At 68.7% G+C, this 44,459-nt stretch carries 33 protein-coding genes and 5 pseudogenes; 16 read left to right on the top strand and 22 right to left on the bottom strand.

What is annotated here, in order from left to right; translation table 11 throughout:
* Window positions 1-785: 785 nt before the first annotated feature.
* Window positions 786-1,442: pseudogene (locus ACFP2T_RS36350) on the bottom strand (response regulator).
* An 840-nt stretch (window positions 1,443-2,282) separates the two neighbouring features.
* Here ACFP2T_RS36350 and ACFP2T_RS36345 point away from each other — a divergent pair.
* Window positions 2,283-2,705 (top strand): DUF6223 family protein, encoded by a 423-nt coding sequence (locus ACFP2T_RS36345; protein WP_377430052.1) that lies wholly within the window; start codon window positions 2,283-2,285, stop codon window positions 2,703-2,705.
* Window positions 2,706-2,967: 262 nt separating this feature from the next.
* Here the strand turns inward: ACFP2T_RS36345 and ACFP2T_RS36340 are convergent, their stop codons facing one another.
* Window positions 2,968-3,633, bottom strand: coding sequence for an MmgE/PrpD family protein (locus tag ACFP2T_RS36340; RefSeq protein ID WP_377430049.1), 666 nt, complete (start codon window positions 3,631-3,633; stop codon window positions 2,968-2,970).
* Here ACFP2T_RS36340 and ACFP2T_RS36335 point away from each other — a divergent pair.
* The 8 genes and pseudogenes from ACFP2T_RS36335 to ACFP2T_RS36300 all read left to right on the top strand — a co-directional run bounded on the left by ACFP2T_RS36335 (window position 3,626) and on the right by ACFP2T_RS36300 (window position 8,567).
* Complete coding sequence (locus tag ACFP2T_RS36335; protein WP_377430047.1) at window positions 3,626-3,934, top strand: transposase; 309 nt, start codon at window positions 3,626-3,628, stop codon at window positions 3,932-3,934. The two genes, ACFP2T_RS36340 and ACFP2T_RS36335, sit on opposite strands and share 8 nt — an antisense overlap.
* A complete protein-coding gene (locus ACFP2T_RS36330) occupies window positions 3,931-4,374 on the top strand; it encodes a hypothetical protein (RefSeq protein ID WP_377430045.1) in 444 nt (147 codons plus the stop codon). Before ACFP2T_RS36335 ends, ACFP2T_RS36330 begins: the two co-directional genes overlap by 4 nt.
* Window positions 4,375-4,555: 181 nt before the next feature.
* Window positions 4,556-5,946: pseudogene (locus tag ACFP2T_RS36325) on the top strand (IS30 family transposase).
* A gap of 7 nt (window positions 5,947-5,953) precedes the next feature.
* A pseudogene (locus tag ACFP2T_RS36320) lies at window positions 5,954-6,244 on the top strand (integrase core domain-containing protein); the annotation flags it as partial.
* A gap of 47 nt (window positions 6,245-6,291) precedes the next feature.
* Window positions 6,292-6,534 (top strand): alpha/beta fold hydrolase, encoded by a 243-nt coding sequence (locus ACFP2T_RS36315; RefSeq protein WP_377430042.1) that lies wholly within the window; start codon window positions 6,292-6,294, stop codon window positions 6,532-6,534.
* Window positions 6,535-6,671: 137 nt separating this feature from the next.
* On the top strand, window positions 6,672-7,190 hold the full coding sequence (locus ACFP2T_RS36310; RefSeq protein WP_377430039.1) for a monooxygenase family protein: 519 nt from the start codon (window positions 6,672-6,674) through the stop codon (window positions 7,188-7,190).
* A 34-nt stretch (window positions 7,191-7,224) separates the two neighbouring features.
* Window positions 7,225-7,686: a helix-turn-helix domain-containing protein gene (locus tag ACFP2T_RS36305; protein ID WP_377430036.1), complete on the top strand. Its 462-nt coding sequence runs from the start codon at window positions 7,225-7,227 to the stop codon at window positions 7,684-7,686.
* Complete coding sequence (locus tag ACFP2T_RS36300; RefSeq protein WP_377430034.1) at window positions 7,647-8,567, top strand: integrase core domain-containing protein; 921 nt, start codon at window positions 7,647-7,649, stop codon at window positions 8,565-8,567. The genes ACFP2T_RS36305 and ACFP2T_RS36300 overlap by 40 nt, the downstream gene beginning before the upstream one ends.
* A 431-nt stretch (window positions 8,568-8,998) precedes the next feature.
* Here ACFP2T_RS36300 and ACFP2T_RS36295 read toward each other — a convergent pair whose 3' ends face one another.
* From ACFP2T_RS36295 to ACFP2T_RS36265, 7 genes and pseudogenes are all read right to left on the bottom strand, one after another.
* Window positions 8,999-9,802, bottom strand: coding sequence for an MBL fold metallo-hydrolase (locus tag ACFP2T_RS36295; protein WP_377430032.1), 804 nt, complete (start codon window positions 9,800-9,802; stop codon window positions 8,999-9,001).
* Between the two features lie 7 nt (window positions 9,803-9,809).
* Window positions 9,810-10,604: an alpha/beta hydrolase gene (locus tag ACFP2T_RS36290; protein ID WP_377430029.1), complete on the bottom strand. Its 795-nt coding sequence runs from the start codon at window positions 10,602-10,604 to the stop codon at window positions 9,810-9,812.
* 1 nt (window position 10,605) lies between these two features.
* Window positions 10,606-11,661, bottom strand: a complete 1,056-nt coding sequence (locus tag ACFP2T_RS36285; protein WP_377430064.1) for an alpha/beta fold hydrolase — start codon at window positions 11,659-11,661, stop codon at window positions 10,606-10,608.
* Window positions 11,583-12,314 (bottom strand): annotated as a pseudogene (locus tag ACFP2T_RS36280) (alpha/beta hydrolase); the annotation flags it as partial. The pseudogene ACFP2T_RS36280 and the gene ACFP2T_RS36285, both read right to left, overlap by 79 nt.
* A gap of 245 nt (window positions 12,315-12,559) precedes the next feature.
* Complete coding sequence (locus tag ACFP2T_RS36275) at window positions 12,560-15,325, bottom strand: AAA family ATPase (RefSeq protein WP_377430026.1); 2,766 nt, start codon at window positions 15,323-15,325, stop codon at window positions 12,560-12,562.
* Window positions 15,322-17,952 (bottom strand): LuxR C-terminal-related transcriptional regulator, encoded by a 2,631-nt coding sequence (locus ACFP2T_RS36270; protein ID WP_465264286.1) that lies wholly within the window; start codon window positions 17,950-17,952, stop codon window positions 15,322-15,324. Before ACFP2T_RS36270 ends, ACFP2T_RS36275 begins: the two co-directional genes overlap by 4 nt.
* Before the next feature lie 654 nt (window positions 17,953-18,606).
* The gene (locus ACFP2T_RS36265) at window positions 18,607-19,863 is read right to left on the bottom strand and encodes an MFS transporter (protein WP_377430020.1); all 1,257 of its coding nucleotides are present in this window, start codon (window positions 19,861-19,863) and stop codon (window positions 18,607-18,609) included.
* Between the two features lie 51 nt (window positions 19,864-19,914).
* Here ACFP2T_RS36265 and ACFP2T_RS36260 point away from each other — a divergent pair, with 51 nt between their 5' ends.
* Window positions 19,915-20,904, top strand: a complete 990-nt coding sequence (locus ACFP2T_RS36260) for a DUF5937 family protein (RefSeq protein WP_377430018.1) — start codon at window positions 19,915-19,917, stop codon at window positions 20,902-20,904.
* A 250-nt stretch (window positions 20,905-21,154) separates the two neighbouring features.
* Here ACFP2T_RS36260 and ACFP2T_RS36255 read toward each other — a convergent pair whose 3' ends face one another.
* Complete coding sequence (locus ACFP2T_RS36255; RefSeq protein WP_377430062.1) at window positions 21,155-21,487, bottom strand: TetR-like C-terminal domain-containing protein; 333 nt, start codon at window positions 21,485-21,487, stop codon at window positions 21,155-21,157.
* A 1,137-nt stretch (window positions 21,488-22,624) separates the two neighbouring features.
* Here ACFP2T_RS36255 and ACFP2T_RS36250 point away from each other — a divergent pair.
* On the top strand, window positions 22,625-23,698 hold the full coding sequence (locus ACFP2T_RS36250) for a LacI family DNA-binding transcriptional regulator (RefSeq protein ID WP_377430015.1): 1,074 nt from the start codon (window positions 22,625-22,627) through the stop codon (window positions 23,696-23,698).
* Between the two features lie 283 nt (window positions 23,699-23,981).
* Entirely contained in the window at window positions 23,982-26,420 is a 2,439-nt protein-coding gene (locus ACFP2T_RS36245) for a glycoside hydrolase family 9 protein (RefSeq protein WP_377430013.1), read from the top strand.
* 304 nt (window positions 26,421-26,724) lie between these two features.
* Here the strand turns inward: ACFP2T_RS36245 and ACFP2T_RS36240 are convergent, their stop codons facing one another.
* Entirely contained in the window at window positions 26,725-27,087 is a 363-nt protein-coding gene (locus ACFP2T_RS36240) for a family 20 glycosylhydrolase (RefSeq protein ID WP_377430059.1), read from the bottom strand.
* 126 nt (window positions 27,088-27,213) lie between these two features.
* On the opposite strand from ACFP2T_RS36240, the gene ACFP2T_RS36235 reads away from it, so the two are divergent.
* Both ACFP2T_RS36235 and ACFP2T_RS36230 read left to right on the top strand, forming a co-directional pair.
* A complete protein-coding gene (locus ACFP2T_RS36235; protein WP_377430011.1) occupies window positions 27,214-27,576 on the top strand; it encodes an antibiotic biosynthesis monooxygenase family protein in 363 nt (120 codons plus the stop codon).
* A gap of 19 nt (window positions 27,577-27,595) precedes the next feature.
* Window positions 27,596-28,315: a DsbA family oxidoreductase gene (locus tag ACFP2T_RS36230; RefSeq protein ID WP_377430009.1), complete on the top strand. Its 720-nt coding sequence runs from the start codon at window positions 27,596-27,598 to the stop codon at window positions 28,313-28,315.
* 504 nt (window positions 28,316-28,819) lie between these two features.
* Here the strand turns inward: ACFP2T_RS36230 and ACFP2T_RS36225 are convergent.
* Together ACFP2T_RS36225 and ACFP2T_RS36220 are read right to left on the bottom strand one after the other, a co-directional pair.
* Window positions 28,820-29,305 (bottom strand): nitroreductase family deazaflavin-dependent oxidoreductase, encoded by a 486-nt coding sequence (locus ACFP2T_RS36225; protein ID WP_377430056.1) that lies wholly within the window; start codon window positions 29,303-29,305, stop codon window positions 28,820-28,822.
* Window positions 29,306-29,318: 13 nt separating this feature from the next.
* Window positions 29,319-29,706, bottom strand: a pseudogene (locus ACFP2T_RS36220) (tyrosine-type recombinase/integrase); the annotation flags it as partial.
* A gap of 23 nt (window positions 29,707-29,729) precedes the next feature.
* On the opposite strand from ACFP2T_RS36220, the gene ACFP2T_RS36215 reads away from it, so the two are divergent.
* Window positions 29,730-29,951: a hypothetical protein gene (locus tag ACFP2T_RS36215; RefSeq protein WP_377430054.1), complete on the top strand. Its 222-nt coding sequence runs from the start codon at window positions 29,730-29,732 to the stop codon at window positions 29,949-29,951.
* Here ACFP2T_RS36215 and ACFP2T_RS36210 read toward each other — a convergent pair.
* From ACFP2T_RS36210 to ACFP2T_RS36170, 9 genes are all read right to left on the bottom strand, one after another.
* Window positions 29,945-31,288, bottom strand: a complete 1,344-nt coding sequence (locus ACFP2T_RS36210; protein WP_377430006.1) for a hypothetical protein — start codon at window positions 31,286-31,288, stop codon at window positions 29,945-29,947. The genes ACFP2T_RS36215 and ACFP2T_RS36210 overlap by 7 nt on opposite strands.
* 613 nt (window positions 31,289-31,901) lie before the next feature.
* On the bottom strand, window positions 31,902-32,783 hold the full coding sequence (locus tag ACFP2T_RS36205) for an ROK family protein (protein ID WP_377430004.1): 882 nt from the start codon (window positions 32,781-32,783) through the stop codon (window positions 31,902-31,904).
* Window positions 32,784-32,809: 26 nt separating this feature from the next.
* On the bottom strand, window positions 32,810-33,670 hold the full coding sequence (locus ACFP2T_RS36200) for an SIS domain-containing protein (RefSeq protein WP_377430001.1): 861 nt from the start codon (window positions 33,668-33,670) through the stop codon (window positions 32,810-32,812).
* Entirely contained in the window at window positions 33,667-35,409 is a 1,743-nt protein-coding gene (locus ACFP2T_RS36195) for a DUF4832 domain-containing protein (protein WP_377430000.1), read from the bottom strand. Before ACFP2T_RS36195 ends, ACFP2T_RS36200 begins: the two co-directional genes overlap by 4 nt.
* Before the next feature lie 73 nt (window positions 35,410-35,482).
* Window positions 35,483-37,522 (bottom strand): hypothetical protein, encoded by a 2,040-nt coding sequence (locus ACFP2T_RS36190; protein ID WP_377429997.1) that lies wholly within the window; start codon window positions 37,520-37,522, stop codon window positions 35,483-35,485.
* A 150-nt stretch (window positions 37,523-37,672) separates the two neighbouring features.
* A complete protein-coding gene (locus ACFP2T_RS36185; RefSeq protein ID WP_377429994.1) occupies window positions 37,673-38,500 on the bottom strand; it encodes a carbohydrate ABC transporter permease in 828 nt (275 codons plus the stop codon).
* Complete coding sequence (locus tag ACFP2T_RS36180) at window positions 38,493-39,473, bottom strand: carbohydrate ABC transporter permease (protein WP_377429991.1); 981 nt, start codon at window positions 39,471-39,473, stop codon at window positions 38,493-38,495. The genes ACFP2T_RS36185 and ACFP2T_RS36180 overlap by 8 nt, the downstream gene beginning before the upstream one ends.
* A 6-nt stretch (window positions 39,474-39,479) precedes the next feature.
* A complete protein-coding gene (locus tag ACFP2T_RS36175) occupies window positions 39,480-40,742 on the bottom strand; it encodes an ABC transporter substrate-binding protein (protein WP_377429988.1) in 1,263 nt (420 codons plus the stop codon).
* Between the two features lie 125 nt (window positions 40,743-40,867).
* Window positions 40,868-42,034: an ROK family transcriptional regulator gene (locus tag ACFP2T_RS36170; protein WP_377429986.1), complete on the bottom strand. Its 1,167-nt coding sequence runs from the start codon at window positions 42,032-42,034 to the stop codon at window positions 40,868-40,870.
* A gap of 81 nt (window positions 42,035-42,115) precedes the next feature.
* On the opposite strand from ACFP2T_RS36170, the gene ACFP2T_RS36165 reads away from it, so the two are divergent.
* Window positions 42,116-43,375, top strand: coding sequence for a Gfo/Idh/MocA family protein (locus ACFP2T_RS36165; protein WP_377429984.1), 1,260 nt, complete (start codon window positions 42,116-42,118; stop codon window positions 43,373-43,375).
* The last annotated feature ends 1,084 nt before the right edge of the window (window positions 43,376-44,459 follow it).

Here is a 44,459-nt window from a genome sequence, read left to right as displayed (position 1 = left end):
GGTTCCGATTCCTGCTCCGCGACCGCGACGGCAAGTACACCGCCCCCTTCGATCACGTCTGCTCGGGCTACGAGTGCCTGGTATCGAGATCCTCGGCTCCGGTTGCATATCCGAGACTTACCCGGACTTCTTCACCGACTTGGACTCCCTCGCGGGCTGACCGAGCGACCGCCCAACGACGCACTGATCTGCCGCCGTTCGCACGCGCTGGCGAATCGGCGCGCCGGTCACGCTGCGTCGAGTCAGCCTCGGTGTGGTTTCCCGGCGGCATGCCGTTGTGCGGTCGTACCGGCGAGCGTTCGCCAGGCGAGAGCCGGGCCGGGACACTCGGTGACGGCACCGGGTGTCCCCCATTCCGTACGGCGATCATGGTCGACCCGGGGACGGGGCGGAAGGTCGTGAGCCGCCCGCTCTGCCGGGCCGGAGCCTCCCCCGGCTCTCTGAGCTACCGCCGGTCCGCACAGCGTGCCGTGCCCTCCCCCTGAGGTTCCCGCGGTAACGCGGAGGGTTTGTTAGCAGGCTAGAGCCTGCTGATGGGTGGTGTTCATGGGCTTGGGCGTATAGATGTTCTTTGTGTGCCAGGCAATCTCGTACTCGTCGGCTGCGGCGAGCGTTTCGACCAGCCCACCACCGCCGGGGCCGAGGAACTGCGCCGGCTCCGAAAAGAGACCGCTGATCTGCGCAGGGCCAATGAGATCTTGAAGACGAAGGACAGCTTGCGAAGCTTGCGGGGGCGTTCGGTAAGAGGGTCATCGGCGGGCTGGCCCGCGCCCGGACCCTGGGTGTCAGGAGTTGAGCGGGGCTACCAGGTTGGATTCGTAGGCGAGGACTACGAGCTGGTCGCGGGCGTGGAGCTTGGTCATGGCGCGGTTGATGCGGGCTTTCGTAGTCATCGGGCTGATCACCATGCGGTCGGCGAGCTGGTCGTTGGACAGGCCCTGCGCGACCAGGGCGACGGCCTCGCGTTCGCGGTTGGTCAGTTCTTTCAGCACCATGTCGGTGTCCGGATGGAGCGGCTGGGTGACGTACCGGTTGATCAGCTTGCGGGTGATCGACGGTGCGAGCAGGGCGTGGCCGCGCGCGGCGACGCGTACGGCGTGAAGGAAGTCTTCCGGCTAGATGTCCTTGACGAGGAACCCGGCGGCGCCGGCGCACAGCGCGTTGAAGACGTATTCGTCCAAGCCGTAGTTGGCCAGAATGACGACGTGTACCCGGGCCAGGGTCGGGTCCGCGGCGATGCGCCGGGTCGCCTCGATGCCGTCGATGACGGGCATCCGGATGTCGATAAGCGCGACGTCGGGCAGGTGTTCCTTGGCCAGCGCCAGGCCCCCGCTGCCGTCGGCGGCCTCGGCCACCACCTCGATGTCGTCCTCGATGTCGAGGAGCGCGCGGAATCCGCTGCGGATGAGTGGCTGGTCGTCGACCAGCAGGACACGGATCATGACGTTTGATGCACGGAAAGTTCGGCTTGGACGGTGAAGCCGCCCCCGCTGCGTGGTTCCGCGCGGAGGTGCCTCCGAGGGCGGTGTTGTGCAGTTCCCGTGCGATGTGCAGCCGCTCCTCGTTGGCGCGGCGCCGCGCGGTCTCCTCGCAGGTGCGCTCGACCTCATCCGCCCGGGGTTCGGCCTGTCGCAGGGCTTCACCCGCCGCACCGGTGGCGATCAGCCAGGCCAGCTCGAGGACACCCCGGGCCTGCGCGAACGCCTCGCCCGTGTCGTGCAGACCCGAGGCCATGGTGCGAGGGGAGAGCGGCCAGCATGAGCGCGCTCGCCGCCACCGTGATGGTGCGGTATCCCGCCCGCACGGCGGTACAGCCCAACAGGTCCGCGACGGCAGGCACGTCGAAACCGGCCGCCTGGTGACCCACCGCGCACAGCCCGGTGACGGCCGGCACGGGAACCGGCGCGCGGCGGCGCGCGGCCAGCGCCAGGCCGCCGGCCGTCAGCAGTACGTAGCCGAGCAGGTCGAGAGTGGTGGCGGAGTGCTGCCCGGATAGCCCGGTGACCAGCAGGAGCGCCGCAACGCCAGCGGCGGTCGCCCAGTCTCCGACACCGATCCGTCCCGATGCGCGCACCCTAATTGGATTCCGCCCGGGCGACTCGTGCGCGCGGAGGATCAGCGCCTACCGCACCCACGGTACCTTCCCGGCTTCTGCGGCAGACGCGGCAGCAGGATGCGCCGCTTAGGGCAGCGGGAAGTGCCCGCGTCAGCAGGACGACAGCTGGCGGGTCCGGCGGACAGGATCAGACGACAACCAATCCTGCGAGGAGAAGGAGCACCTCATGTCCGTCCGTCACCTGCTCGCCACCGCCACAGCCGCCCTGCTCGGAGTCTTCGTGCTCGCCACACCAGCGGCCGCGCACGTCGTGGCCGAGCCCGACGCCACTGTTTACGGCTGGACCGCCGACCGAATCTGGGGCAGCGGGGCCGCGCTACTGGCGCTGGCTGGCCTGGTCATCGGCGGGCTGGCTCTGGCCCGACCCACCGGTCGGATCGGCAACAGGGGAAGGGGGGCCATCGTGGCCCTGGCTGCGGGGCTGATCGGCTTGGTCAACGGCGGGCTGGTGGTGGTCACCGCCGACGGTGGTCTCGGCACCGGCAACGGGATCGCCGGTGGCTACCTGGCCCTAGTGCTGGGGCTGATCGCCGCGGCCCTCAGCTGGCTGGCTCTGGCCCGCTCCCGCCGCTCCCGCCGCACCGGCTGACCGGCTGACCGGTTGACCGGCTGACCGGCTGACCGGCTGACCGGCTGACCGGCTGACCGCAGCGAATACGAGCGCGCGTTCGGGTCCGCTTGAAGACCGCCCCAGCAAGTTCCAGCGCGCCGTACGCGCCCGCCCCAGCCCCATGCTCGGGTGGCTGCCGCACTGCGTTCGGCTCGACAGACTCTTCGCGGTGCTGGGGAGGCGGGAGTTGGTGGCGTAGCTGTGGACATGGTGGGTGATGGTGGCCAGCGCGGCTCGTAGCTCAGGCCGCCAGCAACGCGATCAGAGCGTCGCGGACGGCCTCAAGCAGGCTCGAACGTCGGCAAAGCTGTCCCAGGTGTACTCGAAGTCGGCCATCGTCACCCGGGGTCGCGCTGAACACGCCGAGCACCTTGGAGCCGTGCCCGCCGGTTGCCACCATGCCACCGGTGGTCGCCGCGCCCAGCAGCGCCATCACCTGGGCACCGGCGACCACTGCGGGGACTAGCTCGCGGCCGTCGGCGCCGTCACGCTCGGCGAGCGCCAACGCGGCAGGCACCACGGCCGAGGAGGTGTGCCAGGCGACGGCGTGCGCGTCGTCGTATTCACAGCTGTGGCCGAGGGTGCCGTTGACGTACGCGGCCTGCGCCGCGCTGGTCTTCCGGTCGCCACCGGTCACGGTGCTCTCCGGTGCGCCCGCCACGGACGCGGCGAGCTGGCGCACCGGCTGCACGTTGGGCAGGATCGTGCCGAGTACCTGCACCCCGAGTTGGTCGAGGATCAGCTGCTCGGTCCGCTCGACAACCTCGGTGGGCAGATCCTCGAAGCGCAGGCCGTTCGCCCAGCTCGCTAGCCGCCCCGCAACCCAGGGAAGGGGTCTGCTGCACCGATAGGTGGCATCCGAGATAGCTTGCCCTGGTGGCGGGCTGGAAGGATGTTGTGTGCCCAAGCCCTACCCTCGTGAGTTCCGCGATGATGTCGTACGGGTGGCCCGTGACCGTGATCCGGGCGTGACGGTCGAGCAGATCGCGAAGGACTTCGGGGGCCATCCGATGACGTTGTTCAAGTGGCTGCGCCAGGCTGACGTTGACGCTGGAGTCAAACCGTCTGTCAGCGGCAGTGAGTCAGCCGAGCTACGCGAGGCCCGCAAGCGGATCAAGCTGCTGGAGCAGGAGAACGAGGTCCTGCGTCGGGCCACGGCGTACCTGTCACAGGCGAACCTGCCGGGAAAAGGCTCTACCCGCTCGTGAGCGAGCTGGCCGCCGACGGAATCCCCGTGGCGGTGACGTGCCGGGTATTGAAGGTCGCTCGTCAGCCCTACTACAGGTGGCTCGCCCGGCCCATCGGTAACGGCGAACTCGTTGCCGCTTACCGCGCGAACGCCCTGGTGGACGCTCACCGCGATGACCCGGAGTTCGGGTACCTGTTCCTGGTCGATGAGGCCCGCACCGCCGGACAGGCGATGGCTGAGCGCACCGCGTGGAAGATCTGCTCGGACAACGGCTGGTGGAGCGCCTTCGGCAAGCGCAAGAGACGCGGCAAGGGTGGCAAGGTCGGTCCGCCGGTTCATGACGACCTCGTGAAACGAGACTTCAGCGCCGAGGGCCCGAACCGGTTGTGGCTGGCCGACATCACCGAACACCGCACCGGCGAGGGCAAGCTCTACCTGTGCGCGATCAAGGACGTGTGATCGAACCGGATCGTCGCTTACTCCATCGACTCGCGGATGAAGTCCCGGCTGGCCGTCAACGCGTTGCGCAACGCCGTAGCCCGACGCGGCCCATTGGCCGGCTGCGTGCTCCACACCGACCGCGGGTCGCAGGGCGAATTCAACTGGTCGTCGCAACGCCTCGTGATCGCGGAGGTGTTCGATGGCACGACGTCAGCAGCAGGCGGATCGGGCGTTGCGGCCCGCGATGCGTTCGCCGGGGAGGCCGATGCCGGCACGGCATGTGGAGCGCGCGTTCTGGCGGCTGATCGCGCAGGGCAAGCGCACTGAAGAGGCGGCGCTCGATCCCGGTGTGTCGACGCCCGTTGCGGTGCGCTGGTTTTGTCACGCTGGCGGCATGCCGCCGTTGAGCCTGGCCGAGCCCTCCGGCCGTTACCTGTCGTTCTCCGAGCGCGAGGAGATTGCTCTGCTCAAGGCGCAGGGGCAAGGTGTCCGCGCGATCGCCCGGGAGCTCAAGCGAGACCCGGGCACGATCTCGCGCGAGCTGCGGCGCAACGCCGCAACCCGCAGCGGCAAGCGCGAGTACCGGGCCACCGTGGCGCAGTGGAAGGCGCAGGTCGCCGCGCGGCGACCCAAGCCGGCGAACTGGCGAGCAACCCGCGGCTGGAGGAGTACGTGCAGACACGGCTGAGCGGGCAGCTGCGCCGTCCCGACGGGACAGTTGCCGCCGGCCCCCCGACGACCTGGAAAGGGCTGAACAAGCCGCACCGCGCAGACCGCCGCTGGGCGACGGCCTGGAGCCCGGAGCAGATTAGTCGACGGCTGGTCGTTGACTTCCCTGACGATGAGGAGATGCGCATCAGCCACGAGGCGATCTACCGGGCGCTCTACATCCAAGGACGCGGCGCGCTCAAGCGTGAGCTGGTGGCCTGCCTGCGGACCGGCCGGGCGCTGCGCAAGCCCCGCGAACGCTCGCGAAACAGGCCGCAAGGGCACGTCACCGCCGATGTCGTCCTGAGCAAACGACCCGCCGAGGTCGAAGACCGAGCGGTCCCCGGTCACTGGGAAGGCGACCTCATAATCGGGCTGAGCCGCTCCGCCGTCGGCACCGTCGTCGAGCGCACCAGCCGATACACGCTCCTGGTCCATCTCGCCCGCCTCGAAGGCTACGGAACGGTCCCGCCGGTCAAGAACGGGCCCGCCCTCGGCGGCTACGGCGCCATCGCGATGAAGGACGCACTCCAGTCGACGATGACCGCCATGCCCGAGGAACTGCTGCGATCCCTGACCTGGGACCGCGGCAAGGAACTCTCCGCACATGCCCAATTCAAGATTGACACCGGCATTGCGGTCTACTTCGCCGACCCACACTCGCCCTGGCAACGCGGCACGAACGAGAACACCAACGGTCTGCTGCGCCAGTACTTCCCCAAGGGCACCGATCTGTCCCGCTGGGACCTCGACGACCTCCTCGCCGTCCAGACAGCGATCAACAACAGACCCCGCAAAGTCCTCGACTGGAAAACGCCCGCCGAGGCAATCGACGAGCAGTTACGGTTGCTCCAACCAGCAGGCGTTGCAACGACCGGTTGACCCCAGGCAGTTCCGCAGCCGCAAGCTCATCCATGCCCTGCACCAGCATCACATGATCGGGTCGATGGGCAGAGTCGGCGCCGCCGGCGACAACGCCGCCATGGAATCGTTCTTCGGCCTACTACAGAACAACGTCCTCGACCGGCGGACCTGGACCACCCGCCAGCAACTGAGGACCGCGATCGTGACCTGGATCGAACGGACCTACCACCGCCGCCGACGACAACACTCTCTGTCCCGGTTGACCCCTATCGAGTACGAAGCCATCACGACCCCACCGGCCAGTCAGGCCGCGTGACCGAAACTGTCACCTATCGGTGCAGCAGACCCCGCTGGTACCGCGCCATGCCTCTGGACATCTCGATCGGAGGCAGGGCCGGCGCGATCACCGTCCCGACGACGTATGTCTGGAGCACGGACGATGCCGCCATCGGTCACCGTGCCGCGCAGCTGACCAGCCGGTGGGTGACGGACCCGTTCGACTTCAAGGTGCTCGAAGGCGTTTCACACTGGATCCCCGAACAGGTGCCGGACAAACTGGCCGCGTACATCCTGGAACGGATCAGGAGCGTGTCGCCGGCGACGTAACCGGCGCGTCGCCGAGGTCGACAAGCTCAGTATGGGCACGCCGCGCGATCCTCCACGCCATTCGCCGGTGCGCATCAAGTAGATGGTCGGTGCGCGGCCTTACCATCGGAGGATCCTGACCTGAAGGAGATCCGGCGATGTCGAGCCGCGTCAATCGAGAGACCGTCGACCTGTCGTCCTATCCCGACCTGGTGGTGGTCTATCTGGGTATGCGCGTCAACCGGCTCTACGGCCTGCGCACCCTGATGGCCCGCGGCCCGCGAATCGGCCGGTCGGACGACAAGCCGGAGGGGCTGCTCGCGCACGAGCCGCTCCTCTGGTCGTTGTTCCCCATGCACCTCGGCATCCGCCAGTACTGGCGGGACCTGCCCGCGCTGCTGACCTGGGCCCGCTCCGAGCCGCACCGCCTGTGGTGGCGCGACTTCCTTCGCGACAGCGGCGGCACCGGCTTCTGGCACGAGACCTACCTGCTGCGCGGCGGCATGGAGGCGGTCTACGACGACATCCCGCAGCGCCGCGGCTTCGCATCCTTCGCCCCGGTGCACCCGGCCCGCGGCGCGATGTTCGGCTCGGCCGCGCGGGTCGGCCGCCCGGAGGACGACCTCGCCCCGGTCGTCACCGAGGACGACCTCTACACCCCCGGGACCGGGCACTAGGGTCCTGAGTCCGTAGTTTCCTGTTAGTTCTGGTATGGGTGATGGTCGTGGGCCGAAGTTGGCTCTGCTGGAGTTGACGGGTGTGGAGCGGGACGCGTTGGAGACGTTGACGCGTAGGCGGTCAACGGCGCAGGCGTTGGCGACGCGGGCGCGGATCATCCTGGCTTGTGCCCAGGGTCTGTCGAACAGTGAGGTGTCACGACTGCTTGGTGTTTCGTTGCCGACGGTGGGCACGTGGCGGGCACGGTTCGTCGTTCATCGGGTTGATGGGTTGTATGACGAGCCTCGGCCTGGTCGGCCACGGCGGGTCGGTGACGCCGAGGTGGAACGGGTGATCGTGGAGATGTTGGAGTCGACGCCGCGTAACGCCACGCACTGGTCGAGCACCAGATCACGGTCCTCGAACGACAACTGCACGGCGACCGGGTCCAATTCACCTCGGCGGACCGGGCATGGTTGGCCGCCCTGCTGCACCCGTTGCCGCGAACCGCACTGAACCACCTGCGGCTACTGGTCCGCCCCGAGACGGTGCTGCACTGGCACCGGGACCTGATCGCCCGCCGACACGCCAGACGTTCCCGCCCCCACCAAGTCGGGCGATCACGAACAGTCCGGTCCATCCGTCGGCTCGTCCTGCGCCTGGCCTCGGAAAACACCACCTGGGGATACCGCCGCATCCACGGCGAACCGCTCGTCCTGGGCGTCAAGGTCGCCGCCTCCACCGTCTGGGAGATCCTGAAGGATGCCGGAATCGATCCGGCACCTCAGCGCACCAGCAGCACGTGGGCGGTGTTCCTACGATCCCAGGCGCAGACCGTCATCGCCGCCGACTTCTTCGAAACGAGCACCCTGACCGGCGCCCGCCTCTACGTCCCGGCGGTCATCGAACACGCCACCCGCCGCATCCGGATCCTCAGCGCCACCACACATCCCACCGCAGCCTGGGTGACCCAGATCGCCCGAAATCTGGTCATGGACCTCGAAGACGCGGGACGCCCGGTGAAATACCTGATCCGCGACCGGGACAGCAAATACCCGGCCCTGATCGACCGGGTGCTCGCCGACGCCGACATCACCGTGGTGCACACAGGCGTCCGGATACCCCGGATGAACGCGATCATGGAACGCTGGGTACGGACCTGCCGACGTGAACTCCTCGACCGGACACTGATCCTCAACCAGCGACATCTACTACACGCGCTCCGCGAGTACGAGGTCTTCTACAACGAACACAGGCCTCATCAGGGCGTCGCCAACGCCCGGCCACTCGCCCCGCTACCCGAACCGATCACCGCCCCGGACCGGATCGCCCGCCTGAACATCCACCGACGTGACCGCCTCGCCGGCATCATCCACGAGTACGAACATGCCGCCTGACCTGCCTGGATGACATTTCGGCAGATACAGGGCTGCCTGAATCAACTAGCCGGGTGGAGCGGCCCGCGCATCTGCGGTATCTGGTGATGCGGGGCGGGCCGACCCGGAATCCACGGGAGTGCGGGGCGAGTCGCGGCGGGAGTTGCGCGGCGGCCTGCCGCAGGTGTGCCCGGCGGGCCACCGGTTCGGTGGGGCTCGGCGACGGCTCCGCAGCATGATTGGGTCTGCTGCTGCGGCGGGCACCATAAGATCGTCTGCCGGCACTGCGGGGAATCGCTGACAAGCCCACCATGCAGTCTGCAACTGCTCGACCCTGCACCCGGACCCGACTGCGACTTCCGCTGAGCGACCTCATCCGTAGAACGACTTTGTGCAGGCGGCGGCGGTCCCGCTGGCGCGTCGGTGAGCGCCTGCGGGCCCGCCGGGTTGGTTCATTCAGGTCGTGATGTCGGTTCTGACGCCGCTGTCGAGCCATCGGATGCTGCGTCGGATGTCGGCGGCAGCGTGAGCGAACTCGCGTTCGATGGCGGGCCGGGGTTGCCGGAAGTGCCGCCATCCTTCGTAGTGGACGGGATGACGGTGTGGGGCCGGATGGCCTGGCAGAGTTCGACGGCCTTACGGCCGGTCATCGTGTTGCGGATGGGGCCGGTGATGGGGAATCGGACGCCGCCGAGGTGGAGCAGGGCGGTGCCGATGCGGAGTCGTTCTGCGACGTGGCGTGTGCCTTGGTGGAGGACGGTGTCGCCGGAGATCCAGAGTTGGCCGTGGTGTTGGCCGTCCCAGGGCAGTGCGAATCCGATGGTGTCCCCGACGATTGGTCTGCTCAGGGGCGGGCCGTGCCGGCAGGGGGTTGCGGTGATGATGATGGTGGGTCGTCCCTCGGCACTGAGGGTGGTGGTGGTCCATGGCGGCAGGCCGGTCGCGTTGCTGCCGAGCCGTCCGGCGCCGGTTTCGGTGGTGAGTACGGTGTCCGCGGCGGGCAGCAGTGCCCGGCCGAGGTCGTCGAGGTTGTCGCTGTGGTGGTCGTGGGTGAGCAGGATCGCGTGGATGCGGCCGAGCGCCTGCGGGGTCACCGCGGGCCCGGTCAGTTTCCGCGACGAGGTGCCCCAGCCGAAGCGGTACCGGCGGCCGGGCGGGTCGAAGGTCGGGTCGGTCAGCAGCCGCCAGCCGCCGATTTCGATGAGGACGGTTGGGCCGCCGATTTGGGTGATGGCGACCTGCGGTGCCGGGTTCATCGGGTCGTCATCGGGCGTGGCGCAGTGCCCAGTCGAGGATGGTGTCGGCGATCTTCTCCCAGCCCTTCTGCGCGGGCAGCAGGTGGGCGTATCCCTCGTACTCGATGTGTTCGGTGATGGTGTTGGATTTGTAGTGCTTGGCGTTGGAGCGCTGGATGGCCGGGGGCATGATGTGGTCCTCGCTGCCGGAGACGAAAAGCAGCGGTGCCCGGTTGTCGTTGTGGTAGTCGACCCAGGTGTCCTGGTGTCCGGGCTGGAAGTTGGCCAGCACGCTGCCCCAGAGGATGCCGCCGTTGGCCGGGATGTGGTAGCGCTCGTAGAGCGCCTTCGACTCCTCGTCGGTGAACGTGTTGGTGAAGGCGTACTTCCACTCCTCCAGCGACAGGCCGACGGCCTTGTGCCGGTTCACCGGTGACTTCAGCACCGGGAAGGTCGACTTCACCTGGGAGAGCGGCACGACCTTGACGCCCTCGGTGGGTGCGGAGTTCAGGGCGACGCCGACGGCGCCGTAGCCGTGGTCGAGCAGGATCTGGGTGAACGCGCCGCCGGCCGAGTGGCCGACGATGATCGGCGGCTTGGCCAGGGCTTTGATCTCGGCTTCGATCTTGTCGATGATCGCGGGTACGGTGACCGCGGTGATGATGTTCGGATTGGCGTTGAGCGCCTCGACCTCCACCTCGAACCCGGGATAGCCCGGCGCGAGCACTCGGAAGCCCTTGTTCTCGTAGTGGGTGATCCAGTGTTCCCAGCTGCGCGGGGTGACCCAGAATCCGTGGACGAGCACGATGGTGTCCGGTGCCATGTCAGCCTCCGTAGGTGTTGAGGAAGGCCAGCAGGTCATCGCCGAGTTGCTGCTTGTGGGTGTCGGTGATGCCGTGCGGCGCGCCGGGATAGACGATCAGCTCGGCCTCCTTGACCAGCGCCGCCGAGGCCTTGCCGCCGACCTCGAACGGCACCACCTGGTCGTCGTCGCCGTGGATGACGAGCGTCGGGATGTCGAAGCGGGCGAGGTCGTCGCGGAAGTCGGTGGCGGAGAACGCGGCGATGGACTCGTAGGCGTTGCGGTGCCCGGCGGCCATCGACTGCAGCCAGAACGCGTCCCGGATGCCCTGCGAGATCTCGCTGCCCGGCCGGTTGTTACCGAAGAACGGCCCGTCCGCGAGGTCCTTGTAGAGCTGGGACCGGTCGACGGCCGATCCGGCGCGGATGCCGTCGAAGACCGCCACCGGAACGCCACCCGGGTTGTCCTCCTGCAAGACCATCAGCGGAGGTACGGCCGAGACCAGCACCGCCTGAGCAATGCGCGCCGTGCCGTGCCGTCCGATGTAGCGGGTGATCTCGCCGCCGCCGGTGGAGAACCCGACGAGCGTCACCTCGCGCAGGTCCAGGTGCTCGATCAGCGCGGCGAGGTCGTCGGCGTAGGTGTCCATCTCGTTGCCGCCCCAGGTCTGGGTGGAGCGGCCGTGCCCGCGCCGGTCGTGGGCGACCGCCCTGTAGCCGTTGCCGGCGAGGAACAGCTGCTGGGCCTCCCAGCTGTCGGAGTTCAGCGGCCAGCCGTGCGCGAGCACGACCGGGCGCCCGGAACCCCAGTCCTTGTAGAAGATGTCGGTGCCGTCGGCGGTGGTGACGAAGGGCATCGTGGTGTCCTTTCCGGGATCGATGTCAACGACGGGTCGAGCGGTGCTCAGGGGGCGCTCGACCGGGCGGCGAGCGTGATGAGGTCGGCGGTGAGCTGCGGCTGCGACATCATCGCGACGTGTGAGGTGCGGGCCTCCACGACGCGGGCGCCAGCCCGCTGCGCCATGTACCGCTGGGCGGCCGCGGGGATGAGGTTGTCGTTGCGGGCGACGAGGTACCAGGACCGAATCTGCTTCCAGGCTGGCGCGCCGGACGCCTGCTCCAAGGTGTGCACGTCGCCGGGCCGCTGGGTGGCCGCCATGACGGCGGTCGTCGAGCGGGGCAGGTCACCGGCGAAGATATCGCGGAACACGTCGGCCTTGACGTAGCCGTCGGCGCTGGGCTTGCCGTCCGGCAGCAGATACGGCCGGAAGATCAGTCGTGCCTCGTTGAGCTTCGTGCCGGGGAACATCGTCTGCAGCCCCAGCACCGTGTCGCCGGCGTCCGGCGCAAACGCCGCGACGTAGACGAGCTCCTTGATGTTCGGGTTGCCTGTGGCGGCGTTGGTGATGATGACGCCGCCGTAGGAGTGGCCGACGAGGACGATCGGGCCGTTGATTGTCGCCAGGATGCTGGCCAGATACGCGGAATCGGGGGCGAGGCCGCGCAGCGGGTTGGCCGGTGCCAGAACGGGGTAGCCGTCGCGGATTAGCCGGCCGGCGACGTCGTTCCAGCCGGAGGCGTCGGCGAAGGCGCCGTGTACGAGCACGATGGTCGGCTTCGGGCCGGAGGCCGGGCGGGCGCTGGCGGCTTGCGGGGTTGCCGCGGTGACGACGCTGGCAGCGGCGAGTGCTGCGGAGCCGGTCAGGATTGTGCGGCGGGACAGTGAAGGCATGAGCGCTGGTTTCCTTCCAGGAAATGGTGCATCACTGGCGGTGGGCAGGTGGCATCGGCTCACGCGCTGGTGAGCGTCGAGGCTGTTGGTGCCGGCCGCGGCTTCGGTGGCGGCCGTGCCGGAACGTTACGGCGGCATGGCCGATGCGGTCCTGCGTCAAATGACTGCGGATGCGCAGCCGAGGGCGCGGCTGCCACGGTGCTCGGGGGGCGGCCCTGCGTGTTGCTCGGTCTGAGCCGGTCGAGTCAGCTGTGTGGTGCTGGGTTCAGGAGGGCGGCGAGCTGGCTGCGGGAGGTGATGTGCAGCTTCGGGAAGATCCGGTACAGGTGGGATCCGACCGTGCGCGGGGACATGAACAGCTGCTCGCCAATTTCGCGGTTGGACAGGCCGGCTGCGGCGAGGCCGGCGATCTGCAGTTCTTGGGGGGTGAGTGCCTGCCGGGGCGTGACTTCGCCGGGGGCGGCGTGTCCTCCGGCGGCGCGCAGCTGTTGCTGCGCTCGTGCGGCCCAGGGCGTGGCACCCATGCGGGACAGTTTGGCGAGGGCCATCTGCAGTTGCGGCACGGCGTCGCTGTCGCGGCGTTGGCGGCGCAGCCAGGTGCCGTATGCGAGCCGCAGTTGAGCCAGGACCCACGGCCAGTCCGTGGCCTCGCCGTGGAGGGCGTCTAGGTAGCGTTCCTCGGCCTGGTCGTCGTCGGAGAGGACGGCCTGGGCGTAGGCGTCGACGACCCGGAAGTCGGCCGGAGGGTTCGTGCCGAGCTGGTTGCGGATGCCGGCGATGAGCTGCCGGGCCAGCGGGCCACGGCCGGTGGGGACGGCGGCGTCGGCGAGGAACATCACGCCGGGGAACGCGCTGCGGGCGTCGTGGAGTGGATTGTGCGGGTCGAAGACCCGCTGCAGGGCGTCGAATCCGTCTTCGTATGCGCCGGCGGCGACCAGGGCGGTGCCGCGGACGATCTGGGTGCGGGGCAGGAAGCTGGTGGTCCCGTGGCGGACCGCGTCGGCCTCGATCTGGGTCAGTGTCTCGTCGAGGTTGTCGTGCTCGCCGGTCAGCGCGGCCAGGCGGGCCTCGTTGAGGCGCGCGGAGTTGTGCCAGGTCGGCTGGCCGGTTTCCTCGGCGAGCCGGCCACCCTCGGCCAGCGCGGTGCGGGCGCGGTCCCAGTGCCCGATGAACCAGTCGGTCTGAATGCTGGTGAGCAGCAGGTGGGGCAGCAGCCCGAGCCGGCCTTGGGCGCGCAGGAGGCGTTCGGCCTGGTCGGCGAAGGCCCGTCCGAGCAGCGCGTCACCGACGACGACGGCGCCCATGGCGTACATGCGCAACGCGTTGGCGTCGGTGATGTCTCGGTGGCGTGCCCGCTGGCATTCGGCGAGGATGCGGGCGGTGTAGCTGACCTGATCGATGCCGGACAGGGCGAAGACCAGGCGGTGTTCGGATCCGGCGACGGGCAGCGCCTGCGCGGTGGTGGCCAGCAGCCGCCGGGTCGGCTCGTCCGGCCGCGTCCAGTAGCAGCGGGACGCGAGCGACATGAGCACGTTCCAGGCCAGTTCGTGGTCGCCTTCCCGCCACGCGACCTCGACGTCGCGGTGCAGCTCCAGGATGCGGCCGACGTCGTCGGTGCCGCTGCCGGTGAAAATCTCGGCCAGCCACGAGGCACGGATGCGGTCGAGCGTGGTGAGGGGTTCGGCGGACGCCGCAGCGAGCAGCCGGTCGACAGCTCTGCGGTCACCGTGCTCGTATGCCCAGGTAGCGGCGATCAACGACCGGTGCCCGCGGACTGCGGGCTGCGCGGTGAGGCGGGCGGCCTGATCCATCAGCCAGATCGCGGTGCTCGTCTCGGCCCGCCGGTGGCCGGCCTCGGCGGCTGCGGCCAGTTCGTCGGCGAGACCGTCGTCGCTGGCGGGCGCCGCGAGCGCCCGGTGGGCCAGGGCCCGGCGCGGGTTCGCGGGCGCCAGGGCGGCCGCCAGGGCACGGTGCCCGGCCTGCACACGTTCGGTGTTCTCCGATGCGATGACGGCGGCCCGGACCAGAGGATGACGGAACGCGACCTCTGCCGGGGTCACTGTGATCATGCCTGCGGCGGCGCCCGGGCCCAGCGCGTCGGTGGTCACCGGCAGCCTGCTGAGCAGGCGCGCGGCCGTCAGAACCTGCGGCACCGATGCATGCTCATCCAGGGCGGCCAGCAGCAGGATGTCCCGGCTGGCGGTGGGCAGCCGCTGGTAGCTGCCGGCGAAGCTCGACCGGATGTGGTCGCCGACGGGCAGGGCCGCGGTGGCCGGCGAGGCCGCCGGCATCGCGTGGGCCCAGGTGCGGGGTAGCTGTGTCAACGCGAGCGGGTTACCGCGCGCCGCCTGCAGGATCCGGTTGCGGGTGGAGGGATCCAGGTGTGATGCGACGGTGTCGAGCAGCGCGTTGGCCGCCTCGTCGGGCAGCGGCGGCACCGTGAGGATGGTGGTGGCGTCCACCACGTCGTCGGGGTCGTGGACCGGCCTGGTGGCCAGGATCAGCAGCACGGGGTCGGCGGCGAGCCGCCGCCCGAGGAACGCGACCACGGCCCGGGACTGTGCGTCCAGCCAGTGCGCGTCATCAATGATGAGGGTGATTGGCCGGTCCTCGGGTGCGTCGGTGATGACGGCCAGTGCCGCCATCCCGACGAGGAAAGGCTCGGGCACACCGGTGGGGTCGTCTCCGCTGATGGCCGCCACCAGCGCCGCACGGTGGGCGGGCGGCAGGTCGGCTGACTCCACCAGCGGTGCGGGCAGCAGCCGGCGCAGGCTGACGAAGGGCACGACGTCTCCCTCGGTGCCGGCCGCAGTCAGCACCAGATGCCCTCGGCGCCGGGCGAAGTCGACGGCCTTCTCCAGCAGGGCCGACTTGCCGACTCCGGCCTCGCCGCGCAGCAGCAGCGAACCACCGCCGTGGTGCACGTCGGCCAGCAGCCTGTCCACGATGCCGAGTTCACGGTCACGGCCGAACAGTTTGGAGCCGCCTGCCGGCTCGGTCGCTGCGGTCATGTCAGCTCCTGCAACCGGGCGGGCAGTTGATGGCGTGAGCTAACGGCCAGCTTCGGGAACGCCCGGGCCAGGTGTGACCCGACGGTCCGCGGCGACAGCTCGAGGCGCGCGCCGATCTCACGGTTGGACAGGCCGGTGGCGGCAAGCTGGACCACCGTGAGTTCTTGCGGCGATAGCAGCCCGCTCAGCGGCCGATCGTCCGGCGCGGCCGTACCGGCGGCGCGAAGTTCCCGGGCGGTGCGTTCGGACCAGGCTCCGGCACCCAACGCCTTGAAGACCGCCCCGGCGTGGTGCAACTGTCCCCGCGCCTCGGTCACTCGCTGCTGACGCCGCAGCCATGATCCGTAATGCAGGCGGGCCCGCGCCTGAAGCCACGGCAGCTGCTCGGCCCGATCGAGCAGGTCGATCCAGGCCGTCTCGACGTCCGGCGGAGGTTGCAGCAGGATCGTCAGGTACCTCAGGTGAGCGTCGCCGTCGTGTGACGGGTTGCCGCGCAGCGTCTCCTGCGCCGCCGCCAGCACGGCCGCCCCTTCCGGCCGTGGAGCGCCCTGGCCGGCCGCCTCGGCATACAGCGTCGCCACGACCGTGAAATCGACCGTGTACGCGCGCACGCCAGGGCTGCGCAGCATCGGCTCCATCTCGACACACGCCTCGGCGAGACGTCCCTCCCCCATGAACGCCGTGCCGCGGGCGGCCGCCACCCGTAACCGCACCGGCCGGACCGGTCGGTCACCGAGCACCCGTTCAGCCGATTCGGCGCAGCTGCGAGCGGCGCCGAACTGGCCACGGGCGGCGTGCAGCAGCGCCGTTGTGGCGTGCAGGTAGGCCCGCCACACCGGCTGGCCCGTGCGTTCTGCCGCCGCGCCGGCGAACCGCAGTTGCTCCTGCGCGGCGTCCCACCGGCCGAGGAGCAACTGGACGTCGGCCAAGGCCGCCGCCGCTGGGACGACAAGCCCGAAACGACGCTGCCCGATCAGCGACAGCACCACGCCGCCCAGCACTTCAGCGGCGGAGGCGAGGCGCCCCAGCCGCCGCATCGCCAACCCCGCCCACCATCGGCCGCGATCATCAGCGAGACCGCGCGCAACCGCCTCGGCCCGGGTGCCGTTGACGCGTGCGGGATCGGCGGTCGCGCACACCAGCAGCCAGCGGGGATCACTCTGGTGATCGTCGAGCTCGTCCAGGGACGCCAGCAACCGCAGGCGCGTTATCTCGTCGGTGTCAGACCACGTGATCGTCGCGGCCAATCCTGCCAGCAGGTCCAGCGCCAGGGCCGGGTTGCCGGCAGCCCGGCAGGTGTCGGCGACGGCGCAGACGGACTCCGCGGACGACACCGTTGCCCACGCCGGGTCGTCGATGCTCCGCAGCAGAATGTCCCGGCGGACCGCGTCGACCGGGTTGATTCGCTCCGGTAGCTGGTCGAGCAGGGGCGCGACCAGCGCGAACCGGCCGACGTCCGCGGCGATCGTCGCCCCGTCGACGAGCCCACGACCAGCCCGCTCGCCACGCTGCCCGGCCCGCAGCGGCGCTAGGGCACGCTCCAGCGCCCGGGCGTGATCGGCCGGACTGGTCAGCGCCGTCGACAGGTCGCCGTGGTATCCGGAGCCCAGGGGATCCTCCATGCGCGGGATCTGATCGGCGGCCGCGGTGTGCATCAGCGCGGCAGCCAGTAGCGGATCGGCCAGTCGGACTCCGTCCGGACCATCCGTCAACCAGCCCGCCGTCGTGAGCGAGCCGATCAGTGCAGCGGCTGGCGACCCGATCAGTTCCCACGCTGCGGCGTCCAGACGTGCGGGCCGCCACGGTTGACCGCCTGCGACCAGCAGCAGGATCCTGCCCGCACCGGCGGGCAGCGACCTGGTCTCCTCCAGCAGCGACTGCGCCAGCCGCGTGGTCATCGGTGCGTGCGGCACCAGCAGATCGGCGCCGGGCGCAGCACGGCCCTCCCAGGCGGTCGGCAGCTCGATCAACGCGAGCGGCCGGCCGTCCGCCTCGTCGAGGATGCGGTCGGCCAGCCACCGGTCCAACGCGGGCGCCCGCGACTGCAGCAGGCGCCGCGCCGCGGGCGCCGGCAGTCCGGGCAGCGTCCACACCGGTACCCCCGGCCACGCGGTTGCTCCCGCGTCGTGGCCGCCCAGCAGCATCGCCGGCCCGGCCACCCGTGCACGTTCGAGCGCCCCGGCCATCGTCTCTGCCGTCGGCGAATCCAGCCGGTGCGCATTGTCCACCACGATCAGCGCGGGCCCGTCGGCCGCGATCGCCTCGAACAACGACCCGGTGGCTGCCACCACGTCCGGCTGCACAGCGCGGCCGCCGACCGCGGCGGACAACAGCTCGATCGCCGGACGGGCGGCGGTCAGACGCCGGCACGCGTGCAGCATTTGGTGCAGACCCGCGAACGGCACATCCCGCTCGGCGGGTGACGCACTGATCATGATCAGCCGGTGACCGCGGCGGCGGGTCCGGGCCGCCGCGCTCGACAGCACCGTCGACACTCCGATGCCAGGCATTCCCCGCAGGTACAGGCCAGCCGATGATGGGTTACGCAGGTAGGACACCACCCCGCGCAGGACCGCGGCTCGCGTGGCAACCGGCGGATCGTGATCCGCCCGTCGTGCCGCTGCCATCTCTTCCTATCTCGTCGCGTGTCGCACCTGCGCCCGAAGGCACCGTCAGTATCACCGAAGTTGCCCACGCCCACCAGCGGCATTACGCCGCACGGTGCCCGGCACCGCCGACCACCGGTGTAGGCAGTCCGCAGCCGGCCCGGCAGCCGTCACAGGCCAGAGGATGGGCGGTCAGCATCGTACGGCCAGTAGCCAACGGCACCGGCTGTCCGCCTCCGGATTACTGCCGCAGGAAGTCGTTCTGCAAGATTGCGGCCGGCCGAATGAGTCGCTCGGAAGGCCGAATGCCGGCACTTCAAGAGCGTCAAGGATGCAGAATGCGTCCGTTGAGCGTTCCTGTTGTCCTCGTGCTTCACGTCAGCTCCCGGATCCGCGATCCTGTCCGCGCGATGCACAAGTAGGCGACCGCCGCTTCCGCCGGTTGACTGCCAAGCAGCTCAAAGCACCGCAAACTCTCACTGGTCGGCAGAGCCGGCGCAGGACCCCAACGCCGCAACACCCCTCACACCGCACTGACAGTGATCAAAACATCACACCAATGATCATCCGTCTCGGCATCCGCTCTTCGGCAGTTCCGGACGGCGGGTCGAGGTGGTGCGCGGGTCGGCGTGGTGGGTGGGTGATCTTATCCGGTATGGGTTGTTGGCAAAGGGGTCATGATCCGTCGAGGGTCTGCCGGCGCATCGGGGAGTGCAGGATCGGCACCCACACCAGCGCGAGTGCGGCGCAGGCGACCCAGGTGGCGGTACGCGGACCGGAGAGATCGCCGACCAGTGCCGCCGCGGCCGCGCCGAGGGTGAGCGCGCCGCTGAAGATCACGCGCAGGGTGCCGTTGACGCGTCCGAGTAGCCGCGGCGGCGTGACGTGCTGGCGGAACGACATCAGAACCACGCTGTCGAAGCCGACCTTGAAGATGACGAGTGCCCAGGCGAGCGCGGCGGCCGGTCCGGGAACGGCCTGACCGACGAGCGGTAGCACGAAGGAGACTGGGGCGATCACCAGCCCGATCACGAGAACCGAGCGGCCGGCACCGAGAAGCCTCGACAGTCGTTCTCCGTAGAGCGCTCCGAGCAGGCCGCCGGTGCCGCCGGCACCGAGGAAGAGACCTAGCTGGCTCTCCGACCAGTGCAGTTCCTGGACCAGGATGAGCGGCAGCATCGCGACGGTACCCGCGGTCGCGAAGTTCACGAGCGCTCCGGCGACGGCGATCGCGCGCAGGGTGCGGTTGTGCCGGACGAACGACAGGCCCTCCCGTACCTCGGCCGCGAGTGAGCGTCGGACGGCCTCGACCCGGCGTGGCTCCGGCCGCTGGATGCGTCGGATCCACAGCGCCGACCAGAGGTAGCCGAGTGCCGTCGCGATCAGCACCGCCGAGGCTGTGGACACGCCGACCACCCAGCCGGCCAGCGCGGGGCCGCCGACCAACGCCATCTGCTCCACGATGCCGAGCCGCCCGTTCGCGGCGATCAGGCGTCGGCCGCCGCCGCCGACAAGGTCCGGCAGGTGGCTCTGCATCGCGACGTCGAAGAAGACGGTCGCGACGCCGTTGAGGAACACCACCAGCCAGAGCTGGGTCATGGTCAGGGCGGACAAGGCGGCGGCAACCGGTACCGAGCCGATCAGCGCGAACCGGGCCAGATCCATGGCGATCATGACCGGGCGACGGGCGACGCGGTCGAGCCACGCACCCGCCGGCAACCCGAGCAGCAGAAAGGGGGCGGTGCCGGCAGCGGCCAGTGCACCCGCCGTGCCCGGACCAGCGCCGAGCGATGTGATCGCGACGAGCGGGACGGCCACCTTGGCGATGTTGAAGCCCCATTTCGCCGCGACGGCGGCGACGAGGTAGAGGGTGAAGTCGCGGTGCAGGGTCCGGGCGTCGGGCTCACGACGGGGGGCGTGCTGGATCGACATGCCCGAACCCTCGGTATCGGTCGCCTGCCCGCGCCAACGATTCGGACTACGATGAATCCTCGTGGGGTCGACCTGATGCTGCGAATGTCGTTGTCCCTCGCCGATCTCGCGAGTGTCAGATTCGCGATCTCTCCCGCCTGGGAGGTCGTCGCGAGCCTGCGCGTACTGCGCGATCCCGGCGCGCACGCCGTGCACCTGCCATGGGTGAGCCGGCACCGGGCCGCGGTGCTGGCCGCACCCGACCTGCGGCAGCTGCACGACCTGGTGATCGCGCCGGAACGGAAGCTGCCGGGCTTCCTCGCGCCGGCGCCGCACTCGCCCGTGGCCGAGCCCGAGGCGGAGTTCGCGGCGGTCCGCAAGACGCCAGCGGTGGTCGTACGCGCGGAACTCACGGCGGTGTACGGCGACCGTCTGCCAGCCTCGCTGTCAGATTTGCGTCGCGTGCCGCGTCGTACCCTTCCCGTGATCGTGGAACAGATGCGGAGCTACTGGAACCTCGCGCTGGCGCCGTACTGGGGGCGGATGCGTGGCATCCTGGAAGGCGACGTGATGTTCCGGGCACGGCGACTCGCCGACGCGGGCCCGCACCGGATGTTCTCCGAACTCGATCCCATGATCTCGTGGTCGGACGACGTCCTATCGGTGAACCGGCCCAACCTGGACCTGCACTACGAACTCGGCGGGCGTGGCCTGGTGCTCGTGCCGTCGCTGTTCGCCTGGCCGAACGTCTTCGTCAAGGCGTCCGAGCCCTGGGCTCCGGTGCTGCGGTATCCCACTCGGGGCGTGGGGTCGATGTGGCTCAACGACCCACCCGCGACAGATCTCGCCCCCGTCCTCGGCCAGGCCCGCGCGACCCTGCTGGCCGAATTGACGACCCCGTCGACGACGACGTCGCTGGCCCGCCGTACCGGGCTGGCCCCGAGCGGAGTCTCGGCACACCTCTCGCGGCTCGTGACCGCGGGCCTGATCACCCGGCAGCGGGCCGGTCGACTGGTCTTCTACGTACGCACCGCGCGGGGCGACACACTTCTCGGCGACTAGTCCGGACGCAGACCGCCTGGTAACCAAGACAATCCCGGTCCCGACCACGACGTCAGGAAGTCGCTCGGATGTCTACTCCAGCCCGCCGCCGAGAACGCCCACAACCATCGAGCACCCGCTCGTCGGCATGATCGGACGTCGCGTGTCAGCCGTACGCCGCCACGCTCTGTGCCCCGTGCGCAGCCGGCTGCCGCGCGTGCTCTGCGGCAGATCAGGAAGCCGGCGCCGATCGGTGTGGCGACTCGGCTGATCAGAGACCACGGTCGTCAGTCTGCGTCGGTGGTGGGAGCCCGACGAGCTTAGTAAGAAATCGATCGACCTGCTCCGCGAGGGGTGGCCACGGCAGGTTGGGCTCGTTGATCCGTAGCGAGAGCATGCCGATCACCGCGGCACGGAGATCAAGCGCCAGGGTGAGTGGATCACCAGGCGGGGCGGCTTCGGCATTCATGCACTCCTGTATGGCAGCCGCGGTCCGTGCCAGCAGTACCTCTTTGAACGGCATGCCGGGACGTCGGCTGGCCTTGCTCTCGTGCATCACCTTGTAGAGGCCGGCATGTTCCTGTGCCCAGGCCGCCTGCGCCAGGATCCGCGCGCGTAGCCGCGAGCGAGCAGGGTGATGGCCCGACGGTCACCGGTGCACTCGAACCAACATCAGCTCGAGTGAGACAAGGGTGCACCAATGAGCATGTCCGTAACGGAACGTAGCCGCCAGAGATCTGGCCGGCACTCTTTAATCGGGGTTCACCGGCCCCTTCTCTCCGTCGGAGACTTGCCCCGATCGCACGACGCCCGAACGATCGAGCCGTCCATCCCTGCGTACCAGACCGGGCAGCCGAAGTCGGCTGCTGCTATCAGGCCAAACCAGACCTGTTCCGAACAGCGTCACGGTCGATCCGTCGGCTCACGTGATCAACTCGCCCCCCGAAAACCCCTGCTCGAGAGCGACAACCAATGATAACGAGCAATTACTCAAGAGGGCGTCTTTGCAGGTCAATGCGCGTTATCGACAACTGGCGACAAGCATCAGACTGTCACTGTTGGTAACAAGGGGTCGTCGGTTCGAATCCGGCCGTCCCGACGCAGGTCAGAGGGTTGATCCGAGACTGGGATCGGCCCTTCGGCTCGCCTGGGACCAAGATCAGTCAAGGGGTGCAGCGGGTGGCGCTTCTTGACCGCTGGTCAAGCTTCAAGCGGATACTCGGGGCAACTGCCGAGTTGTTCGTTCTCCCTATCAATGGCGCCGCGCAAGCGCAGCGCCGGCCCGCCCGCGCTCGGCCTGCTGGCGGCCTCCGGCCGGCATCGGCCGGAGGACGGGCCACAGCTTCACCTCACCCCGAGATGCCGCCACTCGCGCACATCAGATACCAGGGCCGTTGTCCAACTTCTTGACATGCCGGTCGGCGTCATGCCGTGCTGCATCTGAAGTGGCCAATCGGCTCGCCGAGCTGTCCTCGGCCGAGGGCAAACGGTGATGGTCGCGCCGCCACATACAGAATCGCGGCGATGGATAGGCCTAGGACGATCACGAGCGCAGTCCAGATCCATGTCATGGCCGGAGGGTAAATCTGAGGCGTCAGCGTGTACAGGTCGTGGCGATCGCGTGGCTCGGTTGGCCGCCGTCGAGGGCGGGACGATCGGATGCCGCACCGCTTCGCGGCTTGTCTGTTGCGGGTGGCATGGGCCCCGCAGTCCAGCCGAGTTCGTCGCCTAGGCTGCGGTCGTGAACGTTCCCGGTCCCGACGTGCCTGACAGCGGCCGGCGACGAGGCGGATTGACGGTCGCGCGGATCGCCCACCTGGCTGGTGTTTCCGCACCCACTGTGTCGAAGGTGCTCAATGGGCGTCGAGGCGTTGCATCGGATACGCGGCTGCGGATCGAGCAGGTCATCCAGGACCATGGCTACCGGCGCCAAGAGCAGTCCGAGCCTACGACCCCGGTGGTTGAGGTCGTCTTCCAGGCGCTGGACAGCCTGTGGGCGCTGGAGATTGTTCGAGGCGTATCGGAGGTGGTGCGGCCGCACGGGCTGGCCGTGGCGGTCAGCGAGATGGGCGGTCACCTGACCCCTGACGAAGCGTGGACGCGGGATGTTCTGGCCCGCCGGCCGGCCGGCGTCGTCGCGGTCTCGGCCAGACTCACCGAACTGCAGTCACGGCAGTTGGCCAGCCGCGCGGTTCCGCTGGTGATCGTGGACCCATCCGGCGAGCCCGCACATCAAACCCCCTCCGTCGGCGCGACCAACTGGAACGGCGGCCTCGTGGCCGCCCGTCATTTGTTGGAGCTCGGCCATCGCCGGATAGCCATGATCAACGGGCCGGACGAGTTCCTGTGCTGCCGTGCGAGGCTGGACGGATACCGCGCCGGGTCGGACGCCGCCGGTATGTCCCTCGACCCGGACTTGATTCGTAGGGCGCCGCTGTACGTGGAAGGCGGCTTCGCCGAGGCGCACTTCCTGCTGGCGCTTCCCGACCCACCGACCGCGATCTTCGCCGCCAACGATCTGCAGGCCCTTGGCGTGTACGAGGCGGCCCGCGCCGCTGGCGTGCGGATACCGCAGGAGCTGAGCGTGGTCGGCTTCGACGATCTTCCGTTCGGGCAGTGGGTTGGCCCGGCGTTGACGACGGTGCGGCAGCCCTTGTTGAAGATGGGCGCCACTGCCGCGGAACTGGTCCTGGCCCTCGCCGATGGCCGCAAGCCAGAACACGACCGGATCGAACTGGCGACCACACTCATCGTGCGGGACAGCACCGCGCCGCCGGCGGTCTCCCGTCCGGCGGTGCGTCGCCGCCGACGCTGAACGGCGCCGGTTATTTAATCTTTCTCGATTTCGAACGATCGTTGACGGTCGATCGGCCTTGAGGCACGATGCTCATGGAGCCGATGAATGGCCTGACGCGCGGGCGTTACGCCGCACGCGACGGCCGCATGTCGTAGGCGGATGGGCACCGCCTCCCCTGCGCTTCCGCTGTGCACGCTGGGTTCGGGCTGGCGAGCGCACCAGTCGGTGTCGGAAACGTTCTGCGATTCCGCGAAAATTTCCATGGCACCCCCACGGGCGTGTGCGACTTCAGGAGAAACTCATGTCCCCTCAACTTCACCGTCACGCGGTTGCTGCGGCGGTCGCAGCCATCCTGGTGTGTGGCAGCCTCGTTGCCCTCAGAGCCCCCGCGTCGGCCGCCCCTGATCCCGGCCCAATCGTCAAGGTCAACCAGGTTGCATACGTTCCCGGGCTACCCAAGCAGGCCACAGTGGTCAGCAACTCGGACGCGCCGATCGCATGGACCCTCCGGAACGCCGCAGGGTCGACGGTCGCGTCCGGGCAGAGCACGGTACGCGGCACCGACTCCCTGTCCGGCGACAACGTGCACACCGTCGACTTTTCCTCCTACGACACCGCCGGCACCGGCTACGTGCTCTCGGCAGCCGGCGCCAACAGCTACCCGTTCGACATCTCCGCCGACCCGGTTCGCCGGCTGCGGTACGACGCGCTGGCGTTCTTCTACCACCAGCGCAGCGGCACCCCGATCCTGTCCCAGCACGTCGGCGCGCAGTACGCGCGACCGGCCGGACACGTCAACGTCGCGCCCAACCAGGGCGACAACAACGTGGCGTGCCGCACCTCCTGCGGCTACAACCTGGACGTGCGCGGCGGCTGGTACGACGCCGGTGACCACGGCAAGTACGTCGTCAACGGGGGCATCTCCGCCTGGCAGCTGATCAACCAGTACGAACGGGCCGTCAACGTGGCCGGTGCCGACCCCGCGCCACTCGGCGACAGCACATTGGCCATTCCCGAACGCGGCAACAGCGTGCCCGACATCCTTGACGAGGCCCGCTGGGAGGTCGAGTTCCTACTCAGAATGCAGGTCCCCGACGGACGCACGTTCGCCGGCATGGCCCACCACAAGATCCACGATCAGAACTGGACCGGTCTGCCCCTGCTCCCGGACGCCGACCCGCAACCCCGGCTGCTGTCGCCACCCACCACTGCGGCCACCCTCAACCTCGCCGCGGTCGCCGCCCAAGCGGCCCGGGTGTGGCGAACCATCGACCCGAACTTCTCCGCGCGGGCACTGGCGGCGGCGCGGAAGGCATACACAGCGGCCAAGGCCAATCCGAACCGGCTCGCTGACCCAAACGACGGCACCGGCGGCGGTTCCTACGTCGACAGCAACGGCGTCGCCGACGAGTTCTACTGGGCCGCCGCCGAGTTGTACGTCACCACCGGCGAGTCCGGCTACCGCACCGACCTGACCGCATCGTCGTTCTTCCGCGGCGCCGGGTTCAACCAGCGCGGCCACGACTGGTGGTGGACTCCCGGCCTCGGTGACACCACCCTCGCCATCGTCCCCAACGGGCTGCCCACATCCGACATCTCGGCGACCCGATCAGCCATCACCGGTTTCGCCGACCGGCTCCTGAGCGCGATGAGCGCTCAAGGCTACCCGGCTCCGGCCGGCAGCCCGGCCAGTTACTACTGGGGCTCCAACGGTGTCACCGCCAACAACGCCACAATCCTCGCCCTCGCCTACGACTTCACCGGGCAGCAGCGTTATCGAGCCGGCGTCTACCAGGCTCTGGACTACTTCTTCGGCCGTAACCCGTACAACCAGGCCTACGTGACCGGCTACGGCGAACATGCCTCCCGCAACGTGCACCACCGCTTCTGGGCCAATCAGATCGACGGATCCCTGCCGATCGCACCACCCGGCGCGCTTGCCGGTGGCCCCAACGCGGGTCTGGAAGACCCGGTCGCCCAGGAACAACTCGCGGGCTGCCGGCCACAGAAGTGCTACCTGGACGACATCAACGCCTGGTCCGTGAACGAAGTCGCGATCAACTGGAACGCCGCCCTTGCCTGGCTCGCCAACTGGGCCGCCGAAAAGGCCGGCAGTGGCAGCAGCCCTACCGACAACCCACCGACCGCCCCCGGCACGCCCACCGCCTCAGGCGTCACCGCCTCCACTGCAAGCCTGACCTGGACCGCCTCGACCGACGACCGGGGAGTCGCCGGCTACGACATCGTCCGTATCCAAAGCGGCGCGCAGGCCGTGGTCGCCACCACGACCACCGCCTCCGCCACGCTCACCGGCCTCACCGCTGACACCGACTACACCGTCGCCGTACGAGCCCGAGACACCGCCGGGCAAACATCTGCGCTGTCCCCGGCGGTTACCCTCCGAACCGCCGGCGGCAGCACACCCAGCGGCTCTTGCGCCGTGACCTACTCGGCGAACAACTGGAACAACGGCTTCACCGCCAGCATCACCGTCACCAACACCGGCACCACCCCATGGAACGGCTGGACCCTCCGCTTCGACCTCCCTAGCGGGCAGACCGTCACCCAGGCATGGTCCAGCACGGTCACCCAGTCCGGCGCGACCGTCACCGCCACCAACGCCGGCTACAACGGCGACGTGGCACCAGGTACATCGGTCGGCTTCGGATTTAACGGCAACCACAACGGCACCAACACCAACCCCGCTACGTTCACCCTCAACGGCAACACCTGCAGCTAACCGTCACATCCGCGGTCGCCGCCGGAGCCGATGTCCGGCGGCGACCCGGCAGACATGGCGAGACTCACCACGGAAGCGCTGCCCGCCATCGCAAAATCCGCTGGGCCGCTGGAGTCCGCGGTCCGGCCTCGTTGCGGCCGGCTGGCCCCGAAGCACACCCCGGCCGGCGTGGAGATGACCGGCACCATCTCGCTCGACGAACTGCGCGCCGCTCCCCGGCTTCTGACCGACAAAGAGCGCATCTCGGCTGAACTCAGCCGAGCCGCCTGCCTTCAGCCGCCCCGGCGGATGCCGACGCCGGCCGCTACATCCGCTCAGCCGCGTTCGTCAGATTCCGTTGATGTTGGACAGCTCGGGCCAGGTCACTGGAACGGAACCAGGTCCATCCGCGTCGTGTCCAGGCCGTCGACTGAGCGGCGCGCGGTATTCGTCCCAGGTGCCCGACGCCCTGCGGCGACCATGCGCGTTCGGCGACGCCGGCGAGCCGCGGTAGCAGAAGAAATTCCAGGTCATCGCCGGAGGTGACCGTCTCGCACCAGACCGCGGCCTCGACACCGGCGGCGGTGGGCACTCCCACCGACACGGCCGCGGCGAGCGCCGCGCTCGGCTCCCAGTCGTAGCTCTGCCCGACCGTCTTAGAACTCCTAACGTCGGCACGTGCACGCACTGGCGGCCGGCTGACGTCGACGGCAGGGTCGGGTCGGCTGTGGCCGCTCTTGACCTCAAGTCCGGTTGGGGTTGAAAGATCCAAGCCAGGACCGCGAGCTCGGATAGCCCATCCACGGGGGAGCACATGAGTACTGACACCGGCTTCTATTCGATCATCGACTACACGGTCGATGGACCTGACACGCAACGTGAACTCGTGGCCGCCTTCGCAGACATTCAGGAGCGGTGGGTCCGGTTTTATCCTGGGTACCGGTCGGCCCGATTCCACGTCAGCACCGACGGCACCCGCGTCTACAACATCGTGCACTGGGCAAGCGAGGCGGACTACCACAACTTCGAGGCGACCTCCGACACCGAAGGCCGGATGGCAGCCATCGGCAAGGCACTGGACGGCTTGTCCGGCAAGGCCGAACCCCGGATGAGCGGCGACCCCCGCTACGTCGTCGTCCGCGAGGTCGGTCCCGGTCCGCAGCAGACCGACGCCTGAACCCGACTCACCCGAGCATGTGCAGCGATCCAACGCCGCCCGCCATTCGAAGGTACCCATGAAGATCGAGATATACGCGGACATCCTGTGCCCCTGGTGCTACATCGGCAAGAGGCGCCTCGCCGCCGCTCTGGGCAGGATCGCCGACCGCGACCGCATACAGGTCGTCTGGCGCAGCCACGAACTCGCTCCACAGGAAAGCAAAGTCCCCGGCCTGACGGCCGCTGAGGCGATGGCGGGCTGGTGGGGAGAACAGGCTTCCACCAGGATCATACGGATCCGCGCACTTGGTGTGGCAGAAGGCTTGGAACTCAACCTGCACCGTGCGCGGCCGGTGAACACGTTCGACGCCCACCGGCTGTGTCACCTCGCCGCCGACCACGGTCTCGCCGACACGATGATGGAGCGCCTGCTCCACGCCTACCACACCGAGGGTCTCAACGTCGCCGAGCCGCAGACCCTCGAACGGCTGGGCAACGAGGCCGGGCTGGACCCAACCGACGTACACACCCTGCTCCGCAGTGACGACTACGCCGAACATGTTCGGGCCGACGAACGCCGGGCCGCCCAGCGCGGCATCACGGGCGTCCCGTCGCTGGTGATCGACGGTCAACCACCGGTTTCCGGTGTCCAGACCCCTGAGGAGCTACACCAGTTGCTGAACCAGCGCCTGACCGCACTCGACTCCGCTGCACCAGCGGCATCGACCTCATCGACCCAGCGGCAGCGCGCGCCGTAGCCACCGGCGCTTCGCCGGCGTATGGGTGAATCCGCAACCTGAATCCGGACCCCGCAAGATCATCTGCAAGGTAAGCCCGGACTCCGCAAGTTCGCGCGGACGCGACACAAACCAGCGCGTAATCGCATCTGATCGAACATGCGGCGGCCGGAGTAGACATCCGATGGTCAGTAGGTGTCAAGTGCGGTGATCCCGACCGGTCGGGCGGGCCGTTGGTAACGCCCCTCGGGTGTCCAGCGAACCGCGCATCCCGCGCCCGCCAACTGTCGCATCTGACTGAAGGCTGCGGATGATCAAGACGCTGACCAGCAACTCGCAAGGGAGGTCCGGACGGTGCTGAGCCAGAGTGTCCGGACCTACCTTGCGGAAACCCTGGCGTGTCGCTCGTCCGGGGACGTGCGTGAGTAGCGCGATGCCTCCGGACGTGCGGCCGGGCGGGTACAACTAGCGGCTCAGAGAATGCTCGTGCCAGTCCTGGCTTGGTAGGTCAAGGAGCCGCGCGGATCAGGACCCCGTTGACGACGGTGGGGCGTCCGCCGACCCTGCCACATACCTGGGTTCCAGCACGAAGACGGGGATCACACGGTCGGTTTTCTCCTGGTATTCGGCGTACGGCGGATACGCGGCGACCGCGCGCTCCCACCACTCGGCCTTCTCGTCCCCGGCGATCTCACGGGCCGTCATGTCCTGGCGTACGGACCCGTCCTGGAGCTCCACGTGCGGGTCGGACTTGACGTTGAAGTACCAGACCGGGTGACGCGGGGAGCCGCCTTTCGAGGCCACAGCCGCGTACCGCCCCTCGTGCTCCACGCGCATCAGCGCGATCTTGCGGATCTTGCCGCTCTTCGCACCGCGCGTCGTGAGGATGACGACGGGCAGGCCCGTGTCCCAGAGTGTCGTCCCCTGCGTGCCGCCCGAACTCTCATACAGCTCGACCTGTTCGCGGACCCACTGCGCCGGACTCGGCTCGTACTCGCCCTCAAGAGGCATCGCGTCCACCCCATCGTCGTGTGCGGATCGTTGCGCGGTTCAACACAAGCCTCGCACGGGCCTGGCGCCATTGACGACGGACGTTGTTGAGGGAGAGCCATGTGCCGCGTCGGGAGGCGAAGATCGCGTCGTGTGGTTGTCGGCAGCGACGAGTTTGCGGGCCGGCAGCATGCCAACCGCGAATCGGGGCAACACGACCATCCGCTGGCCGGCGTCGCTCTTGGTCCAGAATTGTCGGAAGAATCCCTTGCCCTTAACGAAGACCAGCGTGCCGCAGATGGTCAGGGTGGGACGTTCGGCGGCGAGGTCTAGGTCCTCCCAGCGCAGGGCGCGGATCTCGCCGATGCGGGCGCCGGTGGCGAGCATGAGGTCAAATTGTCGGCCAGGCCGCCGGTGTGCCGAGAATGCGTCCTACTGGCCGGCCTTGGCCGCCGGCGGCAAGGCGGATACGACGGTCCGTCACCTCCTGTCCCATCAGGCCGGGCTGGTGGGAGTCGACGGTGGCTTCCAGTTCGACGACCTCTACGACGATCGGGCGTTGGCCGCTCGTCTGGCGGGCAGCGCCCGTACTGGCGACCGAGATAACCGCACACGGCTACCACGGGTCCACGCAGGAAGCGCACCGAGGGACCCAGGCGTTCAGTAGTGGGCGAGGACCTGCGTGACGGGATGACCAAGCAGAGCGGCGACATCGGCGAGTTCCTCGGCGTCAAGTTCGTATTTTTCGCGCGTCGGGTTCATGGCGCTCACCTCGAACCGTGCGAACCCCATCGGCCAGTCGTAGCGGAGGGTGTCTAGCGGGACGACCGCACCGCAGCATGGCACGACGATGTCCAGTCTCTCGAAGCCTTCGTCGTTCTCCACGGCCAGGTCGTAGAGCCAAACCACATCGCTTTCTCCGTGGCACCGGGAGCACCTGATCCGGGTAGTGTTCTCGCCAGCGTCGATCAGGGTAACTCGATCGTAAAACTCGTACTCGACCTCTTCGACATCGTCAGCGGAACCGGAGAACAGCCGAGCGACATAAGCCACGGCCGCAGCGGCGGCGTCGGGGGCAGGCTGCCATTCGAGGTCAGTGGGGATCAATCGAATGTACCCATCGCTCACAACGCTCAGGATGCCTGATGCCGTGCGCGCAGGTTGCCTCGGGTAGGCATGGACCGCACTCAACTCGGCATGTGCGTGCACCCGAGGCGGGCCGATGCCCACAGAGCGTCTACGGAGGGTCACGGAGTTCTGCTTCCCGGCGTACGGTCGGCGGCGGTGGAGGACGCGCGGCGCGAGGGCACCCGAAAGCCTGGCGACCATGACGGACGGATGGCGGCGCAGGATCACCACCATCTGCTTACCGGAACTGACGCTGCGGATCTCGTCCGTACGCGAGCTGGTGAAGGCTAGTTCGAGACCTGGTTCGAGCATGATCACGGACGGCTGTTGGAGGTGGTGACCAACGGGACCCGCGCCCTGGTCATGGTGCTCGACGAGCCGGGGGACGCGGGCAAACACGCGATCGACCCGATGGCGACTGAGGCCGGCGATGAGCAGCGCCAGCGGCATCCGGAACGCCAGCCCGGACAGGAACGACTCCTCCAGGTCGGCCGGGCGCCGGCTCGCCGACGGTTCCGTCGCGCGTCTGAACGCGCCGACCAGCGAGAGCCCGACGCTGATGCCCGTGCCAGCCAGCGCGCTCAGCAGGCTGGACAGCAGGACGTCACGGGCGCCCAGGTCGGCGAGGGCGAACACCAGAACGACCAACTTGACCACGACCACGACGGTGTACACGATCGGCAGGCCGATCAGGAATGCGAGGATCGCCGTGAAGGTCGCCTCGCCGGTGTGCTCGTCGAGCAGCGCCCACAGCAGCACGCCGATGCCGTACACCACGGCCAGGCCGGCCTCGCCGTGCCCGCCCAGCGCCTCGCCCACGAACCACCCCAGCGCGCTCACTATGGCTACGCCGAGCACGCCCAACCCGATCAGCACGCCTATCAGTGTGCGGCCGGCTGTTTAGGATGGGGTCTGGATCTTGGTGAAACGTTGACTCACAACCCTGTGCCCGCCAGAAACCTCACCCAGCCAGGTCAGGCAGTACTACCCAGTCGTGAGCAATCCGGACGTAGGTCAGGTCGTGCGGGTACCTACCACCGCTCGGCACCAACCGGCCGCAGCAGCGCCAGGTGACGGATGGTGAACAGCCCCTGTGCACGGCGGCCCACCGCCGTACACAGCAGCCGCAGTATCGCCTGCTCCCCTGGTCCCAGCAGATCTTGCGTATCACGCCCGACAGCAGGCAGGGCTGTCACTGGCCGGATTGGGCGATCCCGTCCGCCCTCGCCCGTCTGTTGCTCCCCGCCGACTACGGGAGGACCGAATTGCCACCCGGCCACGTTGCTGAACTGGCACCGCCGGCTGGTGCGACGCGGCCGGACCATGCCGGACCGACCCCGTCGGCCGATCGTCAACTCGACCTGGACGGAACACCGGTGTCCGGTCCACGTGCAGTTGGCGCCATCCACGATTGTTGCAGCAGTGGGACCGGCACCGCTGGCACAGGGTGCAGGTGACGTCCGACGCGGGCTGAGCGTGGCTAAGATGATCATTCTGTGCGGCCCTGCCAGCGGTCGAGAGCGAGGAGGCCTACGCCGAGACAGCCTGCTTCGTCACCGAATGACGCGCGCAGGATCTGCGGTTCGCGGTGGAAGGTCAGCCGATCGAGGACTTCGGTCCGTACCGGTTCGAGCAGGGCGTCACCTGCCTGGGAGAGTCCGCCGCCCAGGACGATGGCCTCCGGATCCAGCAGCGCCTGGGCGGTCAACAATCCGTCGGCGAGCGCGCGGACGGCGTCACGCCAGATATCGGCTGCGGCGGGATCTCCAGCGGCCGCTCGAGCCACGACCTCGGGTGCTGGCATCCCGGCCCGACGTGCGATAGCAGCGGCGGACGCGACCGCTTCCAGGCAGCCGCGCCCTCCACAAGCGCATCCTGGGCCAGCGGGTCGGACAACCACATGCCCGAATTCACCGGCCGCGCCGGCACCGGTCAGCACCGCGCCACCCGTCACGTACGCGGCGGCGATGCCGGTGCCGATCGGTACGAAGAGCATGTGGGACGTGTGCTGCCCGGCGCCCAGGCGGGCCTCGGCGAGACCGCCGGCACGCACGTCGTGGCCGAGCACGGTGGGCAGCTCAAGGTGTTCGGCGACCAGATTCCGCAGGGGTACGTCGCGCAGCGGCAGGTTGGCGGCATACTGCGCGACCCCTTCGACTTCGTCCACCACCCCGGGTACCGCCACACCGACCGCCCGGGGCACCAGTCCCTGCGCACGGGCGCGGCCGGCAAGCGTACCCACGATGTCGAGGATCATGGCGACGACGGCTTGCGGTCCTCGCTTGGCACCGGTCGGGTGCCGCTCGCGGTGCCGCCGGTCGCCGCGGGCGTCGACGAGCGCGCACTTGATGTGAGTGCCGCCGACGTCCACAGCCACGACCACGTCCCCGGTATCGGTCACCGCAGTACCACCGAGCGGGTCAGGTTACGTGGCGCGTCGGGATCGAGGCCGTGGTGAGCGGCGGCCTCGACCGCGAACCGCTGCGCCAGTACCAGGTCGGCGAACGGGTCGCGTCCGGTGTTCACGAACGTGGCGCCGGTTCGGCCGATCTGCTCGGCGAGCCCGGCGGGCGGATCCCCGAACATCCACACCGCTCGGCGGGGTGCGGCGATCGCGACCGGTCCGTGCCGGTACTCCATCGCGGGATAGGACTCGGTCCACAACCCGGCCGCCTCGCGGCATTTGAGGGCCGCCTCGTGTGCCAGTCCCACCGTCCAGCCCGAGCCCAGGAAACTGACCTGCTCCACGGCGGACGGATCGAGCGGGAGCGGCGCGACCACCGCCTTCTCCGCCGCCGCCATGTCGGGTGGTGCGCCGACGTGTGCGCTGAGCAACGCGAGCGTGGTGGTCGCGAAACGGGTCTGCACGACCGACCGCTCGTCGGCCCACGGGAGTGCGATCACGCCCGCCGCGAGGTCGCCAGCCGGAGTCTGCGGATCGGCGAGGATCACCGTGGCCGCATGGCCCCGGACAGCGTCCAGCACCTCGGTGGTCGTACCCGAGCGGGTGATCGCCACGACGGCGTCGTAGCCACGCTCGGCGGGGAACTCCGACGCGGTGAACGCGTCGGTCTCGCCGTGGCCGGCGGCTTCCCGCAGTCGGGCGTAGGCCTGGGCGATGAACCAGGACGTGCCACAACCGAGGACGGCGCTCCGCTGACCCGGTGCCGGGAGCAGGCGACCGACCTCGGGGACGAGCGCGATGGCTCGCCGCCAGCAGTCGGGTTGGCTGGCGATTTCCTGCGTGACGTGGCTCATCGGACGACCACCGAGTGCAGCAGGTCGTTGTAGCCGGTGGTGGGCTCCCACACGTTGGTGTTGGCCAGCCGGATGGCGTACTCGGGCCGGGTGGCGAGCCTCGGCTGCGGGTCGGGCAGGCTGAGCAGCAGCCGGTAGGTGCCCGACGGTACGCCCGCCAGCGACACGGACTGGTTGACGGTGGTGGACGTGCCTGCGCCCCACCGGCGCGGGTCGGCATTGAGCGCCCTCGGGTGGACGGCACCCGTCGCGGTGTTCCGCAGCACGAGGGTGAGCCCGCGCGGGTTGAACGGCGCGGCCCAGCCCGCGTTCTGCACGGTGAACTGGACTGTCAGGCTGCCGCCGGCCGTCGCGGTGGCCGGGTACGTGCCCTGGGTGAGGGTGAACCGGTGGCCGAGGTTGCGGCGCACGCTGGTCATGCAACCACCGCTGGTCCAGCCGTTGAGCACTTCCGCGCGGTAGTCGGCGTTGAGGTAGTTCCAGTGGAACTGGCCGAGTTCCTGCAGCGCGGTCGGGCATTGTGAGCGTGGCGGGTTGGGCTGGCAGGTCTCCCCGCCCATGGGCACGAACTGTGTCTCGGCCGCCAGGTACGGGTACTCGACCGGGATGTTCTCGTAGGTGCCGAGATCGTCCGAGCTGGCGAGGAAGCAGTCGTTGTGGTGACCGAGGCGGGCGAGCGCGGTGCCGCTGTACGCCTGGCCGGACGTCAGTGCACCGGTGCCGTACATCGTGCGCTTGAACTTGGGGGTGCGCAGTTGGACCATGCGGTTCGCCGGCAGGACGCTGAGGAGCTTGTCCACCACGGCCTTGCGGTTGGCCCAGTCGGCCTGGGTCACGTTGCCTTCGTTGCCGAAGTTCTGCGTGTACCACCACTCGCCCCACGCGCCGATGAAGCCGGCCTGCATGACGTGGATGACGTCGCTGTTGGCGTTGAGGTACGGCGCGAGCTGGTCGAGGTGGGACAGCACTCGGCTGAGCGGGGCATCGTCGCCGCTGGTGGAGGTGGTGTACGCGAACCGCAGAATCATCTTCAGTCCGGCGGCGCGCACGGTGTCAGCCTGCTGCTGGAACTGAGCGAGTGCCGCCGCGCTGATCGGCGCGTTCTTGAACGCGGCGAGGTAGAACACGCACATCACGAGCGTGGTCTGCTGGCTGGTGCGGTAGCCCTGCAGGGTGGCGAGGTTGAAGTCGTTGGTGTCGCAGTCGCCGGTGTGGTGGTAGAAGCCGCGCTCCGGGTTGGCGATGTCGGCGGTGTCCGGCTGGTACGTCACCGTGCCGCCGCCGTTGCCGGAGCCGCTGTAGACGTGGGTGTACCGGGCCGAGGTGTCCAGCGGCGCCTCGGTCTGGAAGACCAGGTCGGCGTCGTTGGGTGTCGCGGTCTCGCCGAGGTCGGCACGGTTGACGGTCCAGCTCGCGGTGCCGCCGCCGTCGGTGTGGGTGACGGCGGTGACCGCGGCCCAGTTCCAGCCGCTGCCGGCGTGCCGGTACAGGGTGCCGTTCTCCAGCAGGTAGTCCGCTCCGATGCCGGTGGTGGCGAACCCGGTGGCGGCGTTGCGGTCGGTGTCCACGTAGACGCGGCGCCACGCGGGTGCGCCGGTGTACTGGTACCGGTAGGTGACGGTGGTGGCGGTGTTGGATGTCGTCTGGCCGCTGATCGTGGCGTGTGCTGGCGCCACGTTGAGGGTGACCGTGGCCAGCACGCCCACGAGGGCGGCGGCGATCATTCGGTTACGGGACATAGCTCTCTCTCTGACCGTGACGAGGGGCAGGGGTTCGGGTCGGCCGGAAGCCGTTCGTCGGTGGAGTTGTCCTTCAGCTGGCCGGGAGGTTCGTCGTCTGACCGTTGCCGACGACCGGCGACGGGATGGGCGCAGCACCGGGGACGGAGAACCGCACGGCCTGGCCACCGAAGTTGGCGACCCGGAACCACGTCCAGATCTCCCGGCCCGCCGTCGACGGCGGGAAGATGTAACCGCCGTCGAATTCCAGCTCGGTGCGGGTGCCGGACTGCACGACCCGCACCGGCCAGCCCCGGTTGCCGGGGGCACTGGGGCTGCTGAACCGGAACACGTCGGCCTGACCGGCCACGTGTGGCAGCAGGTACGCCTGGTTGAGGTTCTCCAGGTAGACCCGGGCGTCGGGTGAGGTCGGCCAGAAGGGCTGCCAGCCGGAGGGGCCGTCCCGGTCGTAGTCGAAGTAGATCATCTCCTGGGCCAGGCTGATCGTCTGCTTCGCCTCGATCATCATGAAGAACCGCTCCCCGACGAACCGGGCGTACACCTTGGTGATGCCCTTGGCGTTGGCGCCGGCCGGATCGTGGTAGATCGGTGTCTGGGCCGTCCACTCCCCGGTGTCGCCGTCCGCGACGAACCCGCCGAACAGGTTGGTCGGGTGGGCGCCGGCCTGGCTGGGTGCGGCGCGTCCGTTGGCGTCGAGCCAGTTCTTCGCGTCGTCGTAGATCGCCGAGTTGAAGTGGTTGGCGCCGGAGACCGAGTAGCCGAGGTAGCCGGAGTTGACCACCACCTCGTTCATCCACTTCTGGGTGCCGCTGGCAGGCACTCGGAAGTCGATGATCATGATGTTGAAGCCGTCGGCCCGGTCGGCCTGGGCGTTCATGTAGGACTTCCAGAAGCCGCCGAAGTTGTCGCGGTGGCGGTAGCCGGCTGAGGCGGGATTGGTGTTCCAGTTGCTCTCGTATCCGGGGCTGCTGTCGTAGAAGCCGGGAATGTAGGTGTTGTAGTACCAGGACTCGGTGACGAAGACGTTGATGGCGCGGCGGTAGCGGTCAGCGAACCGCGAGGTGCCCTCGTCCGGGTTGAAGTACCAGTAGCCGCGGTTGGCGGCGACGACCTTGCTCGGGTCGACGGCCTTGATCTTCTCGACGAGGTCGATCATGCCGCCGGCGGTGAAGCCGAAGTTGCCGCGTGGTCCCCACGAAACGCCCGGGCCGGCACCTCCGACCGGGTCGGGCGTGTCGACGGTGTCGAGGAAGACGCCGTCGTAGTCACCGTCGTGGACGATCTTGTCGACCTGGTACGTGACGAACCGCTGCCAGGCCGGGTCACCGGCGTTGATGTAGCCGCCGCCGTAGTTGCGGTTGACGTCGACATTACCGTCACCGTCCCGCCAGTAGCCGCCGTAGAGGTATCGGCTGTCGCTGACCCAGGTGCCCTGCTGGTCGAGGTACCAGGGCATGACGCCGCGGTTGCGCCAGGTGAGCCGGTTGCCCCAGGAGGAGTAGCCGGCGGCGATGTTCAGACCGGTGTAGCCGGCATAGCCGTCGTCGTACGTGCCGTCCGGGGTCGCGCCACCCTCCACGTTCAGGTAGCCACCCGCGGCGTTGTAGTTCCACGGGTTGGGCCCGTGCAGCGGACCCGACGGTCCGGTGTAGCCGGCGGGAAGGAGGCCGAGCTCGATGCCCTTCTGGGTGGTCATGTGCCCGCTGTGCCCGGGAATGATGGTGGGCAGCATCTCCCCGACCGAGAGGTAACCCAGCACGACGACGTCATCGGCGCTGCCGAGCACACCGTCCAGCCCGCGCTTGATCTCCTGCACCTGTGCGCTGGTGACGGACTCGAAGTAGAAGTGGTCGGCGGTCAGGTTGAGCACCCGCAGGGTGGGTTCGAGCACGACCAGGTCGTACGCCTTGAGCTGGTTGGTCTTGGCCTGGTCGAGTTGCCCGTACCAGAACGCGGTGCGGCTGTTCTGGTTGAGCGTGGGTACCTTGCCGTAGAAGGGGGTGCGGCCGATCTCGAATGCGGCCGCGTTCGCGGGCTGCGCGTGGGGCAGGACGATGGCGGCGGCGGTCAGGACGACCACCCCGCAGAGCAGGCGGATGGCTCTACCGAACACGGCTTCTCCCCTTCCAGTCAGGTGACCGTGTGGTGTACTCGGTGCACTGCCTGCGCCGGGTAACACCACCTCGGTGTGGTGCCGGCGCGAGCGACCGCTGCCATGTCTGTCGGACCCGGTCGCTCCGTTCCTCGCTGCGGCGGTGGGCTGTCAGCCCTTGTTGCCGGTGAGGGCGATGCCTTCGATGAAGTGCCGCTGCATCACGACGAAGACCGCGATGACCGGCAGGGAGGCGAGTAGCGATCCGGCCATGAGCACCGGATAGTCGGTCTGGAACTGGCCCTGCAGGGAGGCCAGCCCCGCGGACAGGGTCATCTTGTCCGGGTCGGTGTTGACCACCAGCGGCCAGAAGAGGTCGTTCCAGGACCAGAGCAGAGCCAGGATGGCGAGCGCCAGCAGACCCGGCTTGGCCAGTGGGAGCATCACGGACCAGTAGATGCGCAGCGGTGAGGCACCGTCCAGCCGCGCCGCCTCGTCGAGTTCCTTGGGCAGGCCGAGGAAGAACTGCCGCAGCAGGAACACCCCGAATGCGCTGAACAGGCCGGGCACGATCAGCGCCTGGAGCGAGTTGAGCCAGCCGAGCTTCGCCATGATCTCGTACTGGGGGATGACGAACAGCGGTGGCGGCACCATGAGCACGGACAGGAAGACGCCGAAGAGCAGGTTCCGGCCGGGAAACCGCAGTCGGGCGAAGGCGTACGCCGCCATCGAGCAGAACAGCAGCTGCCCGGCGGTACGCCCGACCGCCATGAGCACGGTGTTGAGGAACTGCTCGCCGAAGGGCAGCAGTTCGAACACCCGCCTGTAGTTGGACCAGTGCCAGTCCGGTTCGATCGTCGGTGGTACCCGGGTGGCGCTGGAGAGCGACTTCAGCGAGGTGAGGAACTGCCATGTGAACGGGACGACCATCAACATCGTGCCGGCGGCGAGGATCGCATGGGTCCCGAGGTGCCTGCCGCGCGCCGTGGACCTAGCCATAGTGGACCCACCTCCGTTGGAGCCGGAACTGCGCGGCTGTCAGCGTGACGATGAGCAGGAGCAGGGCCATCACGATCGCCGCCGCGTAGCCGCGGTCGTTGCTGGAGAACGCTTTCTCGTAGAAGAGCGCCACGACCGTCTGGATGCGCGGGTACGCCGGGTTGTTGCGAGCGGACTGGCCACTGCCGCCGATCACGTACACCAGGTCGAAGAGTTGCAGCGAGCCGATGACCGACAGCACCGAGACGAAGAAGATGGACGGCGACAGCAGCGGCAGCGTGACCCTGCGGAACTGGACGAGCGGCCCCGCACCGTCGATCGAAGCAGCCTCGTACAGCTCCCTCGGGATCGCCTGCATGCCGGCCAGGAAGATCACCAGGTTGTAGCCGAGTGTCGTCCAGATGCCGACGGCGGCCAGGGCGTAGAGGGCGGTGGCCGGATCGGCGATCCAGTGCGGACCGTCGATTCCCACGAGCGACAGGACGTGGTTGATCAGCCCGTACTCGCCGTTGTAGAGCCACCGCCACACCATCGCGACCGCGACCGGCATCGTCACCATCGGCAGGAAGAACAGCATCCGGTAGACGGACACCGCCCGCAGTTGGCGCCGGTTGAGTAGTGCGGCGAAGACAATGGCCACCGGAATACCCGCCAGACCCAGCACCGTGTACAGCGTTGTGTTGCCCAGCGCCCGCAACGCCTCCGCGTCGCCGACCAGGGCCCGGTAGTTGTCCAGGCCGATCCACTCGTGTCCGCCGAACGGCCCCCACTCGCTGAACGAGAAGTACGCCGTCTGTAGCACCGGCCAGAGGTAGAAGACGGCCAGGCCCAACCCCGTAGGGGCGATGAGCAGGTACGCCCAGAGCGCCTCGCTGCGCTGGTGCCGCCAGGACCGGCGGCGCCGTGTCTGACCGGGGGGTTCGGGTGGGACGACGGGCTCGGCCCGCACGGCGCCCGACTCGGTGACCACCATGGCCGGCTACTCCTTCGCCAGCAGGGCGTTCATGTCCTTGGCGAGCGCCGTGGCTGCGGTCTCCACGTCGACCTCACCGCTGTACGCCTGGCTCAGGTGCTTGGCCTCGGCCTCGTTCCAGGCGGCGGTGTTGCGGGAAACCGGGTACGGCACCGCGTACGTCACCGCGTCGAGGAAGTACTGCACCTTGAACCGGGCGTTGGCACTCGCCCACGCCGCCTGCGTTCCCGTGTACGCCGGGATCGGTCCGCTGCGGCCGAGGATCTCGGCTGCCGGCCGGGAGCCGAGGAACCGCACGAACTCCCACGCCTGCTCCGGGTAACTGGTCTTTGTCGCGACCACGTTGGCGACACCGTGGATGACTGTGGCCTTCTTGACGCCGGTCGGCAGCGGGCCCACGTCGACCCGCGTCCTGGTGTACTCGTTCTTGGAGAACTCCGACACGTTCCACGATCCGCCCCAGTACATGGCGAGCTTGCCGGACTCGAAGAGTTGCAGCGGTTGAGTGTCGGTCATCGTCTTCAGATCGGGCGACTGCCCGGCCTTGATCAGGTCGGTCCAGAAGCGCAGGCCCTCGATGGTGGCCGGCTGGTCGTAGCCAGAGGTCTTGCCGTCGGGCGAGATGACCTGGCCGCCAGCCTGGTAGATGGTGTTGTAGAAGTACTCCTGGCCGGAGGAGAGGCTGGCGCCGATCGCGTACACGCCCTTGGCGGGATTGGTGAGCTTCGCGGCCGCTGCCTTGAAGTCGGCCCAGGTCCAGCCGTCGGTGGGGTAGGCGACGCGGGCCGTGTCGAAGAGCTCCTTGTTGTACCAGACACCCACGGTGTCGAAGTCCTTGGGCAGGCCGTAGACCTTGCCCTCGAAGGTGTAGAGGTCGACGAGCGCCTTGGGATAGACGCCCAGGTCGATCCCGGCGTCGCTGATCCGGCCCGACAGCGGCGTGATGACCTTGTTGTCGGCGTAGAGCTGGATGTTCGGACCGTTCATCCAGAACACGTCCGGGGCCGCTCCCCCGCTCACCGCGGCTCGCAGCTTGGTCCAGTAGTCGGTCCAGGGAGTCATCTGCACGTCGACCGTGACGGTGGGGTGCTCTTTGGTGAACGCCGCGGCGAGTTCCTTCATCACCGGCACCTGATTGGTGTCCCACACCATGTAGGACAGCGTCACCGGGCCGTCCGTGGGATCTCCGTCGCTGCCGCAGGCCGCAACGGAGAAGGTGAGCGCGGCAGCCAGCATCGCTGCCAGTCCCAACCGCAGAGGTCTCAACATGGGCGTCCCTTCAGACAGGAGACTCAGGTCACAGCACGCCCACTATTAATACTCTCCCTCATAAGTCTGTCAAGACCGGCGCAACAATGTGAAGACATGGCCCGGAAGCCGGGGGTGCGGTCCGGTCAGCGCTTCGGGGCGGCCGGCGCGGCCAGGCCACTGCCCGGGTCGAAGATGTGCCGTTCCAGGTGGTCGAGCGCATGCCTGACCGCGCCGAGGGCGACGGCATCGTCGGCAAGGGCCGACTGGAGCACCTCCGGGGTCCGGATGCACCGCTTGTCGAGCTCCCGCCGGAGCGGTTCCAGCAGCACATCCGCCGAGCGGGAGAAGCCGCCGCCGAGGACCACCATCTGCGGGTCGAGGGCGAGGACCAGCGCCGAGGCACCAAGCGCCAGGTCCTTTACGTACCGCCGGACCATGGTGAGCGCCCGGCGGTCACCCTCTCGCGCGGCGGCGAATACCAGCGCAGCCACGTCTTCCGAATCAGTCCCGGCCGGCGCGTCGGGCCAGACGCGCAGGTGTTCCTGGGCTCGGATCCAGCCCATCTCCGGCAGCGCCCCGATCTCGCCCGCCGCACCCGCGAACCCCTGGTGCAGCCGGCCGTTGATGATAAGGCCGGTGCCCGTACGCAGGCCGGCGAGGAGGTAGACGACGTTCTGCGCGTACCGGGCTACACCCCGCCAGGTCTCTGCCAGGGCAGCGAGGCGGCTGTCGTTCTCGATCATCACCGGTCCCGCGACCAGGCGGCTGAGGTGCTCGGCCAGGTGCACACCGGTCCATTCGGGCAGCGCGACCGAGAGCACAACCCGGCCCGCCGCATCGGTCAGACCGCTCGTGGCGACCGTTGTCGCCCACATCTCCGCCCCGGTTCGTCCGGAGCCGGCCAGGCATTCGGCGACCACCTTGTCCACCACCGCCAGCCGCTCGGCTCGCCCGGCGGTGGGTGAGACCGGTTGGCGCAACGCGTGCCGGATCTCGCCGTCGAGGTCGGCGACCATCGCCCGGACCGTGTGTCCGCCGATGTCGACGCCGAGCACCCAGCCGGCATCCGCGCGGAACCGGTACCGCCGGGCCGGCCGCCCCATCGTGCCTGCGGCCGGGTCGACCTGCTCGACCCACCCCTGCGCTTCGAGTTCGTGAACAACCTCCTCGCTGGCCGCGCGGGACAGACCGGCAGCCCGCGACACCTCCCGCAAGGTCCGCGGGGCCTGCCGGCGCAGCGCGTGCACCACCGCGAGGGTGTTGAGCTGCCGCAACCTCGACAGGTCTCCTCCGGCGAGTTGTCCGCTCACGTGCCCACCCCTTGACGTCCGCTACTCAGACACCTACTAATGATGGAGAGTCTAATAAGTAGCTCCAGGGAAGGCACCTACATGACTGTAAACCCGGTACGACTGGTCGTGGCGGGCGCCGGGCTGCGAGGACTCGGGTACGCCCGGCACGCGGCCGCGTCCGGACAGGCTCGGGTGACGGCCGTGGCCGAACCGGACCCGAGCCGCCGCGCCCAGTTCGCCGCCGAGTTCGGCGTGCCACCCGAGCACGTCTACCCAGACTGGCGCGACCTCGCCGCGGCCGGCCGGGTGGGCGACGCGGTCGTGATCGCCACCCAGGACCAGATGCACACCGAGCCGACCATCGCCTTCGCCGAACTCGGATACCACATCCTGCTGGAAAAGCCGATGGCAACCACCGAAGCCGACGCCCTACGCATTGCCGCCTCGGTGGAGAAGGCCGACGTCATCTTCGCGGTCTGCCACGTCATGCGGTACACGCCCTACTCCAAGGCGCTCAAGGAAATACTCGATGACGGGGTGATCGGCCGGCTCGTCAGTGTGCAGCACCTCGAGCCGGTCGGCTGGTGGCATTACGCGCACTCCTTCGTCCGTGGCAACTGGCGCAACAGCCACACCTCTGGCCCGCTGCTGCTCACCAAGTCATGCCACGACATCGACTGGCTGCTCCACCTCTTCGGCTCCGCACCAACCCAGGTCAGCTCGTTCGGCGGACTCAGCCACTTCCGTCCTGACCAGCGACCCGAGGGCGCCACGAGCACATGCCTCAACTGCCCGGTCGAGCCGTCATGCCCGTACTCCGCCCCCCGCCTCTACCTCTCCTGCCTCGGTGACCCGGAGCGCGAGTACTGGCCGCTGTCCGCGGTCACCACCGACCACACTCCCGCTGGCGTCGAGGCGGCACTGCGCACCGGCCCGTACGGCCGCTGCGTCTACACCAGCGCCAACGACGTCGTCGACCACCAGGTCGTCACCATGTCCTTCGCGGATGGCGCGACCTGCTCGTTCACCCTCACCGCCTTCACCCCGATGAGCGGCCGCCGCACCCGCCTGTTCGGCACCCACGGCTCTATCGAAGGCGACAACAGCGCGCTACACATCACGGACTTCCGCACCGACCGTCGATGGACCATCGACACCGGAGCCGGCGCCGGCAGCACTGTCGCCGCCGGCCACCACGGCGGCGACGCCGCCATGACGAGCACCTTCCTCGCGGCCGTCGCCGAGGGCAATCCCTCCCTCATCCCCTCCGACGCAGCCTCCAGCCTGCTCAGCCACCGCGTCGTCTGGGCCGCCGAACAGGCCCGGAACACCGGCACCGTGGTCCACCTACCGGGGTAGGCGCTGGTCATCATGTCCAACGCCGGTCTGCCCGAGGCCAGCGACGCCGTGATGGCCTTCCCACCCGAGATCGTCGCGACCATCGACCAGCGACGAGGTGCGTGCTCCGGTCGTACGACTCCTCGTTCAGCGCGGTCTCCAGGACCTGTGTCGGTCAAGTAGACCGGTCCCGTCAGCGACAGGCCATGCTCCTTGGCCAACCGACCAGATCGGCGGCCTGCTCCTGCGCCGACAACTCGGGCCACTTGTTCCTCGGGGTCACATCGTTCAGTGTCGCGGTCGTTACGGTGCCCCCTCACCAGGCACAGCACAACACCCGTGTCAGGCCGGAGACACCCATTGGTCCACAGATCCGGCAAACAGCCCCGAACCCGATCGCAGGACCCTTGATTGCGCGGAGGTCTTGCCACTGCCGAAATTAGGCGCATCGGCTATGAGCTGGGGTTTCGCCTGGCTGCGGCACGATCGGGTCGTAATGGTCCTTTGCCGTATCTGATCATGGTTCGGATGTTCGGCTGGCTCGCGCTCCCTCGTGTGGAGCGACGCCGTCAACCCGGCGGAGTTGCTGGTGCTACGGCATGAAGTCGCCGTGTTGACGGCGCCAGGTCGGTGGGGCGAGGCCGTCCTGGCCGGATCGGGCAGTGCTGTCCGCGCTGACGCTGTTGCTGCCCCGCGCACTGTGTGCGCACCGGATCGTCACCCCGACCACGCTGCGGGCCCGGCACCGCCGTCTGCTAAAGCGGCACTGGACGTATCCAAGCCGGCCGGGCCGGCCGCCGGCCCGGACCAGACTCAGCCCGGCCACCGCCCGACGGGCAGCCCACCATTATCTCCTCACCGGTACCCGGGGACTCGAACCTGCTACCGGCCCCGGGTACTCCCCCGCATCTCGGCTGGGGCGGGGGGAGGGCCCTGCGTAGCCGGCTGCCGGCTCCGGCCGGAAGACTGGCCGGAGCGGGGGCGGAATGCGGGCTACCGCACCCGCTCATCGGGCCCGTCATCGACGCCAGCCAGGTGCGGCAGCCCTGACCTCTAGACGCGTTCGCCGATTCCCAGTCGGGCTTGGGTTTCCTGTGCCCGTTCG

Source organism: Plantactinospora solaniradicis (assembly GCF_042658085.1).
Lineage (GTDB): Bacteria > Actinomycetota > Actinomycetes > Mycobacteriales > Micromonosporaceae > Plantactinospora > Plantactinospora solaniradicis.
This window is presented reverse-complemented; position numbering and strand designations above follow the sequence as displayed.

What these genes read in the sequence shown, in the direction of transcription:
- ACFP2T_RS36270 (WP_465264286.1), bottom strand. Translation starts at nt 17,952, where the DNA reads ATGGCAGCGGCACGACGGGCGGATCACGATCCGCCGGTTGCCACGCGA.
- ACFP2T_RS36315 (WP_377430042.1), top strand. Translation starts at nt 6,292, where the DNA reads ATGCCTCTGGACATCTCGATCGGAGGCAGGGCCGGCGCGATCACCGTC.
- ACFP2T_RS36275 (WP_377430026.1), bottom strand. Translation starts at nt 15,325, where the DNA reads ATGACCGCAGCGACCGAGCCGGCAGGCGGCTCCAAACTGTTCGGCCGT.
- ACFP2T_RS36175 (WP_377429988.1), bottom strand. Translation starts at nt 40,742, where the DNA reads ATGTTGAGACCTCTGCGGTTGGGACTGGCAGCGATGCTGGCTGCCGCG.
- ACFP2T_RS36305 (WP_377430036.1), top strand. Translation starts at nt 7,225, where the DNA reads ATGGGTGATGGTCGTGGGCCGAAGTTGGCTCTGCTGGAGTTGACGGGT.
- ACFP2T_RS36290 (WP_377430029.1), bottom strand. Translation starts at nt 10,604, where the DNA reads ATGGCACCGGACACCATCGTGCTCGTCCACGGATTCTGGGTCACCCCG.
- ACFP2T_RS36185 (WP_377429994.1), bottom strand. Translation starts at nt 38,500, where the DNA reads ATGGCTAGGTCCACGGCGCGCGGCAGGCACCTCGGGACCCATGCGATC.
- ACFP2T_RS36260 (WP_377430018.1), top strand. Translation starts at nt 19,915, where the DNA reads ATGAATCCTCGTGGGGTCGACCTGATGCTGCGAATGTCGTTGTCCCTC.
- ACFP2T_RS36235 (WP_377430011.1), top strand. Translation starts at nt 27,214, where the DNA reads ATGAGTACTGACACCGGCTTCTATTCGATCATCGACTACACGGTCGAT.
- ACFP2T_RS36295 (WP_377430032.1), bottom strand. Translation starts at nt 9,802, where the DNA reads ATGAACCCGGCACCGCAGGTCGCCATCACCCAAATCGGCGGCCCAACC.
- ACFP2T_RS36245 (WP_377430013.1), top strand. Translation starts at nt 23,982, where the DNA reads ATGTCCCCTCAACTTCACCGTCACGCGGTTGCTGCGGCGGTCGCAGCC.
- ACFP2T_RS36225 (WP_377430056.1), bottom strand. Translation starts at nt 29,305, where the DNA reads ATGCCTCTTGAGGGCGAGTACGAGCCGAGTCCGGCGCAGTGGGTCCGC.
- ACFP2T_RS36310 (WP_377430039.1), top strand. Translation starts at nt 6,672, where the DNA reads ATGTCGAGCCGCGTCAATCGAGAGACCGTCGACCTGTCGTCCTATCCC.
- ACFP2T_RS36165 (WP_377429984.1), top strand. Translation starts at nt 42,116, where the DNA reads ATGACTGTAAACCCGGTACGACTGGTCGTGGCGGGCGCCGGGCTGCGA.
- ACFP2T_RS36180 (WP_377429991.1), bottom strand. Translation starts at nt 39,473, where the DNA reads ATGGTGGTCACCGAGTCGGGCGCCGTGCGGGCCGAGCCCGTCGTCCCA.
- ACFP2T_RS36200 (WP_377430001.1), bottom strand. Translation starts at nt 33,670, where the DNA reads ATGAGCCACGTCACGCAGGAAATCGCCAGCCAACCCGACTGCTGGCGG.
- ACFP2T_RS36195 (WP_377430000.1), bottom strand. Translation starts at nt 35,409, where the DNA reads ATGTCCCGTAACCGAATGATCGCCGCCGCCCTCGTGGGCGTGCTGGCC.
- ACFP2T_RS36345 (WP_377430052.1), top strand. Translation starts at nt 2,283, where the DNA reads ATGTCCGTCCGTCACCTGCTCGCCACCGCCACAGCCGCCCTGCTCGGA.
- ACFP2T_RS36265 (WP_377430020.1), bottom strand. Translation starts at nt 19,863, where the DNA reads ATGTCGATCCAGCACGCCCCCCGTCGTGAGCCCGACGCCCGGACCCTG.